Origin of the sequence: Actinosynnema sp. ALI-1.44 (assembly GCF_001984155.1) — a bacterium.
In the GTDB taxonomy this organism is placed as follows: domain Bacteria; phylum Actinomycetota; class Actinomycetes; order Mycobacteriales; family Pseudonocardiaceae; genus Kibdelosporangium.
The window spans coordinates 1-51,079 of sequence record NZ_MTQO01000019.1; the positions used below are offsets into that span (position 1 = coordinate 1).

55 protein-coding genes and 1 pseudogene are annotated in these 51,079 nt (G+C 68.0%); 22 read left to right on the forward strand and 34 right to left on the reverse strand.

Annotation, left to right across the window (positions count from 1 at the left end):
• The 4 genes from ALI144C_RS00710 to ALI144C_RS00725 all read right to left on the reverse strand — a co-directional run.
• On the reverse strand, nt 1-811 hold an 811-nt coding region (locus tag ALI144C_RS00710; RefSeq protein ID WP_168211137.1), incomplete at its 3' end, for a DUF222 domain-containing protein.
• A gap of 537 nt (nt 812-1,348) precedes the next feature.
• Nucleotides 1,349-2,698 carry an MFS transporter gene (locus tag ALI144C_RS00715; protein WP_076985021.1) on the reverse strand — a complete coding sequence of 450 codons (1,350 nt, stop codon included), beginning with the start codon at nt 2,696-2,698 and terminating at the stop codon, nt 1,349-1,351.
• The gene (locus ALI144C_RS00720) at nt 2,695-3,825 is read right to left on the reverse strand and encodes a PrpF domain-containing protein (RefSeq protein WP_076985022.1); all 1,131 of its coding nucleotides are present in this window, start codon (nt 3,823-3,825) and stop codon (nt 2,695-2,697) included. The genes ALI144C_RS00715 and ALI144C_RS00720 overlap by 4 nt, the downstream gene beginning before the upstream one ends.
• 384 nt (nt 3,826-4,209) lie before the next feature.
• Nucleotides 4,210-4,407, reverse strand: a complete 198-nt coding sequence (locus ALI144C_RS00725) for a hypothetical protein (protein ID WP_076985023.1) — start codon at nt 4,405-4,407, stop codon at nt 4,210-4,212.
• 26 nt (nt 4,408-4,433) lie between these two features.
• Here ALI144C_RS00725 and ALI144C_RS00730 point away from each other — a divergent pair, with 26 nt between their 5' ends.
• A complete protein-coding gene (locus ALI144C_RS00730) occupies nt 4,434-5,024 on the forward strand; it encodes a hypothetical protein (protein ID WP_083752588.1) in 591 nt (196 codons plus the stop codon).
• A gap of 13 nt (nt 5,025-5,037) precedes the next feature.
• Here the strand turns inward: ALI144C_RS00730 and ALI144C_RS00735 are convergent, their stop codons facing one another.
• Nucleotides 5,038-6,450 carry a phospholipase D-like domain-containing protein gene (locus tag ALI144C_RS00735; protein ID WP_083752589.1) on the reverse strand — a complete coding sequence of 471 codons (1,413 nt, stop codon included), beginning with the start codon at nt 6,448-6,450 and terminating at the stop codon, nt 5,038-5,040.
• A gap of 39 nt (nt 6,451-6,489) precedes the next feature.
• The gene (locus ALI144C_RS55180; protein ID WP_168211138.1) at nt 6,490-6,645 is read right to left on the reverse strand and encodes a hypothetical protein; all 156 of its coding nucleotides are present in this window, start codon (nt 6,643-6,645) and stop codon (nt 6,490-6,492) included.
• 149 nt (nt 6,646-6,794) lie between these two features.
• On the opposite strand from ALI144C_RS55180, the gene ALI144C_RS00740 reads away from it, so the two are divergent.
• Nucleotides 6,795-6,986, forward strand: a complete 192-nt coding sequence (locus ALI144C_RS00740; protein ID WP_076985025.1) for a DUF3072 domain-containing protein — start codon at nt 6,795-6,797, stop codon at nt 6,984-6,986.
• 6 nt (nt 6,987-6,992) lie between these two features.
• Here the strand turns inward: ALI144C_RS00740 and ALI144C_RS00745 are convergent, their stop codons facing one another.
• The 4 genes from ALI144C_RS00745 to ALI144C_RS00760 are packed head-to-tail and all read right to left on the reverse strand — an operon-like array spanning nt 6,993 to nt 12,089.
• Complete coding sequence (locus ALI144C_RS00745) at nt 6,993-8,024, reverse strand: NlpC/P60 family protein (protein WP_076985026.1); 1,032 nt, start codon at nt 8,022-8,024, stop codon at nt 6,993-6,995.
• A gap of 15 nt (nt 8,025-8,039) precedes the next feature.
• Nucleotides 8,040-8,522, reverse strand: coding sequence for a poly-gamma-glutamate biosynthesis protein PgsC/CapC (locus ALI144C_RS00750; RefSeq protein ID WP_076985027.1), 483 nt, complete (start codon nt 8,520-8,522; stop codon nt 8,040-8,042).
• Nucleotides 8,519-9,901 carry a poly-gamma-glutamate synthase PgsB gene (gene pgsB, locus ALI144C_RS00755; protein ID WP_083752590.1) on the reverse strand — a complete coding sequence of 461 codons (1,383 nt, stop codon included), beginning with the start codon at nt 9,899-9,901 and terminating at the stop codon, nt 8,519-8,521. Before pgsB ends, ALI144C_RS00750 begins: the two co-directional genes overlap by 4 nt.
• Before the next feature lies 1 nt (nt 9,902).
• On the reverse strand, nt 9,903-12,089 hold the full coding sequence (locus tag ALI144C_RS00760; protein ID WP_076985028.1) for a cache domain-containing protein: 2,187 nt from the start codon (nt 12,087-12,089) through the stop codon (nt 9,903-9,905).
• A gap of 104 nt (nt 12,090-12,193) precedes the next feature.
• Here ALI144C_RS00760 and ALI144C_RS00765 point away from each other — a divergent pair, with 104 nt between their 5' ends.
• Nucleotides 12,194-13,102 carry a hypothetical protein gene (locus ALI144C_RS00765; protein ID WP_143230305.1) on the forward strand — a complete coding sequence of 303 codons (909 nt, stop codon included), beginning with the start codon at nt 12,194-12,196 and terminating at the stop codon, nt 13,100-13,102.
• A gap of 3 nt (nt 13,103-13,105) precedes the next feature.
• On the opposite strand, the gene ALI144C_RS00770 is transcribed toward ALI144C_RS00765, so the two are convergent.
• Both ALI144C_RS00770 and ALI144C_RS00775 read right to left on the reverse strand, forming a co-directional pair.
• Nucleotides 13,106-14,725, reverse strand: coding sequence for an alpha/beta hydrolase (locus tag ALI144C_RS00770; RefSeq protein WP_237773886.1), 1,620 nt, complete (start codon nt 14,723-14,725; stop codon nt 13,106-13,108).
• A 66-nt stretch (nt 14,726-14,791) separates the two neighbouring features.
• A complete protein-coding gene (locus ALI144C_RS00775) occupies nt 14,792-15,514 on the reverse strand; it encodes a MerR family transcriptional regulator (protein WP_237773887.1) in 723 nt (240 codons plus the stop codon).
• Nucleotides 15,515-15,679: 165 nt separating this feature from the next.
• On the opposite strand from ALI144C_RS00775, the gene ALI144C_RS00780 reads away from it, so the two are divergent.
• Together ALI144C_RS00780 and ALI144C_RS00785 are read left to right on the forward strand one after the other, a co-directional pair.
• Nucleotides 15,680-16,285 (forward strand): TetR/AcrR family transcriptional regulator, encoded by a 606-nt coding sequence (locus tag ALI144C_RS00780; RefSeq protein ID WP_076985031.1) that lies wholly within the window; start codon nt 15,680-15,682, stop codon nt 16,283-16,285.
• A complete protein-coding gene (locus ALI144C_RS00785; RefSeq protein WP_076985032.1) occupies nt 16,282-16,791 on the forward strand; it encodes a nuclear transport factor 2 family protein in 510 nt (169 codons plus the stop codon). Before ALI144C_RS00780 ends, ALI144C_RS00785 begins: the two co-directional genes overlap by 4 nt.
• A 50-nt stretch (nt 16,792-16,841) precedes the next feature.
• Here ALI144C_RS00785 and ALI144C_RS00790 read toward each other — a convergent pair whose 3' ends face one another.
• Nucleotides 16,842-17,384 carry a DUF5134 domain-containing protein gene (locus ALI144C_RS00790; RefSeq protein ID WP_143230306.1) on the reverse strand — a complete coding sequence of 181 codons (543 nt, stop codon included), beginning with the start codon at nt 17,382-17,384 and terminating at the stop codon, nt 16,842-16,844.
• 194 nt (nt 17,385-17,578) lie between these two features.
• On the opposite strand from ALI144C_RS00790, the gene ALI144C_RS00795 reads away from it, so the two are divergent.
• Nucleotides 17,579-18,376, forward strand: a complete 798-nt coding sequence (locus ALI144C_RS00795) for a metal ABC transporter solute-binding protein, Zn/Mn family (RefSeq protein ID WP_076985034.1) — start codon at nt 17,579-17,581, stop codon at nt 18,374-18,376.
• Here the strand turns inward: ALI144C_RS00795 and ALI144C_RS00800 are convergent.
• Nucleotides 18,357-19,997 (reverse strand): class I adenylate-forming enzyme family protein, encoded by a 1,641-nt coding sequence (locus ALI144C_RS00800; RefSeq protein ID WP_237773888.1) that lies wholly within the window; start codon nt 19,995-19,997, stop codon nt 18,357-18,359. The two genes, ALI144C_RS00795 and ALI144C_RS00800, sit on opposite strands and share 20 nt — an antisense overlap.
• A gap of 113 nt (nt 19,998-20,110) precedes the next feature.
• On the opposite strand from ALI144C_RS00800, the gene ALI144C_RS00805 reads away from it, so the two are divergent.
• Nucleotides 20,111-21,286 (forward strand): MFS transporter, encoded by a 1,176-nt coding sequence (locus ALI144C_RS00805; RefSeq protein WP_202818810.1) that lies wholly within the window; start codon nt 20,111-20,113, stop codon nt 21,284-21,286.
• The gene (locus ALI144C_RS00810) at nt 21,276-22,196 is read left to right on the forward strand and encodes a hypothetical protein (RefSeq protein ID WP_076985036.1); all 921 of its coding nucleotides are present in this window, start codon (nt 21,276-21,278) and stop codon (nt 22,194-22,196) included. The genes ALI144C_RS00805 and ALI144C_RS00810 overlap by 11 nt, the downstream gene beginning before the upstream one ends.
• On the opposite strand, the gene ALI144C_RS00815 is transcribed toward ALI144C_RS00810, so the two are convergent.
• Nucleotides 22,089-23,252, reverse strand: coding sequence for an acyl-CoA dehydrogenase family protein (locus ALI144C_RS00815; RefSeq protein ID WP_076985037.1), 1,164 nt, complete (start codon nt 23,250-23,252; stop codon nt 22,089-22,091). The two genes, ALI144C_RS00810 and ALI144C_RS00815, sit on opposite strands and share 108 nt — an antisense overlap.
• Before the next feature lie 39 nt (nt 23,253-23,291).
• On the opposite strand from ALI144C_RS00815, the gene ALI144C_RS00820 reads away from it, so the two are divergent.
• Together ALI144C_RS00820 and ALI144C_RS00825 are read left to right on the forward strand one after the other, a co-directional pair.
• Nucleotides 23,292-24,926: a CoA transferase gene (locus ALI144C_RS00820; RefSeq protein WP_076985038.1), complete on the forward strand. Its 1,635-nt coding sequence runs from the start codon at nt 23,292-23,294 to the stop codon at nt 24,924-24,926.
• Complete coding sequence (locus ALI144C_RS00825) at nt 24,923-26,479, forward strand: class I adenylate-forming enzyme family protein (protein ID WP_076985039.1); 1,557 nt, start codon at nt 24,923-24,925, stop codon at nt 26,477-26,479. The genes ALI144C_RS00820 and ALI144C_RS00825 overlap by 4 nt, the downstream gene beginning before the upstream one ends.
• On the opposite strand, the gene ALI144C_RS00830 is transcribed toward ALI144C_RS00825, so the two are convergent.
• Entirely contained in the window at nt 26,464-27,285 is an 822-nt protein-coding gene (locus tag ALI144C_RS00830) for a metal ABC transporter permease (RefSeq protein ID WP_076985040.1), read from the reverse strand. The two genes, ALI144C_RS00825 and ALI144C_RS00830, sit on opposite strands and share 16 nt — an antisense overlap.
• A complete protein-coding gene (locus tag ALI144C_RS00835; RefSeq protein WP_076985067.1) occupies nt 27,282-27,902 on the reverse strand; it encodes an ATP-binding cassette domain-containing protein in 621 nt (206 codons plus the stop codon). Before ALI144C_RS00835 ends, ALI144C_RS00830 begins: the two co-directional genes overlap by 4 nt.
• A gap of 194 nt (nt 27,903-28,096) precedes the next feature.
• On the opposite strand from ALI144C_RS00835, the gene ALI144C_RS00840 reads away from it, so the two are divergent.
• The 6 genes from ALI144C_RS00840 (at nt 28,097) to ALI144C_RS00870 (ending at nt 34,023) form a co-directional block, all read left to right on the forward strand.
• Nucleotides 28,097-28,996: a LysR family transcriptional regulator gene (locus ALI144C_RS00840; protein WP_076985041.1), complete on the forward strand. Its 900-nt coding sequence runs from the start codon at nt 28,097-28,099 to the stop codon at nt 28,994-28,996.
• Nucleotides 28,993-30,120 carry an L-talarate/galactarate dehydratase gene (locus ALI144C_RS00845; protein WP_076985042.1) on the forward strand — a complete coding sequence of 376 codons (1,128 nt, stop codon included), beginning with the start codon at nt 28,993-28,995 and terminating at the stop codon, nt 30,118-30,120. The genes ALI144C_RS00840 and ALI144C_RS00845 overlap by 4 nt, the downstream gene beginning before the upstream one ends.
• A 1,019-nt stretch (nt 30,121-31,139) precedes the next feature.
• Nucleotides 31,140-32,414, forward strand: coding sequence for a helix-turn-helix transcriptional regulator (locus ALI144C_RS00855; protein ID WP_076985044.1), 1,275 nt, complete (start codon nt 31,140-31,142; stop codon nt 32,412-32,414).
• 16 nt (nt 32,415-32,430) lie between these two features.
• The gene (locus ALI144C_RS00860; RefSeq protein ID WP_237773889.1) at nt 32,431-32,892 is read left to right on the forward strand and encodes a hypothetical protein; all 462 of its coding nucleotides are present in this window, start codon (nt 32,431-32,433) and stop codon (nt 32,890-32,892) included.
• Nucleotides 32,885-33,418 (forward strand): pyridoxamine 5'-phosphate oxidase family protein, encoded by a 534-nt coding sequence (locus ALI144C_RS00865; protein ID WP_076985045.1) that lies wholly within the window; start codon nt 32,885-32,887, stop codon nt 33,416-33,418. Before ALI144C_RS00860 ends, ALI144C_RS00865 begins: the two co-directional genes overlap by 8 nt.
• Nucleotides 33,419-33,525: 107 nt before the next feature.
• Nucleotides 33,526-34,023, forward strand: a complete 498-nt coding sequence (locus ALI144C_RS00870) for a hypothetical protein (RefSeq protein ID WP_076985046.1) — start codon at nt 33,526-33,528, stop codon at nt 34,021-34,023.
• A gap of 46 nt (nt 34,024-34,069) precedes the next feature.
• Here ALI144C_RS00870 and ALI144C_RS00875 read toward each other — a convergent pair whose 3' ends face one another.
• The 11 genes from ALI144C_RS00875 to ALI144C_RS00920 form a co-directional block, all read right to left on the reverse strand.
• The gene (locus ALI144C_RS00875; protein WP_237773890.1) at nt 34,070-35,173 is read right to left on the reverse strand and encodes a cytochrome P450 family protein; all 1,104 of its coding nucleotides are present in this window, start codon (nt 35,171-35,173) and stop codon (nt 34,070-34,072) included.
• A complete protein-coding gene (locus ALI144C_RS57115) occupies nt 35,155-36,543 on the reverse strand; it encodes a cytochrome P450 (RefSeq protein ID WP_237773891.1) in 1,389 nt (462 codons plus the stop codon). Before ALI144C_RS57115 ends, ALI144C_RS00875 begins: the two co-directional genes overlap by 19 nt.
• Nucleotides 36,540-37,139: a GTP-binding protein gene (locus ALI144C_RS00880; protein WP_076985048.1), complete on the reverse strand. Its 600-nt coding sequence runs from the start codon at nt 37,137-37,139 to the stop codon at nt 36,540-36,542. Before ALI144C_RS00880 ends, ALI144C_RS57115 begins: the two co-directional genes overlap by 4 nt.
• The gene (locus ALI144C_RS00885) at nt 37,117-37,470 is read right to left on the reverse strand and encodes a DUF742 domain-containing protein (protein ID WP_076985049.1); all 354 of its coding nucleotides are present in this window, start codon (nt 37,468-37,470) and stop codon (nt 37,117-37,119) included. The genes ALI144C_RS00880 and ALI144C_RS00885 overlap by 23 nt, the downstream gene beginning before the upstream one ends.
• Complete coding sequence (locus tag ALI144C_RS00890) at nt 37,467-37,880, reverse strand: roadblock/LC7 domain-containing protein (RefSeq protein WP_076985050.1); 414 nt, start codon at nt 37,878-37,880, stop codon at nt 37,467-37,469. The genes ALI144C_RS00885 and ALI144C_RS00890 overlap by 4 nt, the downstream gene beginning before the upstream one ends.
• A complete protein-coding gene (locus ALI144C_RS00895; protein ID WP_076985051.1) occupies nt 37,877-39,151 on the reverse strand; it encodes an ATP-binding protein in 1,275 nt (424 codons plus the stop codon). The genes ALI144C_RS00890 and ALI144C_RS00895 overlap by 4 nt, the downstream gene beginning before the upstream one ends.
• A 344-nt stretch (nt 39,152-39,495) precedes the next feature.
• Nucleotides 39,496-39,858: a hypothetical protein gene (locus ALI144C_RS56530; protein ID WP_076985052.1), complete on the reverse strand. Its 363-nt coding sequence runs from the start codon at nt 39,856-39,858 to the stop codon at nt 39,496-39,498.
• A gap of 131 nt (nt 39,859-39,989) precedes the next feature.
• On the reverse strand, nt 39,990-40,184 hold the full coding sequence (locus tag ALI144C_RS56535; protein ID WP_076985053.1) for a hypothetical protein: 195 nt from the start codon (nt 40,182-40,184) through the stop codon (nt 39,990-39,992).
• Nucleotides 40,185-40,218: 34 nt separating this feature from the next.
• Nucleotides 40,219-40,674, reverse strand: a complete 456-nt coding sequence (locus ALI144C_RS56540; RefSeq protein ID WP_076985054.1) for a hypothetical protein — start codon at nt 40,672-40,674, stop codon at nt 40,219-40,221.
• Entirely contained in the window at nt 40,671-40,874 is a 204-nt protein-coding gene (locus ALI144C_RS00915) for a hypothetical protein (RefSeq protein ID WP_076985055.1), read from the reverse strand. The genes ALI144C_RS56540 and ALI144C_RS00915 overlap by 4 nt, the downstream gene beginning before the upstream one ends.
• A 143-nt stretch (nt 40,875-41,017) precedes the next feature.
• Complete coding sequence (locus ALI144C_RS00920; RefSeq protein WP_076985056.1) at nt 41,018-41,791, reverse strand: NUDIX hydrolase; 774 nt, start codon at nt 41,789-41,791, stop codon at nt 41,018-41,020.
• Between the two features lie 167 nt (nt 41,792-41,958).
• On the opposite strand from ALI144C_RS00920, the gene ALI144C_RS00925 reads away from it, so the two are divergent.
• A complete protein-coding gene (locus tag ALI144C_RS00925; protein WP_076985068.1) occupies nt 41,959-42,582 on the forward strand; it encodes an SRPBCC family protein in 624 nt (207 codons plus the stop codon).
• A gap of 107 nt (nt 42,583-42,689) precedes the next feature.
• A complete protein-coding gene (locus ALI144C_RS00930) occupies nt 42,690-43,463 on the forward strand; it encodes an enoyl-CoA hydratase/isomerase family protein (RefSeq protein ID WP_076985069.1) in 774 nt (257 codons plus the stop codon).
• A 12-nt stretch (nt 43,464-43,475) separates the two neighbouring features.
• On the opposite strand, the gene ALI144C_RS00935 is transcribed toward ALI144C_RS00930, so the two are convergent.
• The 4 genes from ALI144C_RS00935 to ALI144C_RS00950 all read right to left on the reverse strand — a co-directional run bounded on the left by ALI144C_RS00935 (nt 43,476) and on the right by ALI144C_RS00950 (nt 47,138).
• Nucleotides 43,476-44,435, reverse strand: coding sequence for an LLM class F420-dependent oxidoreductase (locus tag ALI144C_RS00935; RefSeq protein ID WP_076985057.1), 960 nt, complete (start codon nt 44,433-44,435; stop codon nt 43,476-43,478).
• Nucleotides 44,436-44,463: 28 nt separating this feature from the next.
• Complete coding sequence (locus ALI144C_RS00940) at nt 44,464-45,159, reverse strand: aspartate/glutamate racemase family protein (protein WP_076985058.1); 696 nt, start codon at nt 45,157-45,159, stop codon at nt 44,464-44,466.
• A 9-nt stretch (nt 45,160-45,168) separates the two neighbouring features.
• Entirely contained in the window at nt 45,169-45,750 is a 582-nt protein-coding gene (locus tag ALI144C_RS00945) for a hypothetical protein (RefSeq protein ID WP_143230309.1), read from the reverse strand.
• A gap of 89 nt (nt 45,751-45,839) precedes the next feature.
• Nucleotides 45,840-47,138: a cytochrome P450 gene (locus ALI144C_RS00950; RefSeq protein WP_076985060.1), complete on the reverse strand. Its 1,299-nt coding sequence runs from the start codon at nt 47,136-47,138 to the stop codon at nt 45,840-45,842.
• A gap of 190 nt (nt 47,139-47,328) precedes the next feature.
• On the opposite strand from ALI144C_RS00950, the gene ALI144C_RS00955 reads away from it, so the two are divergent.
• From ALI144C_RS00955 to ALI144C_RS53935, 3 genes are all read left to right on the forward strand, one after another.
• Entirely contained in the window at nt 47,329-47,646 is a 318-nt protein-coding gene (locus ALI144C_RS00955; protein ID WP_143230310.1) for a hypothetical protein, read from the forward strand.
• A gap of 79 nt (nt 47,647-47,725) precedes the next feature.
• A complete protein-coding gene (locus ALI144C_RS00960; protein WP_076985061.1) occupies nt 47,726-48,409 on the forward strand; it encodes a DUF6766 family protein in 684 nt (227 codons plus the stop codon).
• A 441-nt stretch (nt 48,410-48,850) separates the two neighbouring features.
• Complete coding sequence (locus tag ALI144C_RS53935) at nt 48,851-49,057, forward strand: hypothetical protein (protein ID WP_143230311.1); 207 nt, start codon at nt 48,851-48,853, stop codon at nt 49,055-49,057.
• A gap of 37 nt (nt 49,058-49,094) precedes the next feature.
• On the opposite strand, the gene ALI144C_RS00965 is transcribed toward ALI144C_RS53935, so the two are convergent.
• Together ALI144C_RS00965 and ALI144C_RS00970 are read right to left on the reverse strand one after the other, a co-directional pair.
• Nucleotides 49,095-50,015 carry an IS3 family transposase gene (locus ALI144C_RS00965; RefSeq protein WP_076985062.1) on the reverse strand — a complete coding sequence of 307 codons (921 nt, stop codon included), beginning with the start codon at nt 50,013-50,015 and terminating at the stop codon, nt 49,095-49,097.
• Nucleotides 50,015-50,338, reverse strand: coding sequence for a transposase (locus ALI144C_RS00970; RefSeq protein ID WP_076985063.1), 324 nt, complete (start codon nt 50,336-50,338; stop codon nt 50,015-50,017). The genes ALI144C_RS00965 and ALI144C_RS00970 overlap by 1 nt, the downstream gene beginning before the upstream one ends.
• Nucleotides 50,339-50,931: 593 nt before the next feature.
• Here ALI144C_RS00970 and ALI144C_RS58825 point away from each other — a divergent pair.
• Nucleotides 50,932-51,079 (forward strand): annotated as a pseudogene (locus tag ALI144C_RS58825) (IS701 family transposase); the annotation flags it as partial.

Below are 51,079 nucleotides of genomic sequence, written 5' to 3' on the forward strand. Positions count from 1 at the left end.
TGTCCCGCACCTGAACGAACCGCCTCAACTCCGGAGAAGCGAACCGCCGCCGAGACACCTCCAGCACCTGCCCGGCGGGGTCGGTGATCACCCGCCGCCAGGTCGCGTTCTGCGCCAACTCCCGCGCGTACTCAGCAGTGATCGGCCCGATCCCGCTGATTTCCCCCGGTTCCTGGTTCAATCCCATCAACGTGGTCATCGGCACCACCACGTTCACACTCACCGACGGCCGGTCGACCTGTTTGCCGCCGATCAGGTCCATGAACACATCAGCCCGCGCCGTCGCGAGGTTCCGGCCTGCGCCTGTGGCGTGTCCGGCGAGCAGGTTGATGTGCTGATACGCCAACTCCGCCTCGTGTGGCTGCAAGTGGACGGTGAGACTCGAGGTCCCGTCGGCCCGGTGCCATCGGGTGACATCCCGCTGGGCTTTCACCGCCAACCGGCGCTGTTCAGCGCCCTGCGGATCCGCCCGAATCACTTCCCGCCGCAGGACGTGCTTGAACCGGGTCAGGTTCTCTTGCTTCCCGCCCGCCAACACCCGCTTCTCCACGTGTGCGGCCTGGTCGTCGTCCAATTCGGCGGTGTACTCGCGCACGGCCTTGGCCCGCATGACGTCGATCTCGCCCGCCGTCAGCGCCGACACCGTCCCCGGCAGGCGGGTCACCAATTCCTGGGCCTCGTGCAGGTGTTTGGCGGTGGTGTTGGGGCTGACCGCCAGTTCCACCGCGATCTCTTCTGCCGCGCCGTCTCCGATCGTGATTCCGCTGCGTTGTGGCGGGGTCAGTTCCGCGAACCGGGCATACGCCTGCACGATTTCACCGTCGATTTGGTTACGACGCCGGTGACGGTCTATCACATAGTCAAGAACTTGATCCCGTGTCATGTCGGTGAGCGGGATGTGTGGTGGTTGACCGGTCGGGCGGAATGGAACAGCGAGCTGTTCGGGCATAAGTCCAGTTTATCGGAAACAGTGCTATTTTACCAGCGTGGGCCACGGTTGAGTTACGGTCTGCCTACTTATGGCCTGCTTGTCGCTGGGGCTGAGTTAACGGATAATGTCTGATTGCTTTGCGCTGTTGGTTGCGTTGGAGTGCGGTTTCCAGCCGGGGTTCGGTTTCCGGCGCTGGGTGCACTGTGTTGGTTACGTACCAGCCCGTTGTGTGTTGGTTCAGAGTCAGCCGCTTGGGCCCGGCCACGACAACGCGTATTCCCAACGGGGCAACAGTGGCTCCATTCGTTTCCACAGGTCGTCCGGGACGATCCATGACGGCTGCTCACCTTCCGCGCTCGTTCATGATCAACAATCATGAACCTTCCGGCACCACAAGTGATCAACTTGCCAGGAACTCTAGGCCCTTGTGCGGTCGGCGACGGTCATCACCATGAGCACGGCGGCGACTCCGGTGAGCACGAGCGCGAGCGTGCCGAGCCCGGCGTCCGTGGCTTCTTGCCCGTACGCCGTTGCGAGCACGCTGGTCGACGCGAGCGCACCGAGGTACTGCGAGGTGCGGAAGAGTCCCGACAGTGTGCCGATCCGGTCGCGCGGCGCCTGCGCGTACAACACAGTCTGGTTGGCGACCGTGCTGAGGCCTTGCCCGACACCGAACAGAAGTCCCACGGCGACAACGAGTCCGATCGCGGTGCCGGCCGACATCGACAGCAGCGCCACCGACCCGGCCAGCAGCGCCCCCGCTGTGAGCACCAGGCGCGTGCGGACACTGCCGACCAGCCGGGCGCCGAGCGCGGACAGGGCGACGGTCGTGATCGACATCGGCAGCATCGCCAGGCCGATCGCCGCCTCCGGCAGGTGGCGGCTTTCGCTGAGCCACTGCGGATATCCGTAAAGGAACGCGTAGATCACCAGGTAGCCGCTGCCCTGCCGGAGGTAGGTCGCGACCAGCGGCCGGTTCGTGGCCAGTGCGCGCAGGTCGAGGAACGGATCACGGGTGCGCAGCTCCCACACGACCAGTCCGGCACCCGCGAGCAGTCCCGTACCGAGGAACAGCGAGCCCAGTCCGCCCGGACCCATCAGGAACAACAGCAACGTGGTCAGGGTGAGCGTGAACAGTCCTATGCCGACGAGGTCCAGCGGGGACCGCGCAGCACCTCGTCCGACCGGTTCGTCCGGTGGCAACCACTTCAACGCCAGGATCAGGCCGACCGCCGCGACCGGAACGTTCACCGCGAACGTCCAGCGCCAGTCACCGATGCCGACCAGCAGACCGCCGAGCGTCGGCCCGACCGCCATGCTCGCCTGCGTCGACGTGGCCAGGACCGACAGCGCCCTCGACGGGGTCTCCTCTGTCCGCGCCCGGACCATGGCCATCGCGGCGGGAAAGCCCGTCGCCGTGCCCACGCCGAGCAGGATCCTGGCCGCCAGCAGCGTCCAGAAGTCCGGGGCCAGCGCACCGAGCAGGCCCGCGGCCATCACCGCGACGAGCCCGGCCGTCAGCACCCGCCGGGCGCCCAGGGTGTCCACGACTCTGCCCATCACCGGCTGCGCGGTGGCCGTTGTCAGGTACAGCACGGTGACCAGCCACACCGTGTGCGTCGCCCCGACGCCGAGGTCACGGCCGATCGGGACGAGGGTGACCGCGATCATCGACGAGTTGACCGCGTTCAACAGCGTGCCGATCACCAGCGGGGTCAACCACCGGGCGCTGAACGCGGTCGCACCCGGCACGGCGGCCTTCGTCATCGGGCGATGGCGGGCTCGCTGCGGGCAGCGGGGACGAAGATGTCCGCCCGGGCGATCACCCTGGCGGACCGGTTGAGCGTCACACCGGTCAACCGCCCGGACGTGTCCAGGTCCAGCACCGCGGACACCACACCGGCGGCGGTGCCGATCCGGATCCGTCTGCCCGCGGCGGTGTACCGGTGCACCGTGCTGCCGGGTGCCGTCGCGGCGGCGGCCACCGCGACCATCGACGTCAGGCCGATCACCGGGTGTGGTGCGTGCATGGAGACCATCCGCACCGAGACGTCGAACTCCGCGGCGGTCACCCGCTGCCCCGCGGTGGTCGTGTAATCCCGCGGCGGCCCGATGACACCGAGCTTCGGCACCGCGTGGTCGACCGGTTGCTCCGGTGTGGACAGTCCCATCCGGATCGCGGCCTCGCGGCGCAACGGCAGCAACCCGGGCAGCCGCTGTGCGAACTCCGCCACGCTTTCCGAGCCGGTGAGGCCGACCGACGGCGCGTCGAGCAGCGCGGCGGGCGCACCGGCGTCCACCAGTGTGGCCGGGGTGTCCTCTGGCCCAAGGGGATCGACGGCACGACCGGTCGGCAACAACGCGCCTGCCCCGACGGGGTCGATGAACTCGAGGCCGACGGCGACCCCCGGCAGCGCGACCCCGGGGACCACGGCGTCACCGGTGGGAACGAACTCGGAGCCGGGTGTGGCCACCACCGCGTCGATCCGGGATCCGCTGTTGGTGTTGCGCATCCGGACCCTGGTGTGGTCGCCGCGTGGTCGGACCAGTCCGGAGTGGATCGCGTAGAGCCCGACCGCGGTCGCGCAGTTGCCGCAGTTGCTGCCCCACTCCACCCGTTCGACGCCGACGCCGACCTGACCGAAGGTGTAGTCGATGTCGACGCCGGGTTCGTAGGAGTGGGCGACGATCGCCGCCTTCGACGTGGTCGACGTGGCACCGCCGACGCCGTCGATCTGACTGCGGTCGCGTGACCCGAAGGCGGTCACCAGCACGTCCTCGAGCGAGGCGCCCCGGCCGTGGATGTCGGCGACGTCGAAGAGCCAGCACTTGCTGGTCCCGCCGCGTACCAGAGTCGCCGGGACGCTGATGGTCCGGTTTTCCCGCGTGCGCATGCAACACCGTCCAGAATGAAAGAGAAAGCAATACCAGGGCGGCAGATCGACATTTCCCGTTGCGAGCGACCGTAGAGTAAAGACTCTCCCAAGTCAACGTAAGTCCCGGTCGCGATCTATTCGTCAAGCAACCGGCCACCAGCGAATCTCCGGAATTTTACGAACCCTTAACGACTCGCGGTCATCTGGACACGCCTGGTCACAGCATACCCCATGACCAGCCGGTTCATGATGATCATGGGCTGGCCGCGGGCGTGAAACCGCGCCGGATTCGGGACGACCAAACCATTCGAACGTCGAATGTGATCCATAGCGCAGACGACCGCTCCCATTCCTCATCAACCGCTGAAATGAACTGGAGCACACTGTCGAATGGTCCAGACATTATCGACACCCGGGCAGTTCGAATCCGACCGCGGCGTAGCTCTGGCTGACCATCACCGCGCCGCCGCCCGGACGGCCTCGGGTCAGCACGCCGTAGGTAGTGGCCACCACACGGGCACACAGTCCATTCGATGTGACCGTGCCGATCCCGCCCGCGGTCCGGTAACTTTCGTCGAATGCACGCAGATTCGACGTCAAATCGGAACAGGGTCTCATTCATCGGGATGTTCACGGCGGTGTTGTTAGCGGCCTGTCTGATCAGTCCGGTCGCCAACGCGAGGACGGAACGAACCACGGGCGCCGCGCGATGCGAGTGCGCGACACCGTCCATCGACCGGCTGCAGCAGTGGCTGGCCAGCGGGGAAGGCACCACGATCCCCGCCACCGGCAATCTGCTTGTGCGGCAAGGCAACCACTATGCCGCCAAGGTGGCGTTCCTGAACAACGAGTGGCACGTGGTGGTCGTCTGGCTCGGCAACCAGTTCGAGGCACAGGCCGACCTGACCCGGTCGTCCGGATTCTGGATGACCTACAGCGCCACCGACGACCTCTACGTCCAATTGCGCCCGGCGTCGCACTGGAGCGGCGGCGACAAATGGCTCACGCTCGTCCCGTCCACCGGCGGGAAAATGGTGCGGAAGTTCTTCAGCTTCTCGCCCAAGGCCTGGACGACGCTGCCGGAACTCGGCAAACCGTCGTACTCGTTCGAATCGGCGCTGACCGAGGCACGCGGCCTGGTCTTCGTCGGCAAGACACCGAACAAGCTCGAGTTCCGCGGCCTGCGGATCGACCGCTACCAGCCACCCTGTCTCTGAGAGGTCGGCAGGTTCAGCCGTCGACGAGCAAGCCGCGCAACGGCCCCTGCAGCCGCCCGGCCCGTCGCGAAACACCCGGCAGCAGGGTCAACCGGTGCTTCTCCTTGCCCTCGGCGAGCGGCCGCCAGAGCCGGTCGACGACATCGGCCGGCTCTCCGTCCAACTCGGACACAGGACGCCTCAGGTGCTCGGCCCACAGGCGCAGCCGGACGTCCTTCACCACCGCCGCGTCGTCGGTGACCAGGTTGGGTTCGGTGTCGTTGAACAGCGAGTGCTCGTTGAGGTTGGCCGACCCCGCGGTCAGCCACTTGTCGTCGACCACAGCGAGTTTCGCGTGCACGTAGACCGGCACCTTGTTGTCGCCGTCGTGCGAGGTGAGCGTGACAGCCAGCAGGCGCTGGTTGCCGTCGTCGGCGTCAAGCAGCCTACCGAGCTGACCACGGGTCGTGTCCGCGCCGTTGCTCGGTTTCCGGGGTAACACCAGCACGACGCGGAACCGGTTGTGTGGCGGGTGCCGGAGCTTGTCGATCAACACCTCGGCGATCTCCGGCGACCAGAAGAACTGGTTCTCCAGGTACACCAGATCCTGAGCCGATCGCAGCGCGCGCAGGTACGCGTCCAGCGCGCCGAACTCACCGCGCGGCGCGAACTCGTAGGTCTTCTCCGGAATCGTGCGGACAAATTGGACAGTCGAGTTCCCTGCCGGGGCGGGTGTACGCGGAGACGGCAGCGCCTCGCCAGCCACTTCCACCCAGCGTTGCCGGAAGTGGTCGGCCACGTCGGCGACCACCGGCCCTTCCGCGCGCATCGCGGTGTCGTGCCAGCCGATCGGCCGGTCGGCCGGGTGCTCGGGGCTGTCGTGCCGGTCGCCTTCCAAGGCGGTGAAGTCCATACCACCGACGAAAGCGACCTCGTCGTCGACGATCACCAGCTTCTCGTGGTGGCAATGCAGTGTCCGCTCCCGTGCGTCCAGCACACACCGCACTTTGCTGTCCCGCATGAACTCCTGACACGCTGCCCGCGCGCGTTTGCGTGTCGGCTCGAACGCGGGCACAGGCGGCCCGGCCCACAGCAGCACCCGAACCGGAACGCGTTCCGCGGCCTCGGCGAGCAACTCCCTGAGCGTGCGGGCATCCTCTCCCCGCGTGGGGCGGAATCCAGGGCTGGAGTGCCATCCCGCGATGTGCACGTACGAACGGGCGCCCTTGATCGCCTCGACCATCGCAGGCAACGCCTGCTTCCCGTCGACGAGCACGTCCACCCGGCACCCTTCCCGAACTGGCGCACGAGGTGTGAACCAGCCCGTTCCGGGTTCGTCGAGCACCTCACCCCAGCCGAGGCCGCGCAACCGACGGGCGTGGTGCCTGCACAACATCGCTTCCAGCCCGTCACCGAGCCGGTCGTCAATCCGGTCGAGTAAGCCCATACCAGACATGGTTGCCGCGCGGATCGCCGGTCAAACAGATCACGTCCGGTTGGCGCCCCTGCGGAAATAGCCCCACACGCCCGTGGCGAGGAACAGCACGATGCCGATGATCGCCAGCCAGACCAGGCCCTTGACGACGAACCCGAGAACCGACAACGCCAACCAGATCACCAACAGCAGGACAAGGATGCCCATAACCCGACCTCCGACACTTGAACGATCAACACCGGCGTCCGGATACCCCGCCGGTCACGCGGTTAATCAGCACTTCGACCAGGCGATGATTAGCCGGACCACGCCCCGGGTAGTCATCGAACATACGTTCCCGATCAAGAAGGTGGCGCATGACCGAGCCGAATCCGGAGAAGGCTCCCGAGGAGTGGACGACGGGCGACGAGCCGATGACCGGACCGCAGCAGTCCTACCTGCACACGCTCGCCCAGGAAGCCGGTGAGCAGATCCCGGACGAACTGACCAAGGCCGAGGCGTCCAAGCTCATCGACGAGCTGCAACAACGGACCGGTCGCGGCGCCTAGCGGCACCTAGAGTCGCCGGGCGGCCCGGAACGCTCTGGAGTACATGCCGCCGTCGTCCAACAAGGACGTTCCGCCGACGTCGCCGATGGTCGGACCGTTGATCCGTTCACGGCTGGACATGAAGCGGTGGTGCCCCTCGGAGTCGACACCGAGGTAGATGCCCGAGTGGTCGAGTTGGTCGGTGCTGCCTTCGACCTCGAAGAACACCAGGTCGCCGGGTTGCAGGGCGGTGTACGCCGTGCTGCGGCGGCCGGAGTCGGGCACGAGGGTGACGCCGGGCCCGAACTCGGCTATCGCGTACGCCCGCCGCGGCAGCCCCGGGCCCGGCGTGTTCGTGTTGCGCAGCGGGTAGTTCATCCGGTAGCCGTAGACCAGGCGGACGAACCCCGAGCAGTCGACGGAGCCGTAGTGCTCACTGTCCGGTTCGGCCTGTGTGCCGTCGCCGAAGGTCCAGGCGACGCCCAGGTAGTCGTAGAAGTCCGAGCGTTCGAGGCGGCCGTCACCCGTCGGTGCCACCGGGCCGAACGCCGCGTCGCCGCTGAACCGGATTCCCTTGGCGTCCTTCCGGTCGGTGGCGCCGTCGAGGTATTCCATCGCCACGGCGAACACGTCCGGGCTCTCGTCGCGCAACGCGTTGGCCAGCCACGGCCGGAACCAGTCCGCTGATTCACCGCCCGCCTGCCACGCCTGCGGTGCCAACCGCACCCACGCATTGGTCGTGACAACGGCTGTGGTGGCTTTCGGCTCACGGAACGTCCGACTTGGACCGGTGACGACAACGGTCCGCGCCCCGTCTGTCATCGTCGCGGCAACCACGGACCTGGCATCACGCACAACCGTGCGCGGCGGGTTGTCCAGGCGCTCGAACGTGTAGCTGTCGTTCACCGCCTCGGGCAGCACAGCACCACCACCGCTGGGGACAGCACTCACCGCGCTGGAGGGCGGCGGCTCCTCGTCGAAGTGGACGAACGCCGCCACGGCCACACCGATGGCCGCGACAAGCACCCCCGCCCGCACGGCTGTGGTGGTTCTGGACATGTCAACTCCTTCTCGTCAAGTCGTGGGCACGAGACCGACCAGTACGCCGCTGACCAACACCCCGTAGCTGGCCAGGCTGACCGCCGTCGTGCTGAGCACCGTGGCCACCGGTGGCTGCCGGACAAGCTGGTACGCGATCAGCCCGGGGACGACGAAACCGAGCGTCTGGTGGGCGAACAGCAACGGGAAGTCGCTTTGGATCAACACGAACAACCCGGTCTGCAACAACACCCCCGTCAGCACCACGGCGGCGAACAGCCGTTTGCCGTAGAGGATCACCACGCGCTGCAGGACCTTGGTCAACAGGAACGTGAGCGCGGTCGTGACCAGGATGATCCCGGCGCGCCGGTAGTCCTCGACCAGGGTCAGCGCGATCCAGCCGGGGGTGATCATGCCGCCGGGTGACAGGTTCGTCGCCAGGTAGCAGACCAGCGAGAACAGCAGCCCGATCGCCAGGCCGAGGGTGGCGACCTCGCTGAGCAGGCTGCCCGCGATCACCGCCCGCTCCTTCGGTCACGGCCTGCCGCGGGGACACGCGGCAACGGCATCGTCGTCTCCTGCGCCGCCGGTGGTCTGCGCGGCACAGGACTGGGCTTGAGTGTTCCCGTGCCTCTGGGTGGCCGGAGACCCCCGGCGGATCCGGACTTCCCCGCGCGCCCGGAGTCCGCGGGCCGCGCGGGCTTCACCGGCTTCGCGTCGGCGGGTTCCTGCGGCAACTCGGCCAACTGCTCCAGCAGGATCTCGCCCTGCCCGTGGATGTTGCCGATGGTCACGAGCGACGCCGCGTCCGTCATCCCGTCCAGCACCCCGGACAGCAGCTTCGAGGGGTCCACGCGGCCACCGATGTCCACCACCTCGCCCCGCCAGTCCGCCGGGATCGCCGTCTTCGCGCTGCGGGTGGCCTCGCCGATCAGCACCACGCGGACCGGGTCGAGCTTCGGGACCAGCGCACCCATCTGGCCGTTGCGTTCGACCCGGTCCGGCCTGCAGTTGATCACCACGTGCAGCGGTCGTTCGATGGCCTTGTTGCCGAGCAGCTGCTCGACGTTCATCAGGGTCGATTCCGGGTCGTTCGCGGCGAAGACGTTCGCGAACCGCAGCCGCAGACCGTCCACTCGGTACCGTTTCACCGACAGCACACCGGGATCCGGTGCCGCCGCCCACATCCCGGCGAGCGCCGAGTGGCGGTTGACGCCAAGCAGGTCCGCGACGGCGAACGCGATCGCCACGTTCTCCTTGAACGTGATCCAGCTGAACCCGGCCATCTGCTCGTCGGTCACCGACTCCGGGTCGACGGCGATCAGCTCGCAGTCCCTGCGTTCGGCTTCCTGTTCGAGGATGTGCAGCCGTTCCTTCTCCGCGGTCACGCACACGCCGCCGACCGGCATGGACCGGCTCAACGACCGGGCCACGTCGTCCAGCGTGGGCCCCATCTCGGCCAGGTGGTCCTCGCGGACGTTGCACAGCACGCCGATGGTGGACTGGATCAGCTTGCTCTGGTTGATCTCCTGCAGGTCCGGCATCACCGCCATGCACTCGATCGCCAGCACGTCCGGCCGGTACGCCGACGCGCGCCGCACGATGCCGATCTGCTCGACCACGTTGGCGATCCCGAACTTGCGGTACACCGGTTCCTCGCTGCCGTCGGGGTGGATGAACCGGGCCGCGGTGCCGGTCGTCTTCGCCACCGTCACCAGCCCTCCCCCACGCAACGCACCCGCGCACAGCCGGGTGATGGAACTCTTGCCGCGGATGCCGTTGATCAGAACCCGGGTGGGAATGCGCCTGAGATTGGCGTAGTGACGGCGTTGCTCGACGATCCCGAGGACCAGCAACGCCAGGCACCCGCCTGCGAAGACCGAGAACAGGAACTGCACGTCAGACCTCGGCCTTGGGTCGGTCGCCCCGGGGACGACCGTCGGTGATCCGCGCCATCTGCGTGGTCTCCTCGGTCGCGGTGCCGCGCGGCCTGCGCACCGAGCCGAGCCTGGCCCTGCCCTCGGTCAACGCCTGGCGGCAGATCTCCAGGCAGCACGCGATGGTGCCGATCTCGTCCTGTCGTTGCGGGTAGATCACGTCGGTCTTCTTGCCGTCCGCGAACTCCCCGGTCGCCGCGACCCTGCGCAGCGGCCGGATCAGCACCAGGTGGTGCCAGCCGAACAACAGGACCCCGAACAGGGCACCGATCAGGGAGACCAGCAGAGCACCGCGCCGGACGTCGTTGCCGGGCAGACTCAGTTCACGGACGGGTTTCTCCGATACGACCACCCATGGCAGGTCCTCGACCGGACGTGCGACGACCACCGTCCGGTCGACTCCGCCACCGTCCACTCTGGCCGCGGGCCGCCCGGCGAACGCGTCCGTGGCGCCTCGGCGAGCGTTCTCCCCGGAGAGTTTCTCGAACGCGACGAACCCTTCGGTCGCGGCGAGGGTCCGCAGTTCCGCGTTGACGAGCTTGACCCGGCCCGGCGCGCGCCGCAACAGGGCGACGAGATGGTCCACATCGAACTCCGCGACCAGTGCGTGGTCCCCGCCGGGCAGTTGGGTGTGCGCGAAGAGAACGGGAATCCTGCCCGCGGTGTCCTGGAGCCGGACGCCGGGTTCCGCGGGTAAGGCGGTGCTCGTGCGCAACGGCGGCCTTCCCGCGGACGTCGTTGTCACGTTGCCGGACTTGTCGACGACGTAGACACTGCGGAACCGGTCCTGCTCGGCGAGTTCCCGTACGACGGGCCCGAGTGACGCCGGGTCCTTCGTGCCGTTGATCCCCACGACGGACTTCAGGTCCACGAGCCCGTCGTCGACGGTCCGGTGGATCGTCTCCACCGTGTTGCCCACCTGGCTGCGGTGGCTGCTGACGACCGAGTCGGGCACCAGCACCGTTCCGTAACCCAGGGTCGCGAACACCCAGCCGGACCAGGCGAGAACGGCCAGCGCGGCGATCACGACCGAGGTGCGCGCCGACAGGCCCGGCCGCCACCGGACACGAGCGGCGTCCTTGCCGCGCAGTTTCGCGCGGCAGTACTCGACCGCCACGGCGATCCGGCGTGCCTCCTTGGAATGCGACAGCCGGACGCGATGCCCCAGTTTCCCGTTCGCGACCTTGAGGATGTCGACGCGCAACCGCCGCACCGGCCCGACGAGCGCGAACCTGATCAGCCCGAACCCGGTCAGCGCCACGACGACCAACGCGAGCGCGGGCCGGATCCCTTGCTGTGGCGGCCCAGCGTCCACCACCGGCGTCCGCACCACCGACAGCAGCGACAAGCCGAGGTCGGGTACACCATCACCGGCGACGGGTGCGTACGCCACGACCATGGCGTACGGGCGTGTCGGGTCCTTGGCGCCGGGTTCCGGGGCGGGATCGCCGACGAAACTGCCGGTCCGGCCCTGGTCGGCCGCTGTGGCGGCGTTGGCGAGCAGGGACTGCGCGGCTTCGTCCTCGGTGCCGGGCACTGTGCCGCGGAAGTCGACGATCTTGCCCGCCCGGTTGCTCAGCACAAGCCCTTGGCGCAGGTCGGCGTCCAGCGGTGTGCCCGGGATCCCTGAGGCGGCGACCGCGACCAGGATCCGGCCGTCCGGCAAAGGCGCGGCCACCAGCGTGCGCAACGCGCCGTCCGCACGCTGAACAGGTGCGACAGTGCCGCCCGCGACCGCGCCCGGCAGGGCGATCGGCTCGCCGCGAGCGGCGACGGGCTGCCCACCGGCCTTGTCCAGCAGGGCCATGCCCCGCCATTTCGGCTGGCTCTGGTTGACCGTGGCGAGGAGTTCGTCCGGTGGCCGCGCCGGGTCCGACACGGTGACCGCGGTGCGCAGGTCCGTGACGTTCTGCTGGGCCGTCGCGGCCAGGGATCTGGCCAGATCCGTCACGAGTTCCTGGTGGCACTCCACCACGGCCTGCGGCGCGGTCACCGCGGGTGCACGCAGGTGCAGTACGCAGAACCCGGCGAGCAGGACGAGCAACACCACCAGCACGCCCGAGGGAACCGCGACACCCGCGGGAAACCCGCTCTCCGCCAGCTGGCCCGCCAGCCCCGCGCGTTCCTGCCCTTTCCTGAAGATCCTCAAGACCTCTCCGATACGTCGGCTGCTGCCACACTTCGCATACGGACGCATGCGCGTAGTGGTTCATCAACCGGAGCGATCACTCGGAACGTCTACACTGCGCGGCGATGAGTACGCGCGTACGGCAGTGGATCCCCATAGTCAGCGCCATCGTCGCACTTGTGGTGGCCGCGGTGGTCGTGATCAGCATCAACGACGATGACGAACCCGGTGTGGCGGTGCCCGCGAAGGGTCTGACCGACACGCTCACGCAGTTCGCGGCAGGTCTGCGGCCCGACGCGCCGTACCGGCCGCCGTCGGCCGGTGAGCGCAGGGACCTCGTGGCCGCGCTGACCCCCCTGTTCCAGTCGAAATCCGACCCCGGCCGAGCCGATGCCCTGCGGCGACTCGGCTTCACGTTGACGACCGGAACCGATCCCGAGACTGGCAGGCAGTACGCGCTCGTGATGAACGAGCGGGACACCGACCGCGCGTGGGGCGTGTACCTGATCGACCTGTCCATGCCGGTCCGGGCGGCCATCGAGGTGCCGCACCCGAACTCCGACCTCGGCACCGAACGGATCGGGCTGGCCCTGTTCCGCGCGGTGCCGGGGTCGATCATGCTGGTCGCCGGGACGCACCGGCGTGTCCAGAAGGGCGACGTCGCGCACCGCACCGACTCCGCGTTCCACGCCGTGGCCACCGATCTGTCCGAACGGGACATCCCACAGGTTCAGGTGCACGGCTTCCACGACGAAAGCCTTCCCGACACCGACGTGGTGATCTCGCCGGGTGCCGGGAAGGCTGGTGCGACGGTCAAACGGCTCGCCGACGGCATCGGCGACACCGGCATGGAGGTCTGCCGGTCCTGGGAGCGCTCCTGTGGCCAGTTGGAAGGCAACGGCAACGACCAGGGCAAGGAAGCCGCCAAGCACGGTTGCGTCTTCGTTCACCTGGAGACGAGCCGGACCCTGCGTGACGACGACCAGCAGTGGGCCAAGCTCGTCACCACCATCGCGGGCGAACTGACGAAGTGATCCCTACCTGCCCGGGGGAACGGGCAGCGGCATGCCGGGGACGCTCTGGTCGTCCGGCACGACACCGTCCACAAGGTACGCGTCCACGATCTTGTCCACGCCCGCGTTGCCGAGCCCGTAGATGCCGTGGTCACCTTCGCCGGTGACCGTCAGCAACCTGGAGTTCTGGAAGGCCTTGTGCGCCTTGCGCGCACCCTCGATCGGCGTGGCCGGGTCGTTCTCGGACTGCACGATCAGCACCGGCGGGACACCCTTGCCGTCCATAGTGGGCAGTGGGCACGGCTGGCCCTTCCAGAAGGCGCAGAACTGGAACCACATCCACGTTCCGACGATCAGCGACTGGCCGCGGTCGATGAACTGCTGCGACTGCCGGATGATCGACTGGCGGTTTCCGGTCCAGGTGCCTTCGTTGCACACCGTGTTGGTGAGCGTGCCTTCGAAGGCGTCCGGCGCGTCGCCGGTCCCGATCGGTTCGCTCAGCGGGGAACGCGGCTTCGACAGTGCCGACTTCACCTCTGCGCGCGCCTCGGCCCTTGCCTGGTCCGGTGTGGACGCCTCGGTCAGCGCCTTGACCTTGACCAGCATGTTCGCCGTGAGGGGGAAGGAGTGCTTGGACTTCAACCCGCCGAGGACGTACGTGTCCAGCGTGGTCGGGCCGACCTGGACGCCGTCGAGGTCGACCGGGTTGCGCGTCAAGGCGAACCGGACGTTCTCGTAGGTCTGGCGAGCGGCCTCGCCGCTGGTGCCGAAGTGGTACGTGGAGTCGTAGCGAGCCAGCCACGGCAGGAAGTCCTGCCGGAAGCGACGCTCGAAGCCCAGTGGCTGCCAAGCGAAGGACTGCTGCCAGCTGCCGGTGAACTCGGTCGACGAGTCCAGCACGAACCGGCCCGTGCGGTTCGGGAACTGCTGGGCGTAGCGCGCGCCGAGCCACGTGCCCGCGGAGTAGCCGATCCAGTTGATCTTCTCCCGGCCGAGCAGCACGCGCAGCAGTTCGAGATCCCGCACCATCTGGAAGGTGCTGATCAGCGGTCCCAGCTCACCGGAGGCGCGCTGGCACGAGCTCGCGGCGTACTTGACCGAGTCGACGATCAGGTTCAGGTTGCGGGGATCGCGGTCACGCGCGTCCAGGGTGGTGCCGACTCCGAGACCGCCGCCGCAGCTGACGTTCGTGCTCTTGCCGGTGCCGCGCGTGTCGATGCCGATGATCTCCTGGTGTTCGCGCAACTTGGCCTGGTTGCGCAGAACCGCGGGGAAGTCGCGGCCCGGCCCGCCAGGACCGCCGGGATTGGTGAGCACGGACGCGGTCGTCGGCCCGGTGGATTTCAGCCTGCTGATCGCGATGGTCAGGTCCTGGCGTTCGTTCGGCCGGTCCCAGTCGCGCGGCGTGCGGAACGTGGCGCACTCGAGGTCCTGGGTACCGGGCTGCCGCGGAGTGGGCAGCTCCGCGTCGGCGCAGAGGTGCCAGTCCAGCGTCTGCCCGGCGTACCGGGCGGGAACGGCGGCGGTGTTCGCCGTTCGCGGGTCTGCCAGTGCCGGAACGCTTCCGGCCAGCAGCCCACCGACGACCGCCGGTATCGCGGCGTAACGCAGCATTTTCACGTGCTTGTCCCCTCCTGGAAACATGTGGGATCCTCGGAACGGCCGGTCAGCCGTCCCGTGTTCGTCCTCGGGTCACCGAGCTGGTTGGGGCTACTTCGTCGTGCGCATCAGAACGTCGATCTGCGCGGGGTTGTAGATGTCGTGCATGGCCTGGTAGATGGTCCGCAGCGCGAAGTTCTTGCCGCGCGGCGCGTCGTCGACGAGTTCGGTCATCTGCGGGAAGTCGGCCTGGGTCTTGCGGAAGTGCGGCGCCAGGCGTTCGGCCAGGTCCTCGCGGGTCTGCTCGTCCGCGTCGGCAGGCAGGGCGTCGAACTCGACGACCGCGGGGTCACGCTGGTAGTCGCGCAGCGTCGCGGCGTAGGCGCCGAGCTTCGCCGGGCTGAGCACCTGCGCGAGGACAGCGGCGAACTGGCGGTCCGTGGCGGTCAGGTCCACGTCGGCGAGATACTTCGACAGCATCGGCGGCAGGTCGGTGGGCATCGGCCTGCGCAGCATCACGGCGAGCTCGACGCGGATCCGTTCCAGCCGGTCGATGGTCGCGGCCAGCTCGGCGTCCAGCGCTCGCAGCGCTTCCTCCGGGTACTCCTCGTCACCGAGCTCGGCGATCTGTGCCAGCGAGAGCCCGAGGCCGGTCAGGCGTTTGATCCGCAGCACGCGGACGAGGTCGGCCACGCCGTAGGTCTTGTAGCCGTTGGCGCGTCGCTCGGGCTCGGGCAGGAGTCCGACGTCGTGGTAGTGCCTGATCGCGCGCAGGCTCGTCCCGGCGAGCTCGGCGAGCTGGCGGGTGCTCCACCCCACGGCGACCCCTCCCACGACGATCCCCTCCTTCGACGTCCCCGATCGCGACACCACCAGTCCAAACTGTGCCGCTACGGCACAGTCAAGGTGAACACGGAGTGTCGCCGGTCACACACCACCCGGTAACCTGACAGTCGTTAGGTTGCGTGGTAGCGTACCTAACCGATGTCAGGTAAACGGATGAGCAAGGCGCAGCGGCGCGAACAAATCCTCGCCGTGGCGGCGGAGGTGTTCGCCCGCACCGGCTACGCCGCCGCCGGGATGCGGGAGGTCGCCGTCGAGGCCGGAATCAGCACACCGGTGCTCTACGACCACTTCGCCTCCAAGGCCGACCTGTACGCCACTTTGATGCGGCAACTGGTCGACTCCCTGATCGACGACTGGACGGCACCGGCCGAGCGGGTGGGCACGTACGAGCTCCTGCTCGACCGGGTTCGCGCGATCTACTCGTGGATCGAACGGAACGAAGCCGCCTGGCGAATGATCTTCGGCGAGCCGCCGGGCGACGAAGCCGTCGCCCGCGCGTACCACCTCGGCCAGGCACGCGCGACCGCGCAACTCGCGAGCCTGTTCCGGTTGGTGCCCCGGCTCGACCTGTCGGTCGAGCTCGACCGGGACCGCGCCGACGAAGTGCTCGCCGAGGCCGCGAAGAGCGCGCTCAACGCCATCGCCACGTGGTGGTGGCGCAATCGGGACGTCCCGCGCGAACACGTCGTCGCGCTGACCGCCGACCTGCTGTGGCGGGGCCTGCGCGAACTCACTGGGGAAAGGAAGGATCAGAAATGACCGTTTCAACAACGGCCGAGGCCACCACGGAGCGGTATCGCCGAGCCATGGAGACAGCAGACGTGGACCTGGCGATGAGCACCCTCGCCGACGACGCCGTGCTGCATTCCCCGCTGACCAAAAGGGTCCGCTTCACCGGGCACGCCGAGTTGCGCCCGCTCATCGAAGTCGCCTACAGCCACATCGAGGATGTCCGGTGCCACACCGATGTCGGCGACGAGCGAACGCGGCTCGTGGTCCACACGGCCCGCCTGCGCGGCGTGGAACTGGAGGAGACGGCCCTGCTCCGCTTCGACGACCAGGCCAAGATCAGCGAGATCACCCTGTTCGTCCGCCCGCTGCCCGGACTGGTCGGGATGATGGCGGCGTTCGGACCGGACATCGCCCGGCGCAACGGCCGCCCCGGCGCGGCCATGCTGCTGTCGGTGATGAGCAAACCCCTGCTGGCGATGGTCAAGAGCGGCGACCGGTTCGCCGTCCCCCTGGCCGGTCCGAAACACCCCTGATGTGCCGTGAAGGCACCAGATGCCTGGATTGCGGTCGGTTCCCGGCTGGCTCAGGTGATCAGCACCAGAGTCGTTCCCGCCATACCGACGCTCATCAGCACATCGGCGGCGACCGGCAACGGGACACCCGACGCCGCCCGTGAGGCGCGCACCGCCACCGCACCGGCACCGAACAGCAGCAACACCGCCAGGACGGCCGCGATCCCCGCCTGCAATCCCGGCACGACGTGGTCTTGCATGCTCATGATCGCGACCATCCACACCATCCCGGCCATCATGATCGCGTGGTGCGCGTGCGCGCCCCAGCTGCGGGGCCATTCGCAGTCGTCGTAACCGACGACCACCAGTCCGGCGAACCAGAGCGTGCCCAAGCCGAACACCGCGAGCTGCGCGGCGACGGGAACCGCACCTGCGGCGGGCCACATCATCACGATCATCCCGGCGCACATCAGCACGTGCAGCCCGTCGCTGATCCGCACCGCCGTCACCCGCCGCACCAGGCACCGGACGAGGAAGAACAAGCCGGGCAGAACGAACAGGGCGGTGAACCACCAGCGCAGGAACGGCGTCACCACCATCGGATCGGCGTGCACCACGTCAGCGGTCGGCCACAGAGAAATCCAGCACAGAAGTGTCCCGCATGATCCTGTCCACAGCAGACCTCGTTTCCACCGCACCGCGCTCCACACATCAACCTAACACTGTCGCGGCGAACCAGCGGGAACTTTCCGCGCGCGGAATCCGACCCGTGAGCTGTTGACCCCATACCTCGAGGGAGATTCGGCTGATGGCCGTCATCGGATTGCGTGCCGCCGCGCTGGTCGGCCTGCTCACTCTCGCCACGGCGTGTGGCGCGGACGCGAAGACCGGGCCGGAACCCGGTGGCCCGGCGTCGACCGGCACACCGGCGAAGAAGGTGGTCGCCGCGTCGACGTGGGAGGCGGCGTTCGCCAAGGCCGCCGGTGCCAAGGACATCTCGGTGATCGTGCCGCCGTCGGTCGCGCACGGCGCGGACTACGACCCGAAGCCGTCCGACCTGAGCAAGGTGGCGTCGGCCGATCTGGTGCTGTTCGCCGAGTTCGAGGGCTTCGCGGGCAAGATCAAGGACGCCACCGGCAGCCCGGCCAAGCTCCACCAGGTCATGCTGGACAACTCCCCCGACGTCGTCCGCGCCGAGGTCCGCAAGATCGCCGAGAAGATCGGCACGGCGCCCGAGGCGGACCAGTGGCTCAAGTCCTACGACGAGGAGATCTCGGCGCTGGAAGGCAAGGTCAAGAAGGCGTGGGCGGACGGCAAACCGCCGAAGGTCGTCGCACAAGTCTTCGTCGCCTACACGGCGAAGCTCGCGGGCGCCGAAGTCCTGGGGACGTACGGCCCGCAGCCGGTCACGCCCGGCCAGCTGGCGGAGCTGACCGCGAAGAAGCCGGAGCTCGTGCTGGACAACAAGCACATGTCGACCGGGCAGGTCATGCCTGGCACGGCCACCAAGCAGGTCAGCATCATCAACTACCCCGGTGCGGACTTCGACCTGCTCGGTGTGTACCGCACGAACGCCGACGAGATCATCAAGGCGCTGCGAGCCTGACAGCCAACTCGGTCAGTGCCTTGCGGTCGACCTTGCCCGCGGCACCCAGCGGCAGGGCCGGGAGCAGCAGCAGCCGTTCCGGCAGTCTGCGCGGTTCGAGGCCCTGCCCGGTCAGGTGATCGGTCAGTTCCACAAGGGACAGTTCGGTGCCGGTGGCGACGCACGCGCACATCCGGTCGCCGAACACCGGGTCCGGGATCGCCACGCAGGCGACGTCGTCGACGTCCTCGTGGGTCAGCAGCAGCGCTTCCACCTCGGCCGGGCTGATGTTCATCCCACCGCGGATGATCACGTCCTTGCGCCTGCCGACCACGGTGAGGTAACCGTCCGCGTCGATCCGGCCGACGTCGCCGAGGCGCACCCACCCGCCGTCCAGCCGGTAGCGGGCGTCCAGTTCCGGCGCGGCCAGGTAGCTCATCGGGCTCATCGGGCCGCGCGCGATGACCTCGCCGGTGTGCCCGTCGGGCACGGGGTCCAACGCGTCGTCGACGACCCTGATCTCACAGACGACCGGGTTGGGACGGCCCGCGGTGCCGACCTTGGCCGGCGGGTCGGTGAACGTGGTGTGGCAGTTGACGCCGTCGGCCGATCCGTACACGTTGATCACCGTCGCGGTCAGCTTCGTGCTGACGTGCCGCGCGGTTTCCGGGTCGAGCGCCGAACCACCGAGCACGACCGCGCGGACGCTGGACAGGTCGGTGGCCGCCAGGTCCGGGCTGTCGATGATCTTGCGGAACATCGTCGGCACGCCGAACACGTGCGTCGGGCGGGCCCGTTCGATCATGGTCAGCGTGGACGTCACGTCGAACCGCGGCTGCACCAGCATCGTCCCGCCGTTCGCGGCCATGGTCGCGGGCGTCGCGTTGCTGCCGAACGCCGTTCCCAGCGGCATCAGGAACAAGGCCCGGTAGTCTTCACCGCCGCTGATCGCCTGGATGAACCGGCCGCGTCCCCCGGCGAGCGCGTTGTGGGAGTACACGACCATCTTCGGCTCGGCCTCGGAGCCCGAGGAGACCAGGATCCGGGCGGCGCTGTCCGGATCCGGCCGCACGGGCGTGAAATCGCTGTGGTCGGCGGCCAGCAGCAGCGACATCGGCACGCATCCCGGCGGGGTCGCGCCACCGACCGTGATCACCGAACGCAGGTCGGGCAACGCACCGACCAAGTCGAAAGTTCGCTGACCACAGGGGAAATCGCCGTACGAACTGGCGGTGACGGCCACCACGGCCCGTGACCGGCCCAGCAGGCTGGCGATGTCCCGTTCACCGCGTCCGATCGGGAACGGCAGGACGATCCCGCCCACGGCGGCGATCGCGAAGTCCAGCGCACAGCTGAGCCTGCTGTTGGGCAGTTGGACGGCGACGACATCCCCGGCGCACACGTCCAATGCGGTCAGTCCGGCGGCCAGCCGCCGGACCAGCACGTCGAACTGGGCGTAGCCGATCTCGCCGTCGGCGTCGACCACGGCCGCGCGGTCCGGACATCGCCGGGCGTGGCGTTCGAACAACGTATACAGGTCGAGGTCCTGGTAACGGCCGTCCGCCGCCCAGGACCGGCGTAAGGAAGCCGGAACGAGGTCACGAAATGCCCGGTTCACGGGCAACGCCTGGGTTGTCGTCACATCACCACGAGTCGCACCCGCGGCGCTTCTGGTTCCCACAGCGCGAATTGGCGGCAACTTCCCCGGAACTCGGAGCACCACCCGGCCGACTAGTGGACGACGAGAGGAGTGCCTTGACCACATCGAGGGCCACGGCCACCGGGCGCACCGGGGTGACGACCACGTTGCTCACCGCGGCGATGGCGTTCTCCATGCTGCCGTTGTTCCTGCTCGGCGCGCTGGCTCCGGCGCTGGTCGCCGAGTTCGGCATCGCCCGGCCGTTGCTCGGTGTCCTCGTGACGGCCGGATTCGGTGTCGCGGCGGTGTTGTCGCTGGTGATCGGGCCTGTGGTGGACGCGGTCGGCGCGCGCCGCTCGGCCACGGCGCTGTTCGCGGTCAGCACGGTGGCGTTGGCGTTGTTCGCTTTGGCCCCGCACTACGCGGTGCTCGTGTTCACGGTCGCTCTCGGTGGGATTCCGCAGGCACTGGCCAACCCGTCGACGAACAAGATCATCGGCAGGTCGGTTCCCCAACCGAAACGCGGTCTGGTGATCGGTGTCAAGCAGTCGGGTGTCCAGTTGGGCGCGTTCGCGGCCGGTCTGCCGTTGGCCGGGCTGGCCGAGTGGGTCGACTGGCGGCTCGCGGTCGGTGTCGCGGCCGGTTTGGCCGCGTTGGCGACCGTGGCCAGCGCACTGCTGCCCGCCGATCCCGAACCGGCCAGCCGCCCCGCGTTGCGGGTCACGCTCTCGGCGGAACCGGCGATCTGGTGGCTGCTCGGGTTCTCGGTGTTGCTCGGCGCCGGGATCTCCTCGGTGAACACGTATTCGGCGCTGTACGCGACCGAAGAACTCGAACTGGCCGCACAACCAGCCGCGGCGCTCGTCGCGGCGTTGGGCGTCACCGGGATCATCGGACGGATCGGCTGGTCCCGGCTGGTCTCGCCGGACCGGCCGCCCGCGGCGATCCTCGGACCGCTGTCCATCGGTGCCACTGTGGCCGCGGGTGCGCTGTTGGCGGCGCAGTTCCTGGGCTGGGGCCTGGCGTGGGCCGGGGTGCTCGGCATCGGCGCGTTCGCCGTCGCGGCCAACGCCGTGTCGATGCTCGCGGTGATGGGATTGTCCACACCGCACCAGACCGGGCGCAACTCGGCGCTGGTGTCGGCCGGGTTCTTCGGCGGGTTCACCATCGGTCCGCCGCTGTTCGGTGTCGCGGCCGAGTTCGGCGGCTACCCGCTCGGGTGGGTGCTTGTGGCCGTCGAGTTCACGGCGGCCGGGTTCGTCGTGTGGCTGTGGCGACGCCGTGATCGATAACGGTGTCAAGGCCATCTTGGACGCTGCGGGCGACCGGTTCCCGTTGTACGCCGACGCGGCCGGTAAGTGGCGCACGACGAGGCGCGGCTCGTGGGCGGCGGGGTTCTGGACCGGTCTGCTGTGGCTGCGCGCCGACCCGGAAACCGCACTGTCGTGGACATCCCGGCTGGAGCCGTGGCTCACGGCCGACACGGCGACCCAGGGCATGATCTTCTGGTACGGCACCCGGCTCGGCGACGGTGGCATGGCACGACCGGCGGCCACGGCCATGGCGTCCCGGTTCGACGACGAGGCCGGACTCGTGCCGTGGGGATCAGCGTTCGGTGACTCCGGGACGCGTGCCCGTGTCGACGGCGTCGCCGGAACAGTGCCGCTGCTGGCGTGGGCCGGGTATCCCGACATCGCCGCAGCACACCTGCGCACTCATCTCGCACTGGCAGACCACCCTGCCTGGGAACGCCACGAGGGCCGCTGGCGAGAACTCGACGAACCACCACAAGGTTGGACGAGAGGAGAAGCATGGTTGCTGCTGGCCACGGCGGACGCCTGCCGTTGGCTCGGCGACGAGTTCACCGAGCCCGCCCACGCGCTGGCCCAGCGGTGGTTGGACCGTCACGGCACCGGCGCACCGCCCGCGATCACCGGCAGAGCGGACACTATGGACACTGTGGACACCTCGGCGGCCGCGATCGCCGCGGTGGCGTTGCTGAAACTCGGTTACACCACCGAGCCCGTCCGGATCCTGCGCCGGCTGACCGACAAGCACACGGTCGACGGCCGGTTGCTGGACGGCTGCTACGACCTACCGGGCGGTGTCGCGGTCAGCCACGAACTGATCTGGGGCACGTTCTTCCTCGCCCTCGGCCTGGAACTGCTTGAGGACCCGACGGGCCGTTGCGCTGACGTGTAGTTCGTCGGGGCCGTCGAGGATCCGCGCGGCACGGCCGAGCCTGGCCAGCATCGGCAACGGCGTGTCGGCGGTCAGCCCTTCGGCGCCGTACACCTGGATGGCGGCGTCCGCGACCTGCTGCAACGCACCGGCCGCCGCGACTTTCGCCAGTCCGATCTCGGTTTTGGCGTCCTCGCCGCGCGCGACGAGGTCCGCGGCCTGAGCGACGAGCGCCCTGGCCGACCGGATCACCAGCAGCGAGTCGAAGACCAGCCGCTGCACCAACTGCTGCCCGGCGAGTGGTCCGGTGTGCACGTGCCGGTCGTTGGCGCGACGGCACATCAGGTCGAAAGCCCGCTGCGCCTGGCCGACCCATCGCATACACCGCAACGTCCTGCCCAGCGCCAGCCGGGTCGCGGCGATCACCAGCCCATCCCCCGGCACGCCGAGCAGGTGATCGTCCGGGACGTGGGCCGCGGTGAACTCGATCTCGAACTGCCCGCCCGCGCCGAGCACCGGAAGTTCCCGCACGACACGGAAACCCGGTTGGCTCGTCGGCACCATCAGCAGTGACAGCTCGTCCGGCGCGGTGCGGGTGAGCACCGTCACGTAGGCCGCGGCCGACGCCCCGCTGGTGAACCACTTCCGTCCCGTGACAGCCCATCCGCCAGTCGTCCGCTGAGCGGTTGTCCGGGTCAGCGTCGGCGCGGACCCGGCGACTCCCGGTTCGGTCATCGCGTAACTCCCGCTGATCTCACCGGCTACCAACGGTCGCAAGTAGTGTTCACGCACAGTTCGGCTTCCGTGCGTGGAGATCATGCGCACGTCCAGCAGTGACGCGGATCCCAGTGCCGCCGGACCGTGATCGCTGCTGCCTTCCGCCTCCGCGAGGCCGAAGTAGTCGCGCAGCGAGAGCCCGCCGCCCCCGAGGTCCGCGGGCAACGGCAACGCCCACAGGCCTTCCGCGCGTGCCTTGTCCCGCAGGTCACGCATCGCCGTGCTGCTGCCGGTGTCCAGTTCGGCCTCCACAGGGATGACGTGCTGACGGAGGAACGCGGCGACGTCTTCGACTGACATGCCGGGAACCATACGACGCCACCGACCGACTTGTGGGGTATGACGTCTGACGTCCGCGCCGCGATCGGCCCCTTGTTACCCGGCTTCGCCCCGGTATCGGAGGTGACGGCGGAGATCGACTGGGCTGGTCCGCTCACGGGTGACCAAGTGGTCGACGAGGTCACCGCACAGGCCGTGTGCGGGGTCATGCACGTGCACGGCCGTAGCCGGGGTGAACCGTCCGGAATGGGCATCGACTACGCCACGACAGCGGCCCGTGTCCTGTCCGGCACCGGGGTGCTCGCCGCGCTGGTCGCTCGGGCGCGAGGTGCGTCGACGGAGTTGGTGCGCACGAGCGTCGCCCAGTCCACATTGCTGACAGTGTCGCAGTACATGGCCGCCGCGAGCGCGGGCGACGGCGAAGTCGTGCCGCTCACGCCCGGTGGGCCGCCGTTCGCCAGCCGGGACGGCGTGTGGTTCGAAGTGGACACCCTGGATCCGGACGTGTGGCGTCGTTTCTGGGAAGCGTTGGGCGCGCCTGCGCGACTCGCCGGATCGGCTTGGCGCCCCTTCCAGTTCCGCTACGCGACGGCTACCGCCGCACTTCCCGCCGACCTGCACGCGCACACCTCGGCGCTGCCCTACGCCGTGCTCGAATCGGCCGCCCACCGGACCGGCGTCAGCATCTGCCCGCTCACCCCGTTGCGGCAACGCGCTGTCGAACTTGTCGACGGGATCCCTGACCCCTGGACCGTCCTTCCCCTTCCGGGACAGTACACCTCTACCTTGCTCGACAAGGAAACGTTGCCGTTGAACGGGATGGTGGTGCTGGAGGCCGGGCGCCGCGTCCAGGCGCCATTGGCGGCGCACCTGCTCAGCCTGCTCGGCGCTGACGTGATCCGGATCGAGCCGCCGGGCGGCGACCCGTTGCGGGGCATGCCACCGATGTACGGGGAGACGTCCGCGCGGTGGCTGGCGCTCAACCGCCACAAGCAGGCGGCCCAGGTCGACATCAAGGACCCGGCCGGGCGCGACGAACTGCGGGACCTGGTCGCGGGCGCGGACGTGTTCCTGCACAACTGGGCACCCGGCAAGGCCGAGCAGTTCGGCCTCGGCCCGGACGACCTGTCCGCCGTCCGGCCCGGCCTGGTCTACGCCTACACGTCCGGGTACGCCGGTCGGATCGAGGACCCGCCCTTGGGGACGGATTTCATGGTCCAGGCGCGGACCGGGCTCGGCGAGGCGATCCGCCCGGCGGACCAGCCGCCCGCGCCTTCGCTGATGGCTTTGGTGGACGTGATGGGTGGCCTGCTCGGCGCACACGCGGTCGTCGGCGCGTTGCTGCGCCGGGAACACACCGGCCAGGGATGTCAGGTGGAGTCGTCCCTGATCGCCGCGTCGGACCTGCTCCTCGCGGACTTCGTCAGCACCGGCTGTGCCCGGCGGCCGAGTGGTTTCCGGCGTCCACTGCGGACAGCCGACGGATGGTGCACCGCAGAAGGCGACGAGCACGCCACCGCCGTGCGTGATCTGTCCACTGCGGATGCCGTCGCTGAACTCGCCCGGCGCGGCGCGCATTCGGCGCCGGTGTCCGAGGATCTCGCCACCCTGCCCCACGACCCACGGTTCGCCGCCGCGATCCGGCCAGACGACCACGGCTGCCCGGCCGTGCAGACCCCTTGGAGTTTCGCGTGACCGTCGTCGCTTCCGGTGATCTCGTCCCCGCCGAGTTACGTACACGCTGGGCAGCGCAAGGACATTACGCCGGGCAGGGCATCTACCAGCTGTTCTCAGCGCACGTGCGAGCCGCGCCGGACCGTACGGCCATCATCGACGACGAGGGCGAACTGACCTACGCCCAACTCGACTCGCAGGTCCGCCGATGGGCGGCAGGCCTGGCCGGGCTCGGAGTCAGGGCGGGCGACACGGTCGCGACCCAGTTGCCCAACGGCAGGCACACCTGCATCGCCGACCTGGCCGTCGCGGCGATCGGCGGGATCGTGCTGCCGTACCCGATCGGCCGTGGGGTCAAGGAGGCCCGCTCGTTGCTGGGCCGGTCCGGCGCGGTCGTGGCGATCGTCGACCCCGCGCACGCCGTGCAGACCCAGACTCTGCGCAGGGAGATTCCCGGTCTGCGGCACGTGGTCGTCTCGTCGGCGCCCGTTCTCGGGGACTCCTTCCGTGCTGTCCCTGTGGATCCCGACGGTCCCGCCCGGATGCTGGTGTCCTCGGGCTCGGAGTCCGAACCGAAGCTCGTGCTGTACTCCCACAACGCTTTGGCGTGCGGCCGGGGCGCGTTCGTCCAGCGGCTCATCCCGCCGGGCGGTGACCTGCGCGCGCTGTTCCTGCTGCCGTTGGCGTCCTCCTTCGGCAGCAACGGGTCCACGGTCACGCTCGCCCGGCACGGCGGCACGCTGGTGCTCCAGGCCAGGTTCGACGCCGGGGCCACGCTCCGGCTGGTCTCCCGGGCCAGGCCGACGCACCTGATCGGGGTGCCGACCATGTTCCGGATGATGATCGACCACCCGGACCGCCCGGCGACGGATCTGAGCAGTCTGCGCGTAGTGGCTCCGGGTGGCGCGCAACTCGACGCGCCCACGGCCGACGCGTGCCGGGCGGCGTTCGACTGTGCCGTGGTGAACGTGTACGGCTCGGCTGACGGCGTGAACTGCCACACCGCTTTGGACGACCCGCCGTCCCGGGTCACGTCGGCGGGACGACCGAACCCGGCCGTCGCCGAGATCGTGGTCGTCGACGACCACCTGCGTCCACAGCCGACCGGGACGGTCGGTGAGATCATCGCCCGCGGCCCGATGAGCCCGATGCGTTACGTGGGCGACGACGATCTCAACGCCCGGTACCGGACACCGGACGGCTGGGTGCGGACCGGGGATCTCGGCGTGTTCGACGAGGACGGTTACCTGACCGTCGTCGGTCGCCGCAAGGACGTCGTGATCCGGGGCGGCGCGAACATCAGCCCGGCCGAGGTCGACCAAGCAGTCGCCGCACACCCCCTTGTCCGTGACGTCGCGTGTATCGGCGTCCCAGACCCGTTGATGGGCGAACGGTTGTGCGCGTGTGTCGTCGCCTCCGGCACGCTGACGTTGGAAGACCTCACGTCGTTCCTCGGCGCGCACGGGCTTGACCGGTTCAAACACCCAGAACGCCTGCTGCTGCTCGACGCCCTGCCGCTCAACCCGGCGGGGAAGGTCGCCAAGGACGTCCTGCGGGATCAAGCCACCGCGTGACGCGGGACGACGTGCGCGGCGATCGCGACCACCCCGGCGACCAGGACCAACACTGGTCCCGGGGGCAGGTCGAACATCAGCGCGAGCGCGAACCCGGCGAGGTTGACCGTGACCCCGATGCCGACGGCCCAGCCCACCATGGCCCGCAGCGAATGCGCGAGCCGCCGGGCGGCCAGCGCGGGCAGCAGTGTCAACGCGTCGACCAGCAGCGCCCCGGTCAACCGGATCGCGCCTGCCACCGCCACCGCCACGAGCACCAGCAGGATCAGCGTCAGCCGCTCGACCCGTACCCCGGAGCACGCCGCCAGCTCACGATCGTGCAGCAGCAGCGCCATCTGCTTGCGTCGCAGGAAGAACAGCCCGGGAATGACGACCGCGAGAACGCCGAGCAGCAGCACGTCCCCCGGCCGAGTGGCGAGGATGGAACCCCACAGCAACTCGAACGCACCGGCCGCGTTCACCCCGGAAATCGACAGAACCAGCAACGCGGCCGCGATGGCGAGGCTCATCAACAGCCCCATCGCCCCGGACAGGCCGGACGGAGTCCGCGCGAGCGGAGTCAGCGCCGCCCCGGACAGACCGCACGCGACGATGGCACACAGCAACGGGTCGATCCCGACGAGCAGGCCGATCGCGATCCCCAGCAGGGCGACGTGCATCATCGCGAACCGCACCGGCATGATGTCCAGCCCGATGATGATCACACCGACGATCGGCAACCCCACCGCACCGAGCACAAGGGCAAGCCCGGCCCACTGCACAGCGGGCAGTTCCAGCAGCTGCCAGAACTCGGTCCAGCTCGTCACGTGACCTCCCGCAACCGGCCCGCCGCCATCTCCAGCACCCGCTCACACGCGTCCACCACAACCCGGTCGTGCGTCACGACCAGCACAGTCACCGGCAACGACGTCAGCAGCCGTGCCGCGTCCGCTTGGCCGTCGAAATCCAGTGCCGCCGTCGGTTCGTCGGCGAGCAGCAAGCCGGCCCCCGCCGCGATGCAACCCATCGCCCGAGCCAGGTACATCCGTTGCAGCTGTCCACCGGACAACGTGTCCAACGGCCGCGCCCGCAACTTCCCCACGCCGAGTTGTGTCGCGGCGTCGTTCGCCTCCACCGGTGCGCCGCTGCTCTCCAGCAACTCCTCCGCGAGCAAGGGGAACCTGCCCGCGGCCTGCCGTTGCGGGATCCACGCCGTGTCCTTGCGGCGGCGCGCCCAGTCCGCAGCGGTCGCCGCTCGGTGACCGCCAACCTCGATGACACCGGTGGCCGCCTGGTGCAGGCCGATCACCGCCCGCAGCAGTGTCGTCTTGCCGGATCCGTTCGTGCCGGTCAGCGCCACCCGCTGGCCGGGCTCGATGTCGAGGTGCACGTCGTCGACCACGGTCCGGCGGCCGTGTCTGCAGCCGACCGCGGACAGTCGCACCCGTGAACCGTCACCCACCGCGCAGGCGTCCCCTCTTGTCAGACGACGTACTCCCCAATGGTCGGACGAACCCGGCCCGCGGTTCCGGCGAATCAGAGCAGGCCTCGTTCCGTGCCGGACACCTCGGCGCGGGAGGTGATATCCGTTCAGCATCAAATGATGCTGAAACAGTGTTGGACGGGTATCACAGTCCCATGCTGAGCTTGGAGCAGGTGCGTGGGTTCGTCGCCGTCGCCGAGGAAGGCAACTTCCACCGGGCGGCGCAGCGGCTGCGGATGACACAGCCGCCGCTGAGCAGGCAGATCCAGCGGCTCGAACGGGAGGTCGGCGTGGTGCTGTTCGACCGGACGCAGCGCAAGGTGGAGCTCACACCGGCAGGCACCGCGTTCCTGGCCGAGGCACGACGGCTGCTCGCGCTCGCCGCGGCCGCGCCGGACACCGCCCGGCGGGTCGCCCAAGGCCACACGGGCACGGTCCGCATCGGGTTCACCGCGGCGTCCGGACTCGGTTTCCTCGGCCGCTTCCTCAACCACCTCGAACGGGAACTCCCCGAGGTCCGGCTGATCCTCAACGAGATGATCACCTCGGACCAGCTCGAGAGCCTCCGCAACGCCACCCTGGACCTCGCTCTGGCCCGGCCACCGTTCGACGAGGACGAATTCGATTCCCGGCTCGTGCACAGCGAGCCCCTTGTCCTCGCGATCCCACGCCACCACCGGCTGGCCGACGAGACGACAGCGGTCGCCGTGGACGCCCTCGGCCAGGAAACACTCCTGGTGTACACGTCCGACCAGGCCGGTTACTTCGCCAACCTGGTGTCACGCGTCCTCGCCGGAGTCCCGTACGTCTCCGCACACCGCCTGACACAGGTGCACACCATGCTGGCGCTGGTCGCGGCCGGGCGCGGCCTCGCCCTGGTTCCCGAAGCCGCCACACACCTGCACCCCGACGGCGTGCTTTTCCGCACCCTGGCCGGTGTCGCCGACGCACCCGCCGTGCTGCACGCGGTCTGGCGGCGTGAGCCCTTCAACCCTGCTCTACGACGCGCGATCACGTTGCTTGGTTCCCTCCCAGACAAGGACGGCGACATATGACGAGTCTCGACCGCATTTCCCGCGTCCAGGTCTCCTCGGTCACGCTGCCGCTGCCCGCGGCCGTCTCCGACGCCAAAGTCCTCACCGGACGGCAGCGGCCGATGACCGAGATCGCCATGCTGTTCGCGGAGATCTCCAGCGAGAACGGGCTGGACGGCGTCGGTTTCAGCTACTCCAAACGGGCCGGTGGCCCCGGCCAGTTCGCGCACGCCCGCGAGATCGCCCCGGTGCTGCTGGGCGAGGATCCCAACGACATAGCGAAGATCTGGGACAAGGCGGTGTGGGCGGGTGCCTCCGTCGGCCGCAGTGGCCTGTCGGTGCAGGCCATCGCCGCGTTCGACGTGGCGTTGTGGGACCTCAAGGCCAAACGAGCGGGACTGCCGCTGGCCAAACTGCTCGGCGCCCACCGCGACTCCGTGCGCTGCTACAACACCTCCGGCGGGTTCCTGCACGAGCCCATTGAGACTGTCCTGCACCGCGCGGAGCAGTCGATCGCCGACGGCATCGGCGGAATCAAGATCAAAGTCGGCCACCCGGACAACGCGACGGATCTGAAGCGTGTCTCCGCCGTCCGGGACGCCATCGGCGACCACATCGCGCTGATGGTCGACGCGAACCAGCAATGGGACCGCCCCACCGCACGACGCATGTGCCGGGCACTCGAACCACTCGGCCTCGGCTGGATCGAAGAACCACTCGACGCGTACGACTTCGACGGCCACGCGGTGCTCACGTCGACCTTCGACACCCCGATCGCGACCGGCGAAATGCTGACCAGCGCCGCCGAACACACCGAACTCGTCCGTGCCCGCGGCGCCGACGTCGTACAACCGGACGCGCCCCGTGTCGGCGGGATCACCCAGTTCCTCAAGATCATGGCCATGGCCGACGCGAACAACCTGCGACTGGCGCCGCATTTCGCGATGGAGATCCACGTCCACCTCGCGGCGGCCTATCCCCACGAACCGTGGGTGGAACACTTCGAATGGCTCAACCCGCTGTTCGACGAACATTTGAACATCGTCAACGGCCGTATGCGCCTCTCGACGCGACCCGGTCTCGGCGTCACCATCAGCGACCAGGCCAGAGCATGGACCACCGACACATACGAGGTCTATTCCTGACATCCGCATGCCGCTCCGCCGACCCGTCACGCAGATCAGCCGTGGATGGTCAGGCGCACTCCTGCTGCCGCTTCAGAAACGCCACCCGCTTGACCGCTGAGTTGGTATTCGACCTTGCGGCTGGCGTAGTCCTCCAGCCTGACGGCGTTCAAACCGACCGATCTTCTTGGGATCCAGGAAGATCCGTTCGCCCGCCTGGTCCTGGGTCAGCCCGTTCTGCTCGCATCTTCTTCAACACCCGCGCGAGCTTGCGGCCGTAGTAGTTCAACCCAGACCGCCGCTCATACGGGCTCCTTCAACGGAAGCGCTGGATACTCGGTTATGGGCCTGATGTCGCGTTCCGAATCTGTCGTCGGCGGTTGCGTTGAGGTGGGTTGAGTCCTGTCGGCAAGGTCAAGCACAGGCCGCTGCTGATCGGCAGCGGGGAACAACCAGGCAACCGCGAGGAGACAGCACTCCGGGCACAAACGGTGTGAATCGAGCGGCCGCTGCTCCCATACTTGCTCGACAGGAAGCCCGCACAAGGCGGTCCACGGATACTCCCGCGACACCACATGCACCCGCCCGGCGTAGTACTCGCCACGTTCCGGATTGATCCCCCACCACACCATCGCCGCCGTCTCCACCGGGTCACCTGACTGTCTCGCCGTCGACTGCCGGTACCCGGGCCGACCGCTGGTGTTCGTCCCCTGTCCTGTGCCACAGGGTCGAAGGCGGTTTACGTGAGTTGCCAGAGGATTTCCTGATCTTCACTCGGCCGGTCCGGAATTCCGTCTGCCCCATCAAGGTCAAGTCGTTTCCGACGAACCGATGCCCCAACCTCATCTATGTCGCTCCGATCCTGCGCAGATCTCGACAGCAGTTTTGATACCGTGGTCAGTGACGCCGCCCTCCTCATACAACTGGACGCGACGCCCGGAGAACCACCGCGGAAATGCCGCAGTCGGGCCGCATCGATGCCGCATCGATCGGCTTGGCCAGCGGGTAGTGAAACCGGCAACTCTGGCAGGGAGCTTCGCATGGCGGTCAAGAGAAGGGGCTTGGCCCAGTACCGAGCAATGCGTGGGCTGACTCAAGAGACCTTGGCCAATGCGTTAGGGGTCGAACGAACCACGGTGCAACGGTGGGAAGCCGGAGAGACCAAGCCACAGCCATGGTTGAGGCCGCAACTGGCCAGCACGCTCACCATCTCGACCGAACGTCTCGACTACCTGCTCTCCGGCAGCGAGACTGTAGAGGTCGACCTTGGCCCCGCCAGGGTGCGTGACCAGGACCGTCTGGAGAGCGACGAGATGAGACGCCGCGAACTGCTTCGCCTGTTCAGCACGACCGGTGCCCTTGTGGCCATGCCCATGATCGACACCGACCGCCTGTCCTACGCCGCTGACCACCCCGCTCGGGTCGACCCCACAACCTTGGACGAGTACGCCGAACTGAACCGGCACCTCTGGGGCGCGTTCTTGCGGGCACCTTCGAAGAGCGCCACGATGCCGCTGGTGCGTGACCAGTTCGAAGTCTTGTGTGCCGGCCTCAAGCATTCGCGAGGCGATGCCACCAGGAAGCGGTTGCTCGCCCTCACCGGAGACCTGCTTCAGCTGTTCGGCGAGATCCTCTTCGACGGAAACGACTACACCGCCGCCGCGTACTGCTATACGCTCGCCGCTGACGCCAGCAAAGCTGCCAACGCCTACGACTTGTGGGCCTGCGCCATGGTCCGACACTCATTTGTCGCCATTTACGACCGTCAGTTCGCACATGCCACTCCCCTGCTCGACGCCGCCGCGGCAGTCGCCAGCCGAGGTGATCAAAGCCTTTCCACCCGGCACTGGGTTTCTGTCGTGCAGGCCCAGGCATTCGCGGGTCAGGGTGAGCAGACAGCCTGTCAGCGAGCCCTTGACAAGGCCGAAGAAGTACGTCAGCTGAAGGGACCGATGCATGACGGAGGCTGGTTGCGCTTTGACGGCACTCGACTCGCCGAAGAACGAGGAAGCTGTTACGTCACTCTCGGTCGCCACGACTGGGCCGAGGATGCCCTCATCGGCGCTCTCAGTCACCCGTTGACCACACGTCGACGGGCCGCGGTGTTGACCGACCTCGCCATCTCCGGCGTACACCGCCGTGATCCGGACAAGGTCCTCGCCTACGCCACAACCGTTCTGAACCTTGCTCGGGAGACAGGCTCAGGCGTCATCACTCGCAAGCTCCTGACCCTGCGCCCCAAACTGGCACCGATGCTCACCCATCGAGCGGTACACAAACTGCATTCCGACATCACCGAGTTGGCCGTCGTCTGACCACGAGGGAGAACCGTTGCAGGTCGAACCAGGACGCGTGTTCCGCGAAGCATGGATCGCAGGCGTCACCAAGCACTACCCCGGCGAGCCCAAGGCCAGCTACATCACGCCGTGGGACGACACCCCCGAATGGGAACAGGCCAGTGCCGCGGCTGTCTACGAGCAGGTCCGGGCCTTCACCGAGATCAGCGACGGCAACACTGCCCGACTCACCCGCGAGCAAAAGGGCCGCTTCGTCGCCACCTGCTGGATCGCCCAGATCTACAAGCACATCCCCGACCCCAAGCCCGCGTACGTCGCGGACTGGGCCGACATGCCCGAGTGGCAACGCGAAACAGACTCAGACATCTTCGAACACATCGAGAAGCAGGCCTCGCAGACGATCGCGACGCGTCAGGCCCAGCCGGTACGGCATCCGCATCTTCTCGAACCGGATGTCGATATGGCCGCGACCCGTTCGACGCAGGGGTATGACTGACACCACGAAAGAGCCCACCTCGACACGTAACCTCGACCGCTACGGGTCCGCCGAGCTGCCGTGGAGCCGCCCCCGCGACGCACTGACCACTGCCACCCCCACGGCGGACCTGACGTTCTTCGTGGCCACCGTGCGACCGGACGGGCGACCGCACTCCGCGGGCGTCGGCGCCGTGTGGGTGGACGACGCGCTGTACTTCAAAGGCGGGCCGAACACACGCAGGTCCCGCAACCTGGCCGCGAATCCGGCGTGCAGCGTGTCCGTGCGCCTCACCGGCATCGATCTGGTGCTGGAAGGCGACGCCCACCGGGTTTCCGACGCCGACACCCTGGAGCGGGTTGCCGCCGTCTACCGCACGGGCGGCTGGCCCGTCACGGTGGAAGGCGACACGTTCACCGCCCCGTTCAGCGCACCCAGCGCGGGTCCGCCGCCATGGCACCTCTACCGCCTGACGCTCCGCACCGCCTTCGGTGTGGCGTCGGCGGAACCCCACGGCGCCACCCGCTGGGACTTCGCCGCCGAGTAACGCCCGCCCTTCGGGGGCCGGTCCACAGTGGACTAGAACTGGCCTTGCCGTGTCCTGATGGAACAGATCACAAGATTGGTCGGACCACAGGTGGGTAGGTAGTAGAGGTGACCACTACACCGAACGACATCGCCGAGATCCTCGCGGACGATCACTCCGACCTGGACCGCGTCTGCACGGAACTGGAAATGGACACCGGCAGTCCGGAGCACCGCAAGGAGTTAGCCGACCACCTGATCGCGCGGTTCGTCCAGCACCTCGTCGCCGAGGACCCGTTCCGGCCCGACGTCGACCACGACGAGGTCGACGACGTCATGCGGCGACTGGCGGACGCGGGACCGCAACAGCCCGGATTCGAAAGCCTGCTGGGTGCGTTCCTCCGCACTGTCCGGCAGCACGTGCACGAGACCGGCCCGGCCGTCGTCGGCAAGCTCCGGTCCTCCTGCTCCCCCGACCGGCTGCGCGAGCTCGGCAAAGCCGTGCACCAGTCCCGCGGCCGTGCCCCGTCTCTCCCCCACCCTGCGGCTTTGGACCGGTTCTCGCCACACGACCTCCTGCAACGAGGCCCCGGTCTCGTCGACCGAGCCAGGTCCGCCATGACCTGACTTTCGTGGGGACTGCCGGCGCAGCCCCCACGAAAGCCGTGTCAGCTCAGAAGAGCTTCACCGGCAGGGTGAGGTGTCCGTTGGAGATGAACGACTCGGTCGACCGCAGCTCCGACGGGTCCACGGCCAGTTCGATGTCCGGGAACCGCGTGAACAGCGCGGACAGAGCCACTTCGGCCTCCAGCCGGGCGAGCGGCGCACCCAGGCAGTAGTGGACGCCGTGCCCGAACGCGAGATGCGCCTTCTCCTCCCGCGTGACGTCATAGACGTCCGCTGTGTCGCCGTAGACGGACTTGTCCCGGCCCGCCGCCGCGTACGACGCGAGAATGGCGTCGCCCTGGCGGATCACCACATCCCCGAGGTCGATGTCCGCCACGGCGTACCGCAGTGGGAGGTTCGCGACCGGGGCCTGCCAGCGCAGCGTCTCCTCGATCACCTCGCTCCACGGCACCTCGCCCGATCGGACCATCTCCAGCTGGCGCGGATGCGTGAGCAGCGCGGTGATCGCGTGGTCGAGCAGGTTCACCGTCGTCTCGTGGCCCGCCGAGATCACCAGGATCAGGGTGTCGACGAGTTCGTTCTCCGCCAGGCTCGACCCGTCGTCCTCGCGGACGGCGATCAACCCGCTGGTGAGGTCGTCGCCCGGCTCGGCCCGCTTCAACGCCACCAGCTCGTGCATGATCCGGTACAGCTCGTGTTGGTTGGCAACGGCTTCCTCGGCGGTCAGGGTGGTGTCGAAGACACCGTCGACCACCTTGCGCAGGCCGGGCCGCGCGTCGGCCGGAACACCGAACAACCGGCAGATCACCTCGATCGGGACCGGGTAGGCGAATCCCTCACGCAGGTCCACCGGTTGCGGACGGGTGGCGAGGTCGTCGAGCAGTTCCGTGGTGATCTGCTCGATCTGCGGCCGCATCGCCGTGGTGCGACGCGGCGTGAACGCCTTCGACACCAACGAACGCAGCCTGCGGTGGTCACTGCCGTACGCGGTGAACATGTTCTGCACGGCGACCCAGATCAGCAGCGGCCACTGCTCGTCGATCTCGCCGTTGACGAACCTCGGCCAGTGCTGGCGGGGGTCCTTGGACACCCGCTGGTCGCTGAGCAGCTTGCGCAGAGCGTCCTGGCTGGTTACCGACCACGCCACCACCGAGCCAGGGAGCTCAACCAGCGTCGCCTGCCCGAGCTGGGCGAGCTTGGCTCCCTCGGTGTGGATGTCCTGTCCGGTTGGGTCGATCGTGACTGGCTCTGCGGAACGTTCCATCGGCTTTCTCCAGGTGACTCGTCGAGCGGGACGGGCACGGCAACCGGGGTGAAACGAACGGGGAGCGCGGTCAGCGCACGGTGGAAAGGCCCAGGGCGCCAGGTGAGCTGGTCGACCGGGACGGTCAATCGCATGTCGGGCAAGGTGTCCAGCAGCTTCTCGATGGCGACCGATGCGATCAGCCTGGCGTGCTGCTGCGCGGGACAGGTGTGCACCCCGGCGCTCCAGGCGAGGTGTGCCCGGTTGCCGGAACGGTGGCCGGTGGCGAGCGCCGGGTCGGTGTTGGCCGCGGCGAAGCTCAGCACGAGCGGCGTGTCGGCTGGTAGCCGAACGCCGGCGAAGTCCATGTCCTGCAAGGGATAGCTGGCCGAGTAGTTGGCCATCGGCGGGTCGGTCCACAGCACCTCGTCGAGCGCTTCCTCGACGGGCATGCTGCCACCCGACAGGTCACCGGCGAACCGCTCGTCGGACAGCAGCAGCCGGACGCCGTTGGCGATCAGGTTCTTCTCCGGCTCGGTGCCCGCGCCCATCAGCAGGACGAGCTGGTGGATGAGCTCCTCGTCGGTGAGGTTGGCCGGGTGCGCCATCATCCACGACGGCATGTCCTGGCCGGGGTTGGCCCGTTTGAGCGTGATCAGCTCGATCATGCTCTGGGTCAGCTGCTCGTTGGCCTTCTCCGGCTCGATCATGTCGAAGATGCCGATCATCCCCGCGACCATCCGCTCACCGAGTTCGGGCGGGCAGCCGTACAGGAACTGGAACATCTGCAGCGGGACCATCAGCGCGTACTCGGCGAGCAGGTCGACCTGACCGTCCTTGCCGAAGCCGCGGATCAGCCGCTCGGCGGTGCGTTCGACGTTCTCGCGCAAGGCGTTCTGGTCCACCCTGGCCAGGCTGTCGGTGACCGCGCTGCGGTAGCGTGCGTGCACCGGGCCGTCGGTGAACAGGCAGTTCGGCCGGTACATCATCATCGGCAGCACGGGGCAGTCCGCGGCCATCGTGGCTTGCCACCGGCGTGGGTCACGCGGGAACGTGCTGGGGTTGCGCAGTACCTCCAACGCCGCCTCGTAGCTGACGATCAGGTTGGCGGGCACGCCGGGGGCGAGCTCGACCGGCGCGATCGGGCCTTTCGCGCGAAGCGCCTCGTACGTCGTGGCGGGGTTCGCGGCGAACTCCGGGCCGTACAGCGGCATCCGGTCACCGTGGGCGGGGCAGCCCTTCGGCGGGGCCTGGTCGGCGGAAGGCTGGGAAGTCACGCGTTCTCCTGTACGGGGCGGGTGAGCAGGTACTCGACCAGTGCGATGACCGCGCGGGTGGACGAACCCGCGTCTCTGGCGTCGCAGGTGACCAGCGGTGTCTCCGGGAGCAGGTCGAGCGCTTCGCGCAGTTCCGTGTCCGGGAAGCTCGGGGCGTTGTCGAAGTCGTTGACGGCCACCGCGTACGGCATGCCGAACTCCTCCAACAGTCCCATCACCTCGAACGACTGCTCCAGTCTTCGCGTGTCGGCCAGTACCAGTGCACCCAGTGCGCCGACAGCGAGGTCCTTCCACAGCTGGGTGAACCGTTGCTGGCCGGGCGCGCCGAACAGGTACAGCACCAACTGATCGTTCAGGGTCAGCCTGCCGAAGTCCAGAGCCACGGTTGTCGTGCTTTTGCCGTTGACACCGTTGAGATCGTCGACGAGGGCGCCTGCCTGCGTCATCGTCTCCTCGGTGCGCAACGGGCGGATTTCCGACAGCGTGCCGACGAACGTGGTCTTGCCGACCGCGAAGTGCCCGACGATGAGCAGTTTCACGGCGGTCTGCACGGTTCGCGGCAGGTAGATGTCCTCAGAGACGGGCGCGGAGGCCATCGAGCACGTCCTTCAACAGCTGCAGGTCGGGGTGGGCGGTGCGGGGAAGCGCGGCGTGGGTGGAGATGTGGCCGCTGTCGAACAGGTCCGAGAGCAGCACCTTGGTGACGCTGATCGGCAGCGACAGGTGCGCGGCGATCTCCGCGACCGACAGCGGACCACCTCGGCACAGCTCCATCAGCCTGCGTTTTTCCGGCGTCAGGCCGGAGAACGACGCACGGGTGGCCACCACGACGGTGACCACGTCGAACGTGTTGCGTGTGGGGTGCGCCCGACCGCCGGTCACCACGTGCGGCCGGACCAGGGCCCGCTCCCGGCGGTGCGGCGTCATACCGGGCTACCCGCGTCCTGCCGCGGCGGGCTGGTGAGTTCCTTGCCCAGCCGCTGCACCAGCTCCTGCAGGCGGAACGAGACCGCCTCCATGTCGACCCGCTCGGACGCGGACACCGCGAGGTACGCGCCGGTGCCCGCGGCGACGAGGAAGACGTACCCGCCGGGGAACTCGCTGATGGTCTGCTGCCACCCGGCCGCGGTCTGCCCGCAGAACTCGGCGGTGCCGCGGGCCAGCGCCTGCAGACCGGACATGGCGGCCGCGTGCCGTTCGGCGTCGTCCCTGCTGATGCTGCTCGAGTGGGCCATCAGCAGGCCGTCGGCGGACAGCAGGATCGCGTGCATCGTCTCGGGCATCTGCATGGCGTTGTCGAGCATCCAGCCCAACTTGTTGTGCGCCGGATCGGTCATGCCTGTGGGTTCCCTTCAGCAGCGGTGGGGGACGCGGTCCGTCCGGAGCGTGTGCCGCGTTGCCACGCGCCGAGACCGGCCGCGATCTGCTCCGACGGCCGGGCGGCACCAGGTGACCCGGGCGGGGCTGACGGCGCGGCGGCCTGCTCGCCTGCCGGTTCCCGGCGCTTGCGCTTGGGCAGCCCGCCCGGCGTGCGCTTCTGTTCGGCCTCGGGAGCGGCGGCCGGAGCCGGGGCGGCGGGCACGGGCGTGGGGGCAGGTGCAGCGGGGGTGGGCAACGGCTTGTCGACCCGGGTGAGCAGCTCGGTCGGCAGGAACACGACCGCGCGCACACCGCCGTACGGCGAACGCGTGTCGACCGAGACGCGGAAGCCGTACCGGGCCGCGAGCACACCGATGACGGCGAATCCGACCTGGGGCGGGTCACCGAGGCGGCTGATGTCGCTGGCGCCGTCCCCCGCGAGCAGTCTCGCGGCGCGGCCCAGCTCCTCGGCGGTCATCCCGACACCGGCGTCGTCGACCATGATGGCGATGCCGTTGTGCGCCTGCTGGAAGTTGACCTCGACGGCCGTGTTCGGCTGCGAGTGGCGTGCGCCGTTGTCCAGCAGCTCGGCGACGGCCAGCACGACGGGCTCGACGGCCCGGCTGGTCACCGCGATGTCGGCCTCGATCGGGATGTTGACCCGGAGGTAGTCCCGGATGCGGGAGGTCGCGCCCCTGACCACGTCGGTGAGCGAGGACGCGGACCGCTGCTGCCCCGGCCACGAGCCGCAGAGCACGGCGGTGGCCTGCGCGCGGCGGCCGAGCTGGGAGTTCATGTGGTCGATGCGCAGCAGGCCCTGCAGGACGTCGGCATCGTCGTGCCGCTCCTGCATCGCGGAGATGGCGACCTGCTGCTCGTTGGCGAGGCTCTGCACCGCGCGCATCATCGACTTCAGGGTGGCCTTGGCGGACTGCTCGCCCCGCGCGGTGGCCTGCTGCACGGAATCGGCGAACAGGTCGAGCACGCGGCCGTGTGACTGCGCGAACCGGGGGTTCACCGGCCCCGGCACCTCGACCGGGCGGTTGCTCAGCGACTCGGCGAGAGCGGGGATGCGCGCGTTGACGAGGTGTGCTTCCTCAGCGGCCCACGCGTCGGTGACGGCCTGGGCGCCGGTGGCCTGTTCGCGCAGATCCGCGGTGATCCGGCGTTGGCGCACCAGCAAGACAACGGCGACGAGCACCGCGGCCAGAGCGAACCAGAACGCCACCGCGAGTGTCTGTTGATCCATCGAATCCTCTGGTGCGGACGGACGGTTTCCTACAACCGTGCGGTTGTCGATCGCTGATCTGTATCACGGCGACAGCGGCTACTCCAAGCCGACGTGACCGTTTCCCTCCAATGGAGCAGCATCAGTGAATACGGGTATAACATATGTCCAAAGTAGACACTTTTTGCGGGCACCCGGAACGGGGGTTTCCGCAGTTCCCAGCGCCGATGCGCAATCAGGCGAAACAACGGCCGAAAGTTGTCACGCCGGAAACAACCTCCCCCGAGCCGTCTGCCCACACTGTGGGAGCGCGTCCAAGCAGCGAGCCGGGGCGGCGCACGACTTCGCCCCGGCTCGCCTGCTTGCTACGTGGCCGCATCGGCCAACGCGCTCTCGGGGCCCGGCGGACGGCCACCCCGGCCGAGGCTGTCGCGATCGATCCAGCTCTTGCCCTCCGCCGCGATGCCCTCGAGGATATGGAGGATATGGGCGAATCCTGCCGAATCGAGAGTGATCTCCGACAACGCGACAAGACTTTCCCCGTCTTCGATCTGCTGACTCGGCTCCACGACCGGATGTTGCGCGTCGAACCGGTAGTTGTTGCGTTCCTGGCCGTTGCAGACCACGTGTTCGAAGTCGAGCCGGGTGCTGACCTCCCGGACACCGTCCTGCGTGATCAGCAACAGCCGGATGTCGTATTTGGAGTACCGCCACGGGCCATCCTTCACACGCTCGTTTGTAGGGCTTCGACGGCGCTTGCAGGAAGGCATGGGTGATGACCTCCCGCCACACCAGCCCGTAGGGGCGCAGTGCGGCGTCGAGCACCATGATCTTGTCACAGCGCAGCCAGTCCTCCATCTCACGCTCGGACGGGCTGTGCCGGAACCAGTGCGATGACCACGACGAGCGACGCGGCCACCAAAGCGGTCGACGCAAGTGAACACACGGCTTTCGTCCTGGTGTCAGCCCGGTAGCGGTCCCGGTGGGAGAACAGGGTTCCTTTGTTCCACTTTGTCCGGACATCCATGGCGAGGTAGCCGATCAACCAGTTCACGCGCTCGACCTTGATCCGTGCCTCGCGATAGAGTTCACACAGGCGATACCGGCGGCGACTGCGCCGTGGACCAGACCTGAGCCCTCAGGCGATCTCCCGGGACCGTGCTCTTCGCGGCCGGTGCCCGCACCCGTGGTCCGACCGGATCCGGGTGGAAGTATGCCCATACGCGGTCGCGTCTGCCGTTGCTCAAGCGGGTGTCTTCGGCATCTTGACGGCTGTCCGCCCAAACGGTGTCCTTCATGCCGGTGAGCACCAGATCAAGGTGACGGACGATCTTGTCACGCTGCGTCGCCGGAAGATCGTGCAGCCTCGTCAGCGCCGCCCTGTGCTCGCGGTCTCCGTCTTTCAAGCTGTCCACTTCGTACTTCCTTTGCGGTGAGGCATCCGGGCTTACGAAGTACACAGTGGAGTTGTGCACCCACTCGGCCTGGTTTCCAACCGTCGCGCCATCCCCGGCGATGTTCGCGTTGTCGGCGTGTTCGATCACGACAGCCCCTGCACGGCTACGATCACAGCCACGACCTTCGTCGACAACTCAGTCACGTCCACGACGAGACCACGCAGCCGCTTGAGAGCCAGGACCACTTTGCTCCGTCCATGCGGAGTCTTGTCCTCCAACGCCTTACCGGCGATGTCGAGTTCAGCGGCCGCCGCGTAGGTGGCGTCGTGTAGTGGTTCCGGATCCACGACGCCTCGTGGGAGATGTGCGAGTTCTGAACGATCTCACCGGCCGCGACCGCTCCGAAGTGGACCTTGGGGGACGTCGTCGCGTGCCCCGCTTGTGCACACGCACCTGGAGGTCGACCAGTTTGCGCCGTACGGCGTCGTACTCAAGGTTCAGGGCGGTGAGCATCACCACCGGGTTGTTCGTCATCCTTGTTCCCCTCGCTCATGTCGGCCGTTTCGGGCCGGACGATCGGCGGGTACAACGCCGTCCGGTCTCCTGCTCGAAACAGCCGCGCGGGGCGTCCACCCGTTGTCCTGCGGTCCGGTCCAACGGGCACGATGAAGCCCTCGGTCTTCTGGACCTTGCGGTAGAAGTTCCGCGGATCGAGCTGGACGCCCCACACCGCTTCGTACACTTGCTGCAGCTCCGAAATGGTGAACCTCTCGCCGCAGAACGCGGTCGCGAGCGCCGTGTGTTCCAGTTTGCCGCGCGCTCGCTCCACTCCGTCCGCGACTATGCGCCGGTGGTCGAAGGCCAGCTCCATCGCTCCGGAAAGCACCCTCTCGACCGGTTGCCAGCTCGCGCCGGACGCGTCACTCCCCGCGACAGGCTCCGGCAGGCCAGGCGCGATCGCCAGGTACGCGATGGACACGACCCGCCTGCGTGGGTCCCGGCCAGGCGCTCCGTAGGCGCTCAACTGCTCGAGGTGCAAGCGCACTCCATCGAGGTCCGTCTCCTCGTGCAACTCTCGACGAGCTGCCGTCAGCAAGTCCTCCTCGTCGTTGTTCAGGAACCCGCCCGGCAGGGCCGGGTGCCCGCGATACGGCTCGACGCCGCGTTCCACGAGCAGCACATGCAGCTGTGCGTCACGCAACGTGAGGATCAGCAGATCGACCGCGATCAGGACCGCCGGTGGCGACCAGGACTCGTCGGTCATGACGTCGACACTAGCCTTCTTGTCAGATTGACATAAAGGCTCCGTTCGAGTGGTCCGAGCGAGTACGTAACGGAACGATCTACGCAATTCCCACCGACGCGACCCCGCACAGCGGCGAGACAAGGTTGAGCCATCACGAGCCGAACAGCACGACCGAGGAGATCATCATGCGTACCGTCCGCCGCGCCGCCCTGCTCACCATCCCGCTCGCCGCGGTCATCGGTGCCGCGCCTGCGCAAGCCGCCACCGACGGCGCGAACGCCACCGCCGCGGCGTCCTCGTTGACGTGCCGGGGTCAGGGTGTCGATCCGTCGGCCAAGATCCGGTACCGCACGGAAACGTTCATCGACGCGCCGTTGCACACGGTGTGGAAGGTGCAGACCGACATCAACCGGTGGCCGGAGTGGCAGAAGCCCGTCACCACCGCGCAGCGCCTCGACCGCGGCCCGCTGCGAAAGCACTCGCAGTTCCGCTGGACCACCCCGGTGCCGCAGACGCCCGTCACCCCGCCGACCACCCTGGTGATCACCTCGACGGTCGAGCAGTTGCAGCAGGGCAAGTGCATCCGCTGGACCGGGCCCGCGATCGGTGACGGCCTGCGGATCGATCGCGGTGTGCACGTCTGGAACTTCGTCAAGGTCCGCGGCGGCACCATCGTGCGCACCGAGGAAACCCACACCGGCCAGCAGGTCGAGTCGAACGCACCGCTGGCCAACGAGTTCCTCGCCCAGGGTCTGCGGGCATGGCTGGCCGACCTCAAGACGACCGCCGAGGCCCACTGCGACCGCTGACCGGACATGGCCAGCGTCGGTGTAATCCGGGCCACAGGGCACTGCTGGGACGGCGAGGGCACGGTGGACACTTCAGATCCGCCAATGACAGGAGTCAGCCCGTGCACCTGCTTCGCCTCGACCGTGACCCGACCGGCCTGGCCGTGCTGACGATCGACGCGCCACCGCTGAACCTGTACACCGCGCGGCTGCAGGACGAGTTCGCCGAGGCGATCGGGCTGCTCGAGGCCCGACCGCCGAGGGCGGCATTGCTCCGCGCGGAAGGCAAGGTGGTCAGCGGTGGCGTCGACGTGTCGCTGTTCGACGAGCAGTCCGACGCCGACCAGGCCAAGCACCTGTTCGACCAGATGCTCGACGTGCCGGAGCGGATCGCCGCGTTGCCGTTCCCCACGGTGTTCGCCGCGCACGCGCTGTGTCTGACGTGGACATTCGAGGTCGCGCTGGCGTGTGATCTGCTGGTGGCGTCGGAGAAAGCCCAGTTCGGGCTGGTGGAGAACGTGATCGGGCTGACGCCGACGATGGGCGGCACGCAGCGGCTCGCCGCTCGTGCCGGGGTGGCGCGGGCCAAGGAGTTCGTGTTCACCGGCGACCGCTACCCAGCGGCGACGTTGCACGAATGGGGCGTGGTCAACCGGGTACTCCCCCAGGCCGGGTTCGACGAGGCCGCCCGCGCGTTCGCGGCTCGGCTGGCCACCGGCCCGACCCGTGCGCACGCGGCGACCAAGCAGGTGCTCGCGCACTACGAACACGGCGGCGTGGCCGAGGCCAACCAGCACGTCACCCGGATCGCGGCCGACCTGTTCGAAACCGAGGACCTGCGCACCGGAATCCGTTCGTTCCTGACCGACGGACCCGGCAAGGCCACCTTCGGCGGCGGCTGAAACCGGAGCCGATCACTTCCGGCTGAGCTCGGGGAACACCTTGTGCTGCCAGAAGTCGAAGAAGGCGTCCTGGTCCGGCCCGATCTGCTGCACGTAGACCTCGTCGAATCCCGCGTCGACGTGCTCCTGCACGGCTTCGGCGAACGGCCGCGGGTCCGGTCCGCACGGCAGCGCCTCGGCGACCATCTCTTCGGTCACGAGCTGCGAAGCCTGTTCGAAGTGCCGTGGTGTGGGCAGGACCTGGGCCAGCTCCCCCGGCAGGTGCTCGTTGGGCCAGAGGCGGTGCGCGGTCGCCACACCTTCTTGCTTGGTCGGGGCGTGGCACACCTTCAGTGCCGACTGCGCGGGCTTGTCCCCGCCACCCGCGTCACGGAACTTCCGCAGCAGGTCGGCGTCCGGCATCACGCAGATGAACCCGTCGCCGATCCGGCCCGCCAACTGCACGGCCTTGGGCCCGAATCCCGAGACGTAGATCGGCACGGGGTGGTCGGGCAACGTGTGGATCCGGGCGTTCTCCACCGTGTAGTGGTCACCGTGATGGGTGACCTCGTCGCCGCTGTGCAGCTTGCGGATCACCTCGACGGCCTCCTCCAGCATGCTCAGCCTGATGCCCGCGGACGGCCACCGGTCGCCGAGGATGTGCTCGTTGAGTGCCTCGCCGCTGCCCACTCCGAGCGTGAACCGGCCGTTGAGCTGCACCGCCGCGGTCGCGGCGGCCTGGGCGACGACCGCGGGGTGGATGCGGAAGGTCGGGCACGTCACGGCGGTGGTGATCGGCAGCGTGGTCACTTCCGACAGCGCGCCGATCACCGACCACACGAACGGGCTCTGCCCCTGTTCACCGTTCCACGGGTGGAAGTGGTCGGAGATCCACAGCCGCTCGAACCCGGCCGCCTCGGCCATCTTGGCCTGGCGGACCAGCTCCTTGGGCCCGAACTCCTCACAGGACAGAAAGTATCCGAAGCTCGTCATGCAACGCGGTTACCCACCTGGGCGTGCCTCACGCAGGGTCGTCCAGGGCGGCGTCGACGGCGGCGCGGGCGAGCAGGTCCGTGGAGTCGAGCGTCGGCAACGGCGACGCGTCCGGGGTGAGCAGGATCGGGTGTTCCGTGCACACCAGTGCGACGGCGTCGCAGCCCTCGGCACGCAGGCTGGAGACGACGGCGGCGAACCGGTCGCGTGCGGCCTGGGTGAACACGCCGTGCACGAGTTCGTCGAACGTGATCCGCTGGATGTCGTCCTGGTCGGCCGGTGACGGCGCCCTGCTCGCGATGCCGTGGGCAGCGAACGCCTTCGGGTACATCTGCGCGGTCATCGTCCAGCGCGTGCCCAGGATTCCGACGGAGTGGAAGCCGCGGGCGGCGGCTTCGGCGGCGACCACCTCGGCGATGTGCAGGCCCGGCAGGGCGAGCCGCGGGCCGGGGAGGTCGATGGCGAGGTGCGCGGTGTTGTCCGGGCAGATGTAGAAGTCGCATCCCGCACGGGCGAGGCGGGCGACGCTCTCGGCGAGGATGGCCCGCACCGCGGCGCGGTCGCCGGATTCCCAGGCGGGCATGCTGCGTCCCATGGCGATGCAGTCCAACGTGATGTCCGGGTGCTGGTAGGCGCCCAGTCGTTGCTCGCTGTGCCTCGCGATCGCCTGGTAGCAGTGGGCCGAGCCGGGGATGGAGTGTCCGAGGATTCCTATGTGCCGCACACAGCCAGCTTAGGCGTTCTGTGCCTGCAGCCGGTTGCCGAGCAGACCGGTGAACCCCGCCTGGAGTGCCCGGCGGTGCCGACGCGTCCCGAATCGCGAGTAGTGGAACTCCACACCGTCCACCATGCGCACAGTGACCACCACGCGGCGCCAGTGGTGCGTCGCACGGGCACCTACCACCGCGTGCGCGGGAAGCACCATCAGCAAGCCCTGCGGCTCCCGCGCGGACACACCGAACAGACGCCGCCTGCCCTTGCGGGTGAGCAGGCCGAAGATCACGAGGATGCCCGCGACGAACTCGACGATGGCCGCGATCAGGCCGTACAGCACGAGACCGACCAGCAGCACCGCGCCGGGCACCGCGAACGCGAAAGCGACCTGCTTCGGTGCGTCGAAGGCGAAGACCGGGATGGCCCCGATCCAGGCCAGGACCAGGCTGAGGCCGAAACTCCACCAGAACCAGGTCCTCAGGTCGCCCGGCGTGACCGGGCAGCGCCGGATCTCCCAGCCCTGCGGCGTGAACGTCACACTGACACGGCCATGCGGCCTCGATCGCACTGCGGAAACCACAGTCCCCCACGGATTGGTCATACGCGCACCCTAGCTGGGCTGGTCGTCCGCGAGAGCAACGGTCTGCTGTCTCAGCAGGACACTCGCGCCCAGCACCTGCACACCGTGCCTCAGCCGCGGGACGTCAACGTCATCCTGATGTCGTCTCGCGCCCACAGCACGAACCGTTCGACAGGGGTGACGACGTGCCCCGGCACCGGCGTGAACTCGAAACGCTTGACCAGCACGGCAACCACGAGCTTGATCTCGGCCATCGCCAGCGCGGCGCCCTCGCAGCTGCGGGGTCCGAAGCCGAACGGGATGAACGCGAACTTCGCCCTCCGCTCGGACGCGGCCGGGGTGAACCGGTCGGGATCGAACCGCTCGGGGTCCGGCCACTGCGCCGGGTTCAGGTGGATCGCCCAGATCGGGTACATCAGCGTCGTGCCCGCCTGGACCCGGTAGCCGCCGATTTCCGTGTCCTGCGCGAGTTCCCTTGCCGCGTAAGGACCTGGCGGGTATCGCCGCATCGACTCCTTCACCACGCGGTCGAGGTAGTCGAGGGCTTTCAGGTCGTCGTAGGACGGCGCGGGGCGGTCGCCGAGCACGCCGTCCACCTCGTCGCGGAGCCGTCCGGCGATCTCGGGGTGCCCGGCCAGCAGGTGCAACGCCCATGACACCGCCACACCGGAGGTGTGGTACCCGGCCATCACGACGACGAGCACGGTGTCCCTGATCCGCGCCGGATCCCAGCCGGACTCGGCCAGCATGCCCATCAGCCCGGAGCCCCGCGGCCGCGAGTTCAGGACCTGCGTGACGGTCTCGCGCACGTAGGCCAGTGCCTCGGCGGCCCCTTCCGCACCCAGCGCTGACGGCAACCCGTACTGCCGTGCCACGTATTCGGCAATCAGGTCGCGAAAGGCCGCGCTGGTCCGGCGGGACGACCCCAAGTCGCCACCCAGCGCGTACTCGCAGATGAGCCGCAACGACAGCTCACTGAGGTCCTCCTGCAGCGCCACCTCCCCCGTCTGGGCCGCCCACCGGTCCGCCAGTTCCAGCGTCATCCGCGTGAACGCGTCGAAATGCGCCTCGTGCGACCGGTGATTGCCCAGGGCGGACAACAGCAACCGCCGCCACGGCACGTGTTCGGCTTCCCCGATCGTCTGCAGGTTCCCCGCTTCGAACAACGGCGAGAGGAACTCGAACAACTCCTGGGGCCGCTGGTTGATCATCGACGTCGCGGCCAGCAGTTCCGGGTCCGCCACGGACACCACCCGGGCGTTCGGCAATTCGAACCGCGCGACCGGTCCGTGTCGTTCGTGCAGATCCAGCTGGAACGTGTGCAACCCGCCCGCGGCCGCGATGTCGTCGAGGTTGCCGTTCGGAGGTGTCGGTGCCGGTCCGGGAATCTCGTGCCAGTCAGCGCTCACCCCCTCGATGGTCGGCCAGATCCGTGTTCTCGGCAACCACCCGAAGGTTCGGCCGCTCGCTGACGCCTGATCGACAACGGTTAGCCCAGCGCACCGTGGGGTAACCAGCCCCATGCGCGTCGTGTGCATGTGTGTTGCGGCTGTCGCTCTGCTCGTGGCCGGATGCTCGGGTTCAGCGGAGGACACGGTGGTGCGCGACACCGCTGATCGGTTCGTCACCGCGCTCGCCCGTGACGACGGGCGCGTCGCCTGCGCGCTGCTGGCTCGCGAAGCTGTCCGGCACATCGACGACCTGCGGCCCGAAGGCTGCGACCAGGCGCTGTCCACCCTGCGCCTGCCAACGGACCGGCCGACGGCCGTGTCCAGATGGGACGAAACGGCCCAGGCCCGCTCCGGGCACGACACGCTGTTCCTGCGCAAGTTCCACGAGGGCTGGCGGATCATCGGCGCCGGATGCGCACCGTCCTCCGACAGCGGCCCTTATCGATGCAAGGTTGACGGATCGTGATCGCGCGCGGCATCCTCGTGGTGTACCTCGTGCTCGTCGTCGGCGGGCTGATCTACATGATCGCCATCGGGTTGGCGTCGTGAACCGCGCGACCCGGTATCTGCGGGACAACGGCCTGAGCCTGGGGTTCGGCCTGCTGTTCCTGCTGGCGCTGGCAGGCCAGGCGGTCGCCGGGCACGCCGACCACAACGACCGGCTGGCCGCGATGTCGGCACCACCGGTCAGCTTCGGCGCCTACGTGACCTCGGCGGACTTCGCCGTGGACGTCGCGGAGAACTGGCAGTCGGAGTACCTGCAGTTCTTCCTGTACGTCCTGCTCACGATCTGGCTGATGCAGCTGGGTTCCCCCGAGTCGAAGCACCCGCGCGACATCGGCCTGGAGTCCCGGTCGGACCAGGCTGTCGGCCGCCACGCCCGCCAGGATTCCCCGCTCTGGGCACGCGTCGGCGGCTGGCGGACGCTGCTGTTCTCCTGGTCGCTGAGCCTGACCATGTGCGGGCTGTTCCTGCTGTCCTTGCTGGCCCAGTCCGTTGCCGGGCACAGCGCGTACAACTCCGACCAGGTGGGGCGCCTGCAGGATCCCGTCGGTTACGGCGAGTACCTGGTGTCCGCCGACTTCTGGAACCGGACGCTGCAGAACTGGCAGTCGGAGTTCCTCGCCATCGGCTCGATGGCCGTCTTCAGTGTCTACTTGCGACAACGCGGCTCTCCTGAGTCCAAACCGGTCGGTGCCGCGCACGCGACCACCGACCAGTCGGGTTGACTGGTCTGTCCCGGCGACCGATTCCGGACACGCCCCTTGGAGTTCCTGGCAAGTTGATCACTTGTGGTGCCTGAAGGTTCATGATCGTTGATCATGAACGAGCCCGGAAAGGTGAGCAGCCGCCATGGATCGTCCCGGACGACCTGGGGAAACGAATCGAGCCACTGTTGCCCCGCTGGAATACGCGTTGTCCCGGCCAGGCCCAAGCGGCTGACTCTAAACCAACACACAACGGGCTGGTACGTAACCAACACAGCGCACCCAGCGCCGGAAACCGAACCCCTGGCTGGAAACCGCACTCCAACGCAACCAACAGCGCAAAGCAATCAGACATTATCCGTGAAAACCAGCCCCAGCGACAAGCAGGCCACAAGTAGGCAGACCGTAACTCAACCGTGGCCACCGCTGGTAAAATAGCACTGTTTCCGATAAACTGGACTTATGCCCGAACAGCTCGCTGTTCCATTCCGTCCGGTAGGTCAACCACCACACATCCCGCTCACCGAGATGACACGGGATCAAGTTCTTGACTATGTGATAGACCGTCACCGGCAACGTAACCAAATCGACGGCGAAATCGTGCAAGCGTACGCCCGGTTCGCGGAACTGACCCCGCCACAACGCAGCGGAATCACCATCGGCGACTGAGGTTCACCCCGAACGGTGGACAGGGGCTTAAGCAGTTTCAGGCGGCAGTCGCTTGGAGTGACTTCTCGTAGTCGTGGGGACTGAGCATCCCGAGTGCGGAGTGCCGCCGAGTACTGTTGTAGAACTCGATCCACTTGTCAACCGCGCCAACAAGTTCCGCCTTGGTGGCGTAGACGTGCCGGTAGAACTCCTCGTGTTTGAACGTTGACCAGAACGACTCGGCTGGACTGTTGTCCCAGCAGATCCCGGTCGCGCCCATCGAGCGCCGCAGGCCGTGGCGGAAGCACGCTTGCGCGGTCAGATGTGCCGTGTACTCACCGCCGCGGTCGGAATGCAGGACTGTGCCACGGGATCGGCCGCCTCTGGTGGTCACGGCGGCCTCGATCGCGGTGGAGACCATCTCGGCACTGATGCGGCCGGCGACGCTGTGCCCGAGCACTTTCCGGGAGTGCCCGTCGCGGATCGCGCACAGGAACATCTCACCCTCACCGCAGGACAGATAGGTGATATCGGTGAACCATACGGCGTCCAGGCGGCCCTGGTCGAAGCTGCGGCCGACCAAATCCGGCGGGAACGACGCGGCCGGATCGACCACTGTGGTCTTGATCTTGAACGTGCGGGGGCTGATGCCCTCGATTCCGACCTCGGCCATGACCTTGGCGACCGTCTTGGCGCTCACTGTCTCGCCCTGGCCACGCAACTCGGCGGTGATCCGTGGTGACCCGTAGGTCCCATCAGATTCCCTGTGCGCCTGGGTGATCTTGGCCTCCAGGTCGGCGCGGCGCTGCTGCCGCGGCGTCAGCACCGTGGCCACAGCACGTTTCACGTGCGCGTAGTAGCCGGAACTGGACACACCCAACAGCCGGGCCATCCGCCGGACCGAGAACCGTGCGTCGCGCGGTGAGCTGATGCCGCCAGTCCCCGGGTCGTTGTCGTTGGAGGCGGCGTACTTGGCCATCAGCTCGAACCGGGTCGATTCTTCTGCATCGCGGCAAAGTACGCCGAAGCTTTTACCAGGAACTGGTTGTCTTTCTCCAGCTCGGCCACTTGTCGGCGCAGCCGCTGCAACTCGGCTCGTTCCGCTGGCTCCAGGGGCGTGTCCCCGTGGGCCTCGGCCGCGGTGATCCTGCGTCGTTCGTGTTTGACCCACACGCTCAACATTCCCGGGTCAATCCCCAGCTCACGAGCCACTTCAGAGATCGTCCGACCAGAATCGATCACCCGATGCGCAGCCTCGACCTTGTACTCAGCCGTATACGACCGGCGCTGACGAGGAGGCATGACAGACATCCTTCCAGCAGGAACACAATCCTGCTAACTCGGTGTCCACTGCCCGGGGTGAACCTCAGTTCACCACTCCCGGGCGCAGGACTGTGCTTACCACGCCCGTTGGGTATGACGTTCCGCCGTTCTAGCTGATTGCCAGCGTGGGCCACGGTTGAGTTACGGTCTGCCTACTTGTGGCCTGCTTGTCGCCGGGGCTGGGTTTACCGGATAATGTCTGATTGCTTTGCGCTGTTGGTTACATTGGAGTGCGGTTTCCAGCCAGGGGTTCGGTTTCCGGCGCTGGGTGCACTGTGTTGGTTACGTACCAGCCCGTTGTGTGCTGGCCGAGAGTTCCTGACAGAAGATTTTGACGTGTCGGTAGCAGATAACGCATGGGCCAGACCGAGAAACGCCTCGCGGGTGTCGGCTCGGCGATCACGTGGTGCTTGAGCCTGGCCGGGCGCGATCGACTGGACTCGGCTCATGATCAACGACCATGAGCCTTCAGGCACCACAACTGATCAACTTGTTAGGAACTCTAATACTGCAACGACAGGTTGTAATCTAGCTGCGTATCGTGATAGTTGATCTTGGTGTTGGTGGAAGAGATGGCGGCTGGGTGGTCGGCGAGTTTCGAGGCGTTCATGGGTCGGTTCGCCGCGCGGTTTCCCAGGGTCGAGTCCCGGCGGCAGATGCGGTCGTACGTGCGAGGCTTGCTCAGCGAGACCGAGCGGAAGAACGGTTGGACGCTGGCCG

What these genes read in the sequence shown, in the direction of transcription:
- ALI144C_RS00965 (WP_076985062.1), bottom strand. Translation starts at nt 50,015, where the DNA reads ATGGCCAAGTACGCCGCCTCCAACGACAACGACCCGGGGACTGGCGGC.
- ALI144C_RS00815 (WP_076985037.1), bottom strand. Translation starts at nt 23,252, where the DNA reads ATGTCAGTCGAAGACGTCGCCGCGTTCCTCCGTCAGCACGTCATCCCT.
- ALI144C_RS00735 (WP_083752589.1), bottom strand. Translation starts at nt 6,450, where the DNA reads ATGGGCTTACTCGACCGGATTGACGACCGGCTCGGTGACGGGCTGGAA.
- ALI144C_RS00845 (WP_076985042.1), top strand. Translation starts at nt 28,993, where the DNA reads ATGACGAGTCTCGACCGCATTTCCCGCGTCCAGGTCTCCTCGGTCACG.
- ALI144C_RS00840 (WP_076985041.1), top strand. Translation starts at nt 28,097, where the DNA reads ATGCTGAGCTTGGAGCAGGTGCGTGGGTTCGTCGCCGTCGCCGAGGAA.
- ALI144C_RS55180 (WP_168211138.1), bottom strand. Translation starts at nt 6,645, where the DNA reads ATGGGCATCCTTGTCCTGCTGTTGGTGATCTGGTTGGCGTTGTCGGTT.
- ALI144C_RS00935 (WP_076985057.1), bottom strand. Translation starts at nt 44,435, where the DNA reads ATGACGAGCTTCGGATACTTTCTGTCCTGTGAGGAGTTCGGGCCCAAG.
- ALI144C_RS00820 (WP_076985038.1), top strand. Translation starts at nt 23,292, where the DNA reads ATGACGTCTGACGTCCGCGCCGCGATCGGCCCCTTGTTACCCGGCTTC.
- ALI144C_RS00745 (WP_076985026.1), bottom strand. Translation starts at nt 8,024, where the DNA reads ATGTCCAGAACCACCACAGCCGTGCGGGCGGGGGTGCTTGTCGCGGCC.
- ALI144C_RS00880 (WP_076985048.1), bottom strand. Translation starts at nt 37,139, where the DNA reads ATGGCCTCCGCGCCCGTCTCTGAGGACATCTACCTGCCGCGAACCGTG.
- ALI144C_RS00765 (WP_143230305.1), top strand. Translation starts at nt 12,194, where the DNA reads ATGAGTACGCGCGTACGGCAGTGGATCCCCATAGTCAGCGCCATCGTC.
- ALI144C_RS00945 (WP_143230309.1), bottom strand. Translation starts at nt 45,750, where the DNA reads ATGACCAATCCGTGGGGGACTGTGGTTTCCGCAGTGCGATCGAGGCCG.
- ALI144C_RS00855 (WP_076985044.1), top strand. Translation starts at nt 31,140, where the DNA reads ATGGCGGTCAAGAGAAGGGGCTTGGCCCAGTACCGAGCAATGCGTGGG.
- ALI144C_RS00920 (WP_076985056.1), bottom strand. Translation starts at nt 41,791, where the DNA reads ATGACCGACGAGTCCTGGTCGCCACCGGCGGTCCTGATCGCGGTCGAT.
- ALI144C_RS00740 (WP_076985025.1), top strand. Translation starts at nt 6,795, where the DNA reads ATGACCGAGCCGAATCCGGAGAAGGCTCCCGAGGAGTGGACGACGGGC.
- ALI144C_RS00890 (WP_076985050.1), bottom strand. Translation starts at nt 37,880, where the DNA reads ATGACCGATCCGGCGCACAACAAGTTGGGCTGGATGCTCGACAACGCC.
- ALI144C_RS00785 (WP_076985032.1), top strand. Translation starts at nt 16,282, where the DNA reads ATGACCGTTTCAACAACGGCCGAGGCCACCACGGAGCGGTATCGCCGA.
- ALI144C_RS00730 (WP_083752588.1), top strand. Translation starts at nt 4,434, where the DNA reads ATGTTCACGGCGGTGTTGTTAGCGGCCTGTCTGATCAGTCCGGTCGCC.
- ALI144C_RS00925 (WP_076985068.1), top strand. Translation starts at nt 41,959, where the DNA reads ATGCGTACCGTCCGCCGCGCCGCCCTGCTCACCATCCCGCTCGCCGCG.
- ALI144C_RS00885 (WP_076985049.1), bottom strand. Translation starts at nt 37,470, where the DNA reads ATGACGCCGCACCGCCGGGAGCGGGCCCTGGTCCGGCCGCACGTGGTG.
- ALI144C_RS00970 (WP_076985063.1), bottom strand. Translation starts at nt 50,338, where the DNA reads ATGCCTCCTCGTCAGCGCCGGTCGTATACGGCTGAGTACAAGGTCGAG.
- ALI144C_RS00795 (WP_076985034.1), top strand. Translation starts at nt 17,579, where the DNA reads ATGGCCGTCATCGGATTGCGTGCCGCCGCGCTGGTCGGCCTGCTCACT.
- ALI144C_RS00715 (WP_076985021.1), bottom strand. Translation starts at nt 2,698, where the DNA reads ATGACGAAGGCCGCCGTGCCGGGTGCGACCGCGTTCAGCGCCCGGTGG.
- ALI144C_RS00780 (WP_076985031.1), top strand. Translation starts at nt 15,680, where the DNA reads ATGAGCAAGGCGCAGCGGCGCGAACAAATCCTCGCCGTGGCGGCGGAG.
- ALI144C_RS00770 (WP_237773886.1), bottom strand. Translation starts at nt 14,725, where the DNA reads ATGTTTCCAGGAGGGGACAAGCACGTGAAAATGCTGCGTTACGCCGCG.
- ALI144C_RS00895 (WP_076985051.1), bottom strand. Translation starts at nt 39,151, where the DNA reads ATGGATCAACAGACACTCGCGGTGGCGTTCTGGTTCGCTCTGGCCGCG.
- ALI144C_RS53935 (WP_143230311.1), top strand. Translation starts at nt 48,851, where the DNA reads ATGCCCGAACAGCTCGCTGTTCCATTCCGTCCGGTAGGTCAACCACCA.
- ALI144C_RS00865 (WP_076985045.1), top strand. Translation starts at nt 32,885, where the DNA reads ATGACTGACACCACGAAAGAGCCCACCTCGACACGTAACCTCGACCGC.
- ALI144C_RS00720 (WP_076985022.1), bottom strand. Translation starts at nt 3,825, where the DNA reads ATGCGCACGCGGGAAAACCGGACCATCAGCGTCCCGGCGACTCTGGTA.